This is a genomic window from Curvivirga sp. (assembly GCF_965219885.1).
Taxonomy (GTDB): domain Bacteria; phylum Pseudomonadota; class Alphaproteobacteria; order UBA8366; family Aestuariispiraceae; genus Curvivirga.
Genome location: NZ_CBDCOT010000009.1, coordinates 2,215,001 through 2,272,671 on the forward strand (window position 1 = coordinate 2,215,001; position 57,671 = coordinate 2,272,671).

Here is a 57,671-nt window from a genome sequence, read left to right on the forward strand (position 1 = left end):
CACAGAAATGGGGGTGGCGACTGTTTACTAAAAACATAGGGCTCTGCGAAGTCGAAAGACGACGTATAGGGTCTGACGCCTGCCCGGTGCCGGAAGGTTAAAAGGAGTAGTGAGAGCTGCGAATTGAAGCCCCGGTAAACGGCGGCCGTAACTATAACGGTCCTAAGGTAGCGAAATTCCTTGTCGGGTAAGTTCCGACCTGCACGAATGGCGTAACGACTGCCCCACTGTCTCCAACGCAGACTCAGCGAAATTGAATTCCCCGTGAAGATGCGGGGTTCCCGCGGTTAGACGGAAAGACCCCGTGCACCTTTACTACAGCTTCGCAGTGGCATCAGGATCTATATGTGTAGGATAGGCGGGAGGCTTTGAAGCGGGTACGCCAGTATTCGTGGAGCCAACCTTGAAATACCGCCCTTGTATATTTTGATGTCTAACCGCGGTCCGTTATCCGGATCCGGGACCCTGCGTGGTGGGTAGTTTGACTGGGGCGGTCGCCTCCCAAAGAGTAACGGAGGCGCGCGATGGTGAGCTCAAGACGGTCGGAAATCGTCTGATGAGTGCAATGGCAAAAGCTCGCCTGACTGTGACACCGACAGGTGGAACAGAGACGAAAGTCGGTCATAGTGATCCGGTGGTCCCGCATGGAAGGGCCATCGCTCAACGGATAAAAGGTACGCCGGGGATAACAGGCTGATACCCCCCAAGAGTCCACATCGACGGGGGTGTTTGGCACCTCGATGTCGGCTCATCACATCCTGGGGCTGGAGCAGGTCCCAAGGGTATGGCTGTTCGCCATTTAAAGTGGTACGTGAGCTGGGTTTAGAACGTCGTGAGACAGTTCGGTCCCTATCTGCCGTGGGTGTACGAGACTTGAGAGGAGCTGTCCCTAGTACGAGAGGACCGGGATGGACATACCTCTGGTGGACCTGTTGTTACGCCAGTAGCACAGCAGGGTAGCTATGTATGGACGGGATAACCGCTGAAGGCATCTAAGCGGGAAGCCCCCCTCAAAACTAGGTCTCGCTGAGAACCGTGGAAGACTACCACGTTGATAGGCTGGGTGTGGAAGCGTAGTAATACGTGTAGCTTACCAGTACTAATTGTTCGATAGGCTTCAATCCTTAATCGTCGCTTACAGTGACATTGATCTTTGAAGTATACATTCGCTGAACGAAATATAGATATCTGATGAAAATCAGAAACTCGTATCAAGCAAATACAACTTATAATCTTATTAAGTGGCACTTAGTGTCCTTCATTAACTTACCTTGTCTATCGATGGCTTGGTGGTTATGGCGGGGGAAGATCCACCCGATCCCATCCCGAACTCGGCAGTGAAAGCCCCCAGCGCCAATGGTACTTCGTCTTAAGACGCGGGAGAGTAGGTCGCTGCCAAGCCTTCCATAGACAAGATCACAATGATCAAATTACATAAACCCATTCAGTTAACGCTGAATGGGTTTAATCTTTAAAGATTATCGCGGGCCCTTCCCGAAGCAGCGTGAGCTGCGTGGGAAATCAATACCCTCCCCGCGATAATAAATATATTATCGCGGGGTGGAGCAGCCCGGTAGCTCGTCAGGCTCATAACCTGAAGGTCGTCAGTTCAAATCTGGCCCCCGCAACCACTGATACTTGACTCTCAGCTAGAAAACTAGCTGGGAGTTTCGTGCTTTTAGGGTTATCTGAATCCTTAACTTCTACCTTCTCCATTTGTGAAGCCCCATTACATAAAAAGAGGATCTGTGCTAGATCCCCTTCGATGGTTAACTCTACGCCGTCTTCGGCTTCCTTGTTTGGTATCACCTCTATCTTTGTTATTAGAGATTGGATAATATCCACGGCCTGCCTTTGGATGGGGTCCTGTTCAAGATGTTTATGTAAATCTTGAACAATACTGGTGAAGTGGCCAGGCAGGTCATTATTGATAGAGAAATAATGATCATTTGCTTGGGCTGCTTCTAGTTGATCCTTAAGCTGTTCCACTTCCTGTTCGCGTTCTGCCAGTTTGTTGAAGATATATTTACTGCTGTTACCTTCTTCTAAAGATTGAACTAGATTAGCAATAGCTTTCTCAGCTTGTTCAATTTGCTTCTGGATCTTGTCGGGTGTAGCGTCGCCTTCACTTTGGAGGCGGTTCATCTCTTCCATATAAGCATCAGTAAAGGTCTTGATAAGCTCAGGAGTGACAAGCTCTGTCTTGAGTACCGCAAGTATACGTTCTTCAATATTAACGCGCTTGAAGGATTGTGAATTTTGGCACATGGAATCGCCATTCTTGTGGTTTTTACAGCGCATGTGATTTTTGCCATACATGATATAAGCCCCGCCACAATGGGAACATCTTAACAAACCTGAAGAAATATATTTACTGCGACGGCTCGCGCTTAAGGCGCTTTTGACGCCATCTTGGTTAGAGCGTTGCTTGATCTCTTCCTGTCGTGTTTTAACGTTGTTCCAGAGTTCGTCACTAACAATTCGCAGCTCTGGAATCTCCACAGAAATATGCTGATCACTTTCATTGATGCTAGCTTCGCGCTTCGCTGTCTCTGGGTTTTTAGCAAAGCTTGTTTTGTTGAAGACATATGAGCCAATATAAAGTTCATTATTCAAAATGCCTGTCGCGCGTTTGCCCTGGCCTCGAATAGAGGTGTTCAGCCATTTGCCATTACGGCCTGGGCCTGCAATCCCATCTTCGTTTAGACTTTTTGCAATATTCTCAGGTGTGATACCAGCAGCATATTCTTCAAAGATGCGGTTTACGATTTTAGCTTGCTCTTCGTTGATAGAGCGACCTGATTGGCTATGCTCGCAGATATAATATCCATAAGCGAGGCCGGACGCGACTTTACCTTTTATGGCGTTAGCCTTCATCCCGCGACGTGTCTTCTCACCGATTTTTTTGCGTTCCGCTTGATCCAAGGTAGCTTTAACACCTAATAGAATTGCGTCGACCTTGCCATTATAAATTGTGAAAAGTTCCTGCTTGTTATGTTCCAGGATCTCATTAAACTTTGTGACGTCGGCTACGTTTCGACCTAAGCGATCAATATCTTCTACGAGAACTAAATCATACTCTTTGTTCCGGCTCGCTTCTGTCAACGCTAAGAATCCAGGTCTATTTATCGCATTTGCACCGCTGATAGCTTCGTCCTTATAGCAACCCTGTAATTGCCATCCTTGTTGTTCTATATATTTTGAACAAGCGTCAATTTGATCTTGAGAGGATGTCTCATTTTGCTTGTTCGTTGAATGGCGAGCATAGATGGCAACACGTTTGGTCATTATTGTTCCTTATATCTGAATCTATTTAAGTAAGAATCTTGTGGTTAAATAAAAAGGGGGTTGGTTTAAAAAAATGTTAAAAAGTTTATCGACTGTTTCTTGTATGTCTTAAAAAGTATGAAATTTTGCGGATGATTTACTAAATTAATTTATGTTTTGTTTAAGTTTATGATCTTGAAAATCTTGTTGGGCGGCTTGTCGCGCTAAAAGCTGGACGAGGCTTTCTAGTTTTAGTTTTGTGGCATCATTTAGATCCTTTGTTGTGGTCACTGTTTTTGTCATGTCTTAGTCTTTCTGGTTATTAAAAAGACTAAGTAGGTCTATGTTTGAATTTTCTCCCCTCGGGTGAATAAAAAAGTTATTTTTTTGAAATAATTTGTAAGTTATTGAAAATAATTATTTAATTTGTGGATTCTAGAGGTGAGAAAACGCCTCTATTAGCTCATGCTGCTTCTTTATTTGACACATAATGTGGATTTACACATTCACGGCGAAGTAAAGCATAAATGCGTTGCCAACCTTCTCTATGCCTTGTTTTGTGATCAATATTTCAGTGGCGGCCGGTTTGAGGAATGTTCTGTTAGGAGATGATAAAGCTCCTCAGCCCAGATTTTGAAATTCTCTGGGCTATTGTGCTTAAATCATTTTGGTATGCATTTATGCTATTTCTTTCAGGTAGGAATTACTTACGAAAGATATATGGGTACTAGAGTGTAGTAGCTCTCGTTGCCATCGAGGTCAGGCAACTTTATTTGTTTGGCTTTTCCATCTGCTTCTAGGTCCTTGATCATTTGTTCTGTATCTGCCCAATAAAGGATTTCAGCAATTTCGTGTTCTCTTACACAGATGTGTTGGATGCACTCTATATAGTCCTCGATTTTGCATTTGTAGATTTGCAGACTATCAAGTTGCACTTCAGTAAAGAGTTTACTGGTCTTACAATGTTTGAAAACCATTTCGTATTCAGGCTCGTCTCTGTATGTTTCATTCAAGTAACCATAAAGTTGATCTAAAGGGTTGTCTGGGCTCATGTGATTTCTCCTTGTTAAAGCTTAAGTTATGCTGACTAATGCAGCGATAATTTTGATATGAGGCTTATTTCAAATTATGTCCAAATTTTCTTTCAATTTTTTTTAAGTATTGAAATTTTATGGGGGCGAGTGGGGGATTTGAAAAACAGACCCCAACATATATTTCGTTCGGAGAAGAAAGTATTTACTATGATATATTTTCTATGTGGGGGATGTTAGGTGTAAGTTGAGAGAAAGATTCAAGTAAGAAAATCTATCTGGTTTTCTATCCAGATTGTTTGAGCAAGAGTAGTTCCACATGCCCAACATAATTTTATTTATATGTAAGTTATTGAAATAATTAATTTTACTAAGTCTTTTCCAAAAAAGTGCAAAATATCTGAGAAAGTTTTTCTAAGAAACTCCCATTTTTTCCTGAACGGATTGGACAGCTAAATTTTGGTTGTTTGATCTAAATTTTACCCCCTCTTAGGAAAAGATAATGAAGACTTATGAAAAGATATTGAATGCAATTTTTAAAGACCCCACTGGTATGGGCGCAGCTGATTTAATAATCGAATTTTTTAAAGGTAAGGCGATCCATGTGCCGGGTATTGGCTGGTATGTTTATAGCGGTACCCATTGGATTCCAGATATAGCTGAGGTCGAAATTTATGACCTTTATAGAGAAGCTTTGTATTACGTGGTTCTTTCCGATGACTTTAAGACTTTCTATGAGAAGAAGCTTGATAAGATTGAGGAAGAGGATAAACGCAAAGCTTGTGAAAAGACCATCACAACATTCATCAGATCTTTAGGGAATGTGACTTTTAAGGATAAAGTCTTAAGTCAGGTTGCAAAAGATCGGCGTATTCATTGTGATGCGAGTAAATTAAACCCAGCCAGAAATGTGCTTTATTTTAAAAATGGAGTTTTGGACTTAAACACAAAGAAGCTCTCTGTCCATAGATCTGAGAATTATAATACATATGTGTATGATTGGGATTATGATTCTAATGCAACATGCCCCACATTCTTAAATGCTCTTTCAGATATGGTCTTTGATGATCGTGATCCGGAGCAAGGTAAAGACGAACTACAAGCTTATCTTCGAGAAATGATTGGATTTTGTCTATTACGTAAGAAGCCGGATCAGAAGGCCTTTTTCTGGGATGGACGCGGTGGAAATGGGAAATCCGAACTGGTCAGGGTGTTGCAGAAAGTAGCTGGTGAGAATGCGGCTCTTGTACAAATATCCCTATTTACAGGCGTGGAAGCAAGAAATTCAAATTCGCATCAATCCCATCTTATTCCCTTGATGGGAAAATCTGTTGTGATTGCGGCTGAGGGAGATGATGGTGGTCAGCTTAATGATGGAATCTTTAAACAGATTACAGGTGGCGATCAAATCTCTGCGCGGGCGGCTTATTCAGCGAAGACTGTTAATTTTCGTCCTGAATTGGCGGCAGTGATTGCAACGAATGCTCTTCCAACAATCAATGGAGAAGATGAAGCTATTCGTCGACGGGTTCACCGTATTAACTTTCCTTGCCGTTTTGTGCATGAGAATGAATTGGAAGAGAAAAAGAAGACACATAGATTTGTGAAGGTAAAGAAGGCAAATATCCGCAAAGATTTGGAGGATGAGCTTCCAGGAATTATGGCTTGGGCCATAGAAGGGGCTCATCGTGTTTTGCACAATCATGGGATCTCAGAGCCAGCTATTATCAGATATTGGACGGATCAATATTTTGGGGATGAAGACCCTGTTGGTGCCTTTATTGAAAATCAGTTGGATATCGATGTACCAGAGTATTTGACGATGAAGGCAAGTGAAGTTTATGAGGCGTTTAGCAAATGGTATCCAGAAAGTGGTTTTGCAAAGAGAGTAACCGAGAAGCGGTTTCACCAAGTATTAAAAAAAGCTCTTTTTGATCGTCGAGCTAATCACTCTGGTCGGATTCTCTATAAAGGTTTGACATTAAAAGATACACAAAAGAAACAAGCTGTACTTGATATTCGAAATCGTAACACGGATCGGCTCAGTATAGATGAGCGTATCATTAAGATTGAACAGATCGCGCAAACTGTTTGTGGCAATAAAGTGAGTGTCCTTAAGTGGATTAATTCTCCACAGCCTGAGTTGGGTGGCAGTTCACCTCAAGAAGCAATTCAAGATCAAAAATTATTCGAAAAGCTTCTCGTTGCCTTTGCACCGCATAGTACGAGTTTTGCTACTTAAATAGCTCCCGCAATCTTCTCCGTTTTGGAGGCAAGTTAGTCACTTAGTCGCAAGATATCGATTAAGTGATTGATTCTATGCAGAAACATTTTTGCTCATTTTGAAGCCCCAAAAAAACAAAAAAAATAATTTCTCAAGAATTTTGCACCTATGTGGTTGAGGAGCAATGACGCTCATCACCCCTATCAGGAGTAACGCTCATGAGAAACATTAAAGACCTAGTTTCAACCCATCCCATCCATTTTCTAGACTTCACATTCATTGGTGTTCTGAAAGAACAGCATCTGAATGTGCTGCAAGTCATGGAAGACTTGCTCAGCGATATATGTGCTTCCTCGTTGGTTTTGCATTTGCCAGCAATAACCATCTTCAATGGCTTGGAAAAACAGAAGGTCAGAGAACAGGTGATGATGACCTGTGATGATCTGGAAACCACATTGAGTGAAGTCGGTCTCTCTGCTTCTTATGCTTTGGTGGATTTAGAAAAATCCAATCCTTACCCAGAAACTCAAGAAGGTCTTTCATCTGTGAAAGCCAAAGGTTTGGCGATCACAGTCACAGTGAATGAAGATTTTAAAAACGCGGCCTGATTTGCCCTCGATCTATACGAGAGGGCAATTCCGTCCTCTCCATTTAAAACTCAATATGGAGAAAATATATGAATAAAAATCAAACTCAAAATTTTTACATTCCTTCTAATTTTCAAGAGCTGAAGAAAGGCTGTGGTCCTAAAATTACACTGGATGTAGTTGCACCTAGTCAGTGTCAGGATCTGATCGGAACAATCCATGAGCCGATCCGAACGCATTTAGATCCAGCGTGGTTATTTGAAATCGGCCTGCCTTTAGAAAATGCCCGTGCATTGTCTTTGATTGGAAGGGATGGGCAAGAGGCCAGAAACTCTTCCTTGATTCAAAAGTTGGATTTTGATGCAAGAAAGGCTTTGACCAAATCCGGCAATATCTACGGCTTCGATAAGATCCATACAGAAAACCCTGATGAGATTTTAAGTCATCTATTGGTGATGCTTTCCAGTTGGGGCTTGGCTGATTTGGCCGGCATTCCTCAGTTCTTTTACGAAGACTAATCAACTTATTTATTGGGGCGCATGATGCGCCCCTTACTTTAGGAGAAACACCATGACGGAAATTTTTGATATTCTACTCACCAGACCCGTCCATGCTTTAGATTTTCAGATCTCACCTGAGGTTGATGCTAAAGATCATGATTTGATTGGATCGATTGGCAAAAGGATAGAAGAGCTGCAGCAGGAAGCTGATATTGTGATGCAGCCTGCGGAAGATGTGAATGCGGCTATTCTAAATCTGATGCGCCGTGAAAATATTCAAACGGAATGTAGGGACTTAGAAATGTTACTGACGGAGCATGATTTAGACATGATGGTTGGGACATATGAATATGACCCTGAAGAATTTAATACGCCCCTATTTGATCATGAGATGACTTGCTTGATGATTTATATTGGATGTGAAGGGCAGCTGCCGGAATTGAAGAGCTTGAAAGAAGCTGCATAATGTTTTTAGTTATTATTTAAAAAATAACTTATTCAGAAACACACCTATATGTAACGTCATGTAACGTATTACGTTATGTGACGTTATTTTTTTTAATATTACGTCAAAAAATTATCAGATATTTAAATAAAGACCCTATCTCCAAATTAGACAGTAAAATTATCAATTGGAGACTATAAAATGAGTAAGAAAGCAAAATATACAGATGAAGAAATCAAAGCTAAACTTGTTGAGTTAATTGCCTATCAGGCGGAAGAACCAACGGTTGCTCAAGCCCGAGCCTTTATTGGAGTAGGGTCAAATAGTAAAATAGGCCCGATGCTAAGAGAAGCGCTTCGAGAGGCAGAGGTCCAAAAGAAACAAATGGCGGCACTTCCTGAATCTCTTCAGCAGCAAATCATGCAATCCATCGCCCCGATATGGCAATATGCACAGGATTTGGGATTAGCACAGGTGGATCGGATTGAGGCAGAGGCGCAAGAAAGATTGTCGGCTTATGAGACTGAAAATAATGGCTTGTTGAAACAGCTTGATGAAAAGGAAGCTGAAATCTCTGACATCCGCAATCAGTTCTTAGAAAGCTATGATAAAAATCATGAGCTTCATGAAACCATCAATCGGTTGAGCGGAGAGAATACGGTTTTGACAGTCAAAAATGAAGATCTTGAAGATAAATGTGAAGGCCTAGTCACTGAACTTGCCCAACTCAAAGCTATGAATGCAGAGCTTCAAAAAGAGCTAATTAATTTAGTGAAGCAAAAAATTTGATCCAAAAATCTTGGTCTTTTTGAAAATGCGCCTAGTTAAACTATAGAGCCCATCAATGATGCTTAGTATGGGCTTAGATCAGATTGTTATATAGATAAATACCAATTTGAATATAGATGATTGATCTGATTGAAACGGGTTCCAAGGCTTAGTGTTATAGGCTTTGGTGCCTGTAAATTCATGATAAACCATTTGCAATAGAAGCCGTCCTTTTTAGGGCGGCTTTTATTTTTTGAAAACTTGTCCCAGTTTTATTGGGAAACTCATTTTTGCAGATATGTGAAGTTTAGCAATTGTGCAGAACACTACATGGATAAAGAAAATGAATGAAGATTGGATGACAGTGAAAGAGGCGGCAAAGAGGGCCGGGGTTTGTACGAAAACTATTTATCGGGCCATCGCGTCCGGCAAATTAAGAGCCGTGCGTCTTGGGGGCACAATGATCCGTATCGATCCACTTCATTTTCTTGATTATGTCCATGGGGGGAGGGGTGAGAGTTAAAGGCTTTTTACGGGGCGTAAGCCTTTAACTTCTCACTCACATATTTTTAAAAGGAATTCTATTATGATTACATTACAGGATTATTTAGACAAACTGGAACACACAGAGATTGATGGATTATCTAAGGAACGCCAACGCGCCATTTATTGGGATTTAAAGCGATTTGTATCTTATGCCCATGTAGATGGGGATGCTCGCAAAATCCAGGCTGTTCCCAGAATTATCACTCAACATCTTGATCGGATGTTACCTGCTGATTTGAAGATGGAAGATGAAAGATTCAGAAACTTTTGCTCCAATGTCAGGGCAGCTCTCAAAAAGGTTAACATTGAGGGCGCTATATACAGCTATGTGAAAGACTTGCCTGAAGCATGGCAGCAATTATTGGATCGTGTTGATCTTAAAGAGGCAATGCTTGATCCCAAAACTTCTTTCAGCAAACATCAGCTGATTAAACTTAGAAGTTTTGCCAAGTCAGTCGTCGCAGCTGGGATTATGAAGCCTAAAGATATTGGTTTGGAAATCTATTTAGATCTTTTACCGATTGTGAAAGAGCAAAGCTTTAAAAAGACAGCCGTCATTAATCTACGTGATGGGGCTGTAACCTGGAACAAATGTAAGGTGCTATTTCAAGATTGGCCTGGTGAAAAGATCATTATCCCAAACAAGCGGGATTTTTGGGTACCCGTTGCGGATATGCATCCAGATCTACAAAAAGAGATTGTAGCCTATCAAGATTATATGCGTGATCCGGTGAAAGTTGATTTGCAACGCAATAAACAAAACAAAAGGTTTGAACCTTATAGTGAAGGGACCATCAAGATCCATACGAACCGTTTGCGCTATGCAGTGACTTGCCTGTTACTAAAAGGTCATCGCTTAAATGATCTTACAAGCATCCAAAATCTGGTAAGCCCTAAAGCCATGGGATTGGTCTCTGAAGTTTATCGGGAACGTAAAGAAGAAGAACTTCGACAGATCTATAGTGATGGTATTCAGAGTGATGAATTTTTAGAAAAGACCTCTGGGGAACATACGATTATTCGAGACCTGAGAACCATTGCTCATAATCTTTATAATGTACCTGCTGCAGTATGTTCAGCAATGTATACAATCCTGCAAAACACTAGATCAGCAACTTATGATCTGGGGGATCGGAAAATCACCGTTCATATGAAAAGTCATGGCCTCAGTGAGAAGAATAAACGTGTTGTAGATTCTATACTGACCAATGACGAAAAGCATAAAGACTATCTGGAATTGTCACGCAAAATTATGGATCAGGTTGAGGAAAGACGCCAGGCAGGTGCTAATCATAAAATTGATGACTTTTATGCTTTCCAGAATGCAATCGGCTTTGCCATCTTGATTAACGGGGTGATGAGGCCTGGGGATTTAGCCAAACTTAATCTGGCCACAGAATATAGAAAGACAACTGCTTCAGAAGTTCATGTGGCTGAGTTTATTTATTATGAGCAAAAAGTTGGTAAGAGAACCAAGGAGCTGACGATCAGACCTATCTCAAAGGATTTGAATGAGTATTTTAAGCTCTATCTTGAGCATTACAGACCGTGGTTTTTGAAGGGGCAATCTTCGAATTATGTCTTTCCAGGAGAAAACCCTAAAAAACATATTACCACTTCAAGACTAGCTTCGCGGATATCCAAATTCGTGGAATCCCATTTGAAGATTAAATATCACTGTCATTCAAACCGGCATATCACAGGGTCGCATATTGTCCGGGATAATCCGGCCAATGTTACTTTGGCCTCAAAAGCACTGGGACATAAACGTCAAACGACCACGGAAGAATATTATCTTCCGGATCAAACAGAGACAGCCCTCAAACATCGAGATGAATTGAATAAAGGGATTACAAATAATGTGCTCTAATAAAAATTGGCCTGCTTGGCTTCAAGTTAAATGGGAGGCGAAAGCCTCCTTTTTTGCCCGAACTGTTCAGAAAAAAGTTAAAACAGAGTTAAATAATTTGATGATTGCTTTGACTGGTAAAATCGGAACGGAGGAAGTTAAAAGATATGCGTTATCCCTCAAAGAGGATCAAAAAATGCTTCCTAAAAACCGCCATACTCGATTGGGCTATTTGAAAAGGGGATTGGATCAACTCATTCCTGAATTGGACACGGTTTTTATCTGCGAACTTCTAGGCCAACTTAACTCAGAAATGAGGCCTACCTCTGGTGAGCCACGTAAAGCCACACGGGATTATCCGCATAAATATGCTATTCCTTTTGAAGGTTGGCCCAGAAAGGATCGGGCGTTATGGAATGACTTGATGCGATCTCCGACTTCCAAAATTGCCGGTTATTCAGAGCCTATGATCAAAACCTATCGGGATACCTATGGTCAATGGGTGAAGCATCGTGAAGAGGCTGGGTTAGGATACGGGCAAGAAACTTTGGAACTGGTGGATAGCTTCCTTGAGAAGATCAACAACCGAGATATTACGTCTCATACCCGCAGCAATATTGTTCAAAGAATTATCTCTGTAATATGTGATTTTGAGAAACTAGAGGAAGAGCAAGTTGATGAGTTTCTGGAATATGAAGAAACAGGAGATCTAGATGAAAAGTTTGAAGATTTAGTTTTGCAAACACAATCAGAAGAATTTTTACCTTATGGTGAAGCGGAAGAGGTCCTGACTGTAATTGAGTATCTTCAGGCTTGTTCGCGTATGCTCAAACGTCAAGCGATACCAGAGAAGGGGAAAGCGGCTCGTATTGTCAGCCCGCATGATCTTTACTTTCTTGGTAAGAGCCTGTGTGAGGCTGCAAAGAAAAATCCAGTTAAGAGCACAGAGATGGCTGTTCAATATCGTAATGGCTTGATGATCCAGTTTTTGTCACATCGTCCTGTGCGTCTCTCAAATCTAATGGATCTGGGAATCAAACAGGGGAAGGATCAGCTCTGTTTTGGCGGCACTATTGATCTTGAAAACTGGGAGACGATCTGGCCCGCCGCTCAGATGAAAAACAGACATATCCTTAAAATCCCCCTCCCTGAAATAATCCGGGAAGATATGGATACTTACCTGAAATCTTACCGTCCCATTTTGAAAGGGAGTAATCCCACAACACAGCTATGGTTGTCACGAGAAGGCGGACGGCCCTTATCAGCTGGGCAGTTTGAATCCAAAGTTAAGAAATTAACCAAACAGCGTCTTGGGGTGGATGTATCGCCTCATCTCTTTAGGGATAGTAATGCGCAGCTTTTGGTAAAAGAAGACCTGCTTTGGGCTATCCCGAATATCTTGGGGCATCTATCAGAAAAAAGCTCTGAAACTTATAAAGGGCAGGCAGAAGCTTATCATGCCTGGAAGGTACAGCGACAAAACATCCAGAAAATAACGGAAGACAGTGTCTTTTAAGTTTAAAAGACACTGTCCCGAAAATCCACGTAAGTCCTTGATTGTCCATCATTGTCCAAAACGTTGTGAAAACGGGGCGGGGTGTTCCCATACTGTATCTCATGGGGTGTTTGCACATTTGATGCTATATTATATCAATATAATATCCTTAATAACGATTTTTTTAAACAAAATCAAAAATATGTGTTTCACCTAATTATCTCTATATGAAATAGAATGTATAGAAAATTTTAGTCCTATTACTATCAATGCCTCTTAGTATAGTCCTTCTGTCTCCCTGTATAAAGAGAATGGATATATTAATGAGTTGAAGAAGTAATATATGAATAGTGAATTTCTAAAAACTCGAATACGGGTGCATCTATAATTTTTAATCAAAAAAAAAATTTATTAAGAGTGATTTTATTATGTTTTTTATACATCAACTAGTTTTGACAAAAGTCACGACAAAGCTCTTGGAAATCTTGTGTTTAAGTTTCTTTTCTTGATTGTACGCGGCTTAGTTAAAATGATACATTTGGTATTTTTAAAAATGAGGAAACATTGCTTTAGCTTAAGTGATTATAAATGGTTTGATAAATTTCCTCCAGCTAACTTGAGCATTAAAACTATCGAGTTAAATTCTAGTAATTAAAATTTGAGCAGGATAGTGACCTGCTCAAATTTATATTAGTATATGTTATTGGCTTTTTGAAGTTCTCTTACATACTGAATGATAGCGCGTATTTCTTCATCGGTTACATGAGGTTGTGCAGGCATATCGCCAAATGGCCAGTGATGTTGTCTTACCCCCATTTTCACAGCACGTACGAATGAGCCGTCATTGTGATGGCCTGGATGATACACTTTATGGATAAATGTTGGGCCAGCCATAGTTCCTTCTGCATTTTTGCCATGACATGCCATACAAGTATCGTCATATGCTTGCTTCCCTGCTATTGCTAATTCTGATAAGGGCATGTCGACTAATTTTTCATGAGATGATGGCATCAAATTTGAGATAATTTTTGAACCCAGAATACCACCTCCAACAAGCACTATTGCTATGATAGATAATGGTATAATTTTACCTTTAAGATTCTTCATGATTTTAATCCTTAAGAATTCATATCAAGAAGATAGACAGCAATTGCATTTAAATCTTCCTGAGTAAGATTGGATGTTCCAAATTGCACGACTTCCCCCATTGATCCGCCAAATGCATCTCCATCAGGTAATATCCCCGACTGTAAGGCGTATATGATGGATGATTTATCCCATCCGTTAGCTTTCAAAGCCTCTGATGTGATTGAGGGAGATTTCCCGCCATCAGGTAATCTTGAAGCCCCGGAAAGGTATGCTGACTTCTTTCGGGCGCCAGCCAAGTTGCGATCTGTGTGACATGCCCCGCAATGTAAGGGGCCATCAACAAGATATTTTCCTCGGTTCCATTCATCTGACTTGGCAGTAATATTTTCACGCTTAGGAAAATCTAAGAAAGCAGCACGCCATAATTTTAATCCATCTCTTATGTTGAATGGAAAATACAGGTCGTGATCTTTGGACGGAATTTCATTTGCAGGAACAGTATTAAAAGCAGCCCATAAATCGGCGATTTCTTGATCAGAAAACTTTGCGTAAAAATCATATGGGAATGCTGGGTAATACGGTTTTCCTTCCGGCGAAATACCTTGTCTTAAAGCTTTAGAAAAATCAGAAATTGTCCAATCGCCAATTCCATTTACCTTGCTCATCGTGAGGTTTGGGGAATAAAAGGTACCAAAATCTGTTTCTAATTTATGCCCACCTGCAAGGATTTCAGTGCTTCCTTTTGCCGTATGGCAAGCAATGCACCCAGAAACCTGGGCCAGATAGACACCATTTGAAATATTTCCTTCTAGTGAAGAGACTCCTTCTGGCTGGCCAATATGCCAAGCAGAGATTCCAAGATATCCTGCCCCCGCTAACGCGAGGGCAAAGACACCAGCAAATAATGCTTTTTTCATTTGTGATCTCTAGTTTTCAATTCTGTATTTTGTATGACAAGCAGAACAGTTTTGAGTGATCATTTTAAAAACACCATTTGGCGGCATTTGATCTAAAGGCATGTCATCCAAGTTCATATTGTCTGCCATATTTCCTTGCCCCATTTGCATCATGGATTGGCCCATCATTGAACTATTGTTCATCATCTGACCTTTCTTATGAAATGGGTTGGCAGCTGCTTTTTCTAAGCCGATTGCTAATTTATTTAGGTCATTTGCAATTTTCTGGAAATCGTCCCAATTGCTCCAGATTTCTTCTTTAGCTTCACTTGGACCATGAATGCTGTCTTTAGGAAAACCTTTGGTCATATGTATACCTGAGTTTTCTTGAATGATTTTGCTTTGGGTAATGACTTTCTCAATATCGTATTCTTGATCACCCTTCATCATTGGGACCAGAATTTTGATCGCAGATTTTAGATTACCCATTAAATCCATGCGTTCTTTTACAACGCCTGTTGCACCTCCATGTCCAAATGCAGTTGCGACAAATAGTGCTGATACCACAGTTGTGGCAGCGATAACTTTTTTCATTTTAGAAGTTCCTTATATAAAATTGTGTAATTTGATAAAGGAACTATGCTTTGGGTGGAGGAGTATCCCGCAGAGTATCAATGCCGAACATTGCATATGTGCCATCTGCTTGTCTTAAGGTAGTGAGTTTCAAAACAATATCGACAGGTTGTTCAACAATATTCATGATATTATTCGCGCCACAATGGATCAAACCTGCAGTGTTATCTATATTTTCACTTTCGTTGAAATGTGCATGTGAAACATCATGAGAATGCGCGTGTTCATGATTGTTCTCACCTTCAATATGAGGTGAGTCATCATGGGCATAAACATTCCCTGAAATCAGGAAGGCTGCGCATATTAAAGCTTTTAGAAATAACTTCATGACATTTCTTTAGTTAACAAAATCACCTGAAAGGTTCGCTTTAGAATATATATGTTTTAGGAAAATGTCGATTTCTTCTTTTGCCAGAAACATTAAATTTTTTTGATAAAGCCTCTTGAAATTAAAAATTAGAAAATATATATCCGGCAAATACGAAGTTTAATCTTCTTTCAACGGATATTAGTTTTAGCGCATGCAAAACACATGGACATATAAATCATTTTACACCCACCTGAATAAGGTAATGGGTGCATTGATTATTGCTTCCATCGTTTTGTTAGGATTAATTTCTACGAATGCAAATGCACATGAAAAGAGCATGAATGCATTTTATGGCTCAGATGTTTCTGTGCAAGTTGAAATCGATCATCATGCAGAAAATCACGAAATTACAAAAAATCATTCCACCAATCATGATATGCATGACTTGGAATGTATGACTTTTCAGTGCCATGCCTTGGCATTATTTGATTTTAATATCCTACAAGATGCATCAAACGATAAAGAAGAATATGTAAAATTCTTCCAGATGTTAGTTGATGCCGATCTTTCAAATCTAAACCGACCTCCAAGACACGTTTAAGCGCGTAGAAAGCTGCATTTGCGGCTTACGTGCGATCTCTCCCCTTGAAACTGGATTCCCAATGTTGGGAGTTCTTCAAATTTATCTATGGAGAAAAACGTGTTGAATACTCTTTTTACTAAAAAAATCGTGGCCGTATCATTGGCTTCTTCCTTGGCGTTATCTGCTGCAATTGCTTATGCGAGTACAGAAAGCCACAGTAATGATGAACATGGTGATAGCCATATGTCGCAAATGTCCTTTGGGGAGCCAGGCGACTTAACAGAAGTTAGTAAAACAATCGAAGTTACAATGTATGACAACTATTATGAGCCTGAGGAAATCGAGGTTCAGGCAGGTCAGACAGTTCGATTTGTTGTGAAAAACAATGGTGATTTATTGCATGAATTTAATATTGGCACCGCGTCCATGCATGCAAAACATCAAGATGAAATGGCAACCATGATGGCACATGGAATGATTGAGCCTGATAAAATCAATCACTCTATGATGAATATGGATATGGGGCATGGTGGTATGGCTCATAACGACGCAAATAGTGTTCTGTTGGAACCGGGTCAATCAGGTGAAATTATCTGGAAGTTTAATGAAGCATCTGAACTTCAGTTCGCTTGTAATATTCCAGGACATTATGAGTCTGGAATGATGGGGCCTGTTCACATGAAAAAAGAACATCACTCTTAAGCGTAGTGAGAGGAAGGGCATGTCTCTTCCTCAAAGACCATTCATTAAAAATGCGAGAATAAAAATGAAATCGTTTTCTTTTAAAAGAAATAGTGCTGCTGCGCTTATGACGTTAGCTGGCCTTTTCGCTTCGGCGGCACATGCCGAAACATATAATATTACTGTTGATAAGGTAAAAATTGATACAGGTGACTTCGTCAAAGACGGTATTGGATATAATGGTTCATCTCCTGGTCCCGTTCTGCGGTTTAAAGAAGGTGAAGATGTTACAATCAATGTCACAAATAACCTTACTGAAGATACATCCATTCACTGGCATGGTTTGATCCTTCCCTATCAAGAAGATGGGGTCCCTGGGATTTCTTTTGATGGCATTAAACCAGGTGAAACATTTACATATAATTTCCCAATCGTGCAGTCCGGTACATACTGGTTCCACAGCCATTCAGGGTTCCAAGAGCCAGATGGGGCATATGGGGCAATTGTTATTGAACCTAAGGACCGCGAGCCATTTAAATATGATCGAGAATATGTCGTTCAGTTGACGGATAAGCATCCGCATTCAGGTGATCGTATTATGCGTAATCTGAAAATGATGCCTGATTACTATAACCGACAACAACAAACCCTATTTGATTTCTTTAACGACGCAGATGAAAACGGCCTTGCCGATACGGTGAATGATCGTATGGCATGGGGCGATATGCGCATGATGCCTGCAGATGTCGAAGATCTTCAGGGTTTTACCCCTTTGATTAATGGTAAAAGTGCCGCAGGTAACTGGACAGGGTTATTTAAACCAGGCGAACGGGTACGTTTGCGCTTCATCAATTCATCTGCAATGACCTATTTTGATATCAAAATTCCAGGGTTGGAAATGACCGTCGTCGCAGCTGATGGAAATAACGTACAGCCTGTTAAAGTGGATGAATTCCGAATTGCTGTTGCAGAAACCTATGATGTTATCGTTCAACCAAAAGAGGATAAGGCCTATACAATTTTTGCGGCTTCCATGGGCCGTTCCGCATATGGGCGTGGCACCTTGGCAACCAAAGAAGGGATGTCTGCAGAAGTTCCTGAATTGGAAGAACGCCCATTATTAACGATGGCTGATATGGGAATGAATCATGCCAATATGTCTGGTATGGATCATTCTTCTATGTCTAATGATTCAGGTGTAGATCACGCTGCGATGGGACATGGCGATATGATGGCAAAAGCTGATGAAGAAGATCATTCAGCACATAACAACATGTCTCAGGAAGTTGATCATGCTGCGATGGGTCATACCATGCCAAAAGCAACGGATGCTGTTGATCCATTCTACGCGCAAGGTAGTGGCATTATGCCTAAAGCTTCCAATGGTGGAAAATTCCTGTCTTATTCAGATTTGAAAGCCCAAAAGCCTCTATATGAATACCGTGAAGCGACGAGAGAGATTGAGTTGCGTTTAACAGGGAATATGGAGCGCTATGTTTGGTCCATTAATGGCAAGAAATACGAAGATGAAGAAGAAATTAAGCTTAACTTTGGTGAGCGTGTACGCTTTAAATTCGTAAATGAAACCATGATGTCTCATCCAATGCATTTACATGGGATGTGGTCCATTCTGGATGTGGGTGCCGGAAAATGGAACCCTGTAAAACACACAATTAGCATTGCCCCTGGCACAACCGTTTACATGGAAACAGAAGTAGATGCCGAGGGTGAATGGGCATTCCATTGTCATCTTTCTTATCATGCCTCCGCAGGAATGTTCCGCCGTGTTGTGGTGGAAAAAGACGAACAAGTCACTCTTCAACTTGAAAACAATCTTTAAGAGGATAGAGGTATGAAATATCAGAATAATATCTTAGGTGCCTGTATTCTTGGTGCTACATTAGTTTCAATTACACCAGCATATGCAGAAATTGAGGCTGAAACATATTATGGCGCTCAGGTGGAAGAAGCTGAATATCGTTTTGGTGACGAAGGAGAGCGTCTCTTTGTTTGGAATACGGATGTATTCTATGGGACAGATGAACTCAAGCTACGTTGGTTATCTGAAGGTGAAATTGATACAAATGATGGGATACAGGAAGGGTTAGAAAACCGTGTGGTTTTACAAACTCCTATCTCGGATTTCTTTGATGCCAAAGTTGGCTTACGCGCGGATACGCCAGAAGGTGAAGATCGTTATTATGGCGTATTGGGTGTAACAGGCTTGGCCCCTCAATGGTTTGAAGTTGATGCCGATTTCTTCTTGAGTGAAAAAGGCGATACATCTGTTCGCTTGGATGTTGAGTATGAATTGTTGCTCACCAATCGATTGATTTTAACACCTTCACTGGATGTGGATTTTGCATTTAGTGATGATGAAGAAGTTGGTGTTGGATCTGGTTTATCCTCATCCGAACTTGGATTACGTCTGAGTTATGATGTGATTGATCGTTCATTCTCTCCTTATGTCGGCGTCGTACATGAACGAAAATACGGTAATACAAAGGATTTAGCGTTAGATGAAGGTGAAGATTCCGAAGCTTGGGCTTTAGTATTTGGGTCCCGATTTGTCTTTTAATATACAAGCTCTCTGTCGTTTACGGCAGGGGGCTTTCTCTTATGGAGGTCATTATGAATAAAAGGCATTTATTACATCTGCTTTGTATTGCGTTATGTGTTTCATTCATTGTTGGAATTGCAACTTTATCATCTGCACAGGCATCAAGTCCTTATCATGTGCAGATGCTGAATGAGCGTGGTTCAGAAAAATTTGTTTTCAACGAAGAAATTATCAGAATTTCTGTAGGTGATACGATAGTTTTTGAACCGACAACGAAAGGACATAATGCTGCTTCAATTAAAGCTTTAGCACCAGATCAAGCGACAAAATTTAAGACGCCTTATAACAAAGAAGCGGAAGTTACCTTTTCGGTTCCTGGAATCTATGGGGTCAAATGCACACCACATGCTGCTGCAGGCATGGTTGCAATAATTGTTGTTGGAGAAGAGATCGATTCCAAGGTTGATTTGTCAAAGGTTAAATTGCCGAAGAAAGCTAAATCTAAACTAGAACAGTTAATTTCCCAACTTTGATACGGAGTATAGAGGGCCGATTGATCGGTCCTCTTCGATTACATGGAATTTATTTACTCATATCACGATTTTTTCAAAGAGCTTTTTGTAGCTACATTTGGGGCAAATCATTGGTGGTTTCATTTTGTGATGCATACTTCAATGACATTTGTGCCTTTATCCCTATTGATGTTGTTAGGTCTTACATTTGTTAATCTTTATCGTCAAAAAGTAGCACATATAGAAAATGTTGAACTAAAAGATCGTGTAAAAGGCTGTTCAATAGGATGGCCAAAATATGTTAGCCGCTATCTTGTGAAATATACGAAACGAGGACAAATAGTTGTTACTTTCTTAGCGTTAATAGCCTTACCAATCTATTATGGGACGTTAGAATTACCCAAATTAATTATTAACCATGCCATTATTGCGGAACATTTTCCATTAGAATGGGGGAAGTTCACAATTGAAAAAATTGAATTCCTATTTCTGTTAAGTATCGGATATCTCATCCTGATATTGGGAAATGGATTGGTTAAGTTTATTATTAATACCTATAAAGGTGGTTTAGCAGAACGAGTGATCAGACGTTTAAGGCTTTCGGTTATTCGGCAATATAGGAAAGAAGAAAACTTAAATAAAAATTCAAACGCGATGATCCCAATGATCTCACAAGAAGTGGAGCCAATTGGGGGATTTGCCGCCGATATTATATCGATACCTTTGGTTCAAGGTGGCACCTTGTTGACCATATTCTTATTCTTTCTCATGCAAGATATGATCTTGGCTTTAGCTGCAATATCAATGTTACCCTTACAGATATTTCTGATTCCTCGTTTGCAAAAGAAGGTAAATATTCTAGCGAGAAAACGGGTCAAAGAAGTGAGGCATCTAAGTGAGCTATTGCCTGAAAAAGGTAAGATGCGGGAACAGTTTTTTTCTTTGCGCAAATTGCAATCCATTCGATTAGAACTATATCGCAAGAAATTCTTTCTAAAGGCACTAAATAACTTTTTGATAAGCATTACACCATTCTTTTTCTATTCAGTCGGAGGTGTTTTGGTTATTGAGGGTAGAATTTCCCTAGGCACATTAATCGCGGCTATTGCGGCCTATAAAGACCTGTCATCACCCATCAAAGAACTTCTTCAATATTATCAAAGATACGAGGATGTGAAGGTTCGATACGTGGATCTACGACATTATTTGAACGTCTAGAATATGATAATTTGGGTCTTGACCTTCCAGTAACTGGAACCTGTATGGTGGCTTTAATTTAAGGATTAAAGAGGTGTGATATGACTAATCTCAGTAAAGTTTCTTTTCCAATTGAAGGCTTGTCATGTGCAGGTTGTGTTGGCCGCGCCCAAACCGCGTTAAAAGAAACACCTGGTGTATTAGAGGCATCAGTAAATCTTGCAACAGAAAAGGCTTCTGTAACGTTTGATGCTTCAGGAAATGTTTTTGCACTTGTTAATTCATTGCAAGAGGCTGGTTATCCTGCAGGAAAACGGATGGTGGATTTATCTGTGGATGGGATGAGTTGTGCGTCTTGTGTTGGGAAGATTGAAAAAGCACTTTTAAATTATGAAGGCGTGGTCTCGGCTCAAGCCAATTTGGCAACGGAAATTGTTAAGGTCGAATATGTTCTAGGCATTACCTCCGACAAAGATATAGCAACGGTTGTTACAGATATCGGTTATCCGGCGACATTCAAGGCTCAAGCCCAGTTACAGGCAAGAGAAAAGAAGCAGAATGAAATACAGCGTATCAGACTTAATATGATGTTGGCTGCTTCATTAGCATTTCCCGTGTTTATTATTGAAATGGGTGGCCATATTTTTCCTGATTTTCATATGTGGATAATGAAACATGTCGGTCAAACGAACAGTTATCTCTTTCAGCTGTTGTTAACATCCATTGTAATGGCATTCCCTGGCCGAGATTTTTATATAAAAGGGTTTCCAGCTCTAATACGTAAGGCTCCTGATATGAATTCTTTGGTGGCCTTAGGAACGACTGCGGCATTTGGATATTCGCTTATATCCACTTTTGTCCCGTTTTGGTTACCTGAAGGCACTGCAAATGTTTACTATGAAGCAGCAGTCGTCATCATCGTTCTGATTTTATTGGGACGTTTTCTTGAAGCCAGAGCAAAAGGGCAAACCGGTGAAGCTATTCAAAAACTAATAGGTTTAAAAGCCACAGTAGCATGGATTGAACGAGATGGAGATATTATCGAGGTTGATGTGGGCGATATCTCACAAGGCGATATTGTGCATGTTAAGCCAGGGCAAAAAATCCCCGTTGACGGTATTGTAAAAGAAGGAATTTCGTTTGTAGACGAAAGTATGATCACTGGTGAACCTATTCCAGTGGAAAAAACTGCGAAATCTGAAGTCGTAGGCGGTACTATCAATGGTAATGGCGTGCTGGTATTTAAAGCAACTAAGGTCGGTGAAGAGACGATGCTAGCCCAAATCATTCAAATGGTTGAGGATGCGCAGGGGGCAAAGTTACCAATTCAAGGAATGATTGATAGAATTACCTCATGGTTTGTACCTGCTGTTTTGGTTTTAGCACTATTAACGATGATTACATGGTTACTCTTGGGCCCAGACCCTGCTCTTAGCTTTGCATTGATTGCCGCAGTGTCGGTTTTAATTATTGCGTGTCCCTGTGCTATGGGGTTGGCGACACCTACGTCAATTATGGTTGGTACTGGTAGGGCGGCTGAAATGGGCGTTTTATTTAGAAAAGGTGATGCATTACAAGCACTACAAGAAACTCAAGTTATTGCATTAGATAAAACTGGTACCCTGACGAAGGGAGAACCAAGCTTAACTGATATCAATGTTGTTGAAGATTTTGATCTTGATGAAGTTTTGGCAATTGTTGCATCGGTAGAAAAAACTTCTGAACATCCGATTGCACTAGCGATTGTGAAAGCTGCAAGTGAGAAGAAATTACAGTTAAGTAAAGTAAAGGATTTTGAAGCAGAGATAGGTTTTGGCGTAAAGGCCAATATTGGTGATCATTTTGTAATGATTGGTGCAGACCGGTACATGCAACGTGAGGGTATCTCTATCGATATCTTTGAGGAAATATGTGCAGGATTAGCACAGGAAGGTAAGACACCAATTTATGCAGCAATTGACGGCCAGCTAGCCGCAGTGCTTGCCGTTTCTGATCCAATAAAGGAAACAACCTCAATAGCCTTGTCTGTATTGCATGATATGGGTATGCATGTTGCGATGATTACTGGCGACAACCATAAAACTGCTCAAGTAATTGCGGATAAACTTGGTATTGATACTGTTGTTGCTGAAGTTTTACCTGAAGGTAAAGTAAAAGCGATTCAGGAACTACAGAAATCATTTTCACATGTCACTTATGTTGGGGATGGCATTAATGATGCGCCAGCCTTAGTGACTGCAAATGTTGGAATTGCGATTGGTACTGGTACTGATGTCGCTATCGAATCTGCCGATTTGGTCTTAATGTCTGGTGATTTAAGAGCTGTTACAAATGCGATAAATATCAGTCAAAAAACAATGGCAAATATTAAGCAAAACTTATTCTGGGCGTTTGGCTATAATGTGTTGTTAATCCCCGTTGCAGCAGGCGTGCTTTATCCAATAAATGGTATAATGCTATCACCAATACTTGCTGCCGGTGCAATGGCTTTATCCAGCGTGTTTGTTGTAACAAATGCTTTGAGATTGCGATGGGTGAAGTCCTATGCGTTTAACTGAGTGTAGATAAATAGTTTTTTAGATTCAGTTTACTAATCTACGCCAGTATTTGAACGTATGAACTTTGAACGAATAACATGTTTCGAAAGTGAGTGTATGAAATCGTTAATTAACTGAGATTAATAATATCGTGCTGACGTTATTTTGGTTATCAACAAATGGTAGAAACAAAGTCTCATCTTCTGTTCGACCGCCCCAGTTATTAGGCACATTTGATGGGTCATAGATATGGCACATGTTGTCAATGATGTATTGGTATGTCTCCAAGACATCGTGCCACTCATCGCCATGAAAATTATCATGCACGGTAAGTTTGGTTACATCGCGTCCCCGATGTTCCACTTCGCCAGTTCCTACTAATCTATAAAACCATTCTTTTGATGAGCCTGACACATCCACCATCGTGATCAAGGGTAAGAATGGTTTTAAATCAAAAGGCGATATTTGGTTTTTGTGTGGTATCGACGAATTTCGAGGTAATTCTTCCCACCAGTGAAAAACAGCAGTTAATTGAGCATCGCAATGAGACAAAAAGGATTTGTCAGTAATTTTATGTGAGGAAATTGTTGTCATTTCTCTGTGCAAGCTCAAGCCCTGTAAGGCAATAGTCAATTAATGGAAGGAAACCTAGCTGATTGGTTAGGGTTTTTCAACTGGGTGGGCGATTCACATTAACGTAATCGTGAGTTGAAAGTGAAGATTTTGAGGAATAGGTTCTATTTCATGCTTGTATTTCGGGATGACTTCATCAATTAGTTAAAATCGAAATATTGGTGTTGTGTTAACAGTCAATGCGAATTTGGAAAATGATGCGTCGCTTTTTTGCTTCATTCTTGATTTTTATAATCGCTCTCACAAATGTGGGGTTGGCGAATGAAAATCTTATGGGAAATGAAAGTAGTGTAGCTTCAAGCGGTTTTAATGCTCCTGAACATATGAATGGGGGTATAAACCATGAGGTTTCAGATGATCCTCTTTTTTCACATTCCCTATGCCAGCCCAGCGATTGCCCGATGGATATGTTGTCTTGTAACAACATGCAGACCTGCCAGTTTTCCCCAGTGATTGTGCCTATTATGATGTCGAATGCGAAAGATGTTGGACATCGATTTACTTATAGCTCATTGCTGCCTAAACAACTTTCCTCAGTTTTTTCCTCCAAACTATTCCAACCTCCAAAAGCCTGATCTTTCTATGTGAGCATGTTGGCTCTTTGATTGATTAATATTTTGTTTTTTGAGGTTAAAATTATGCAAGGACGGTATTTTGCATTAGCCGTATTGGCTGCGGTTATCGGCGTATCTGCGGGAATTTATACGGAAAGATTTGTACTTTCTGACAATATGGAAATGGCTGAAGGGCCTGAGATTTTGTATTGGGTTGCACCAATGGATCCAAATTTCCGTAAAGATGGCCCAGGTAAATCGCCTATGGGTATGGATTTAGTTCCTGTTTTTGAAGGTGATCAAGGTAGTGTTGATCCGGAAGAAATTCAAATCGATGCCAGAGAAATTAATGCTATTGGAGTTAGAACCGCTACAGCCCGCGTAGAACAGATTTCAACAGAAATTGAAACTGTGGGTTTCATTGGTTTTGATGAACATAAAACTAGTCATGTTCATTTGCGTGTGGAAGGTTGGATCGAAGAACTCAAAATTGGTTCTGTCGGAGATAAAGTTAAAAAGGGTGATTTACTTTTTAAACTATACGCACCGGAAATTACTATTGCTAGCTCTGAATTGATACGTGGTGTGAAAAGAAAGTCTTCAAGGGAAATTGATGCAGCAACTCGTAAACTAAAAAACTATGGTGTTTCCAAATCGCAGATTAAAAGGATGGCTAGTGCACCTGAGCCGGCTGAATATCTTGAAGTATACGCGCCACAAGATGGAATAATTACAGATCTAACCGCAGTGGAAGGAATGTATTTAAGACCGGATATTAGAGCCCTATCACTTACTGATTTGTCCAGTGTATGGTTGTTAGTTGATGTTTTTGAAAGAGATATACAAAAAATCTCAAAAACGATGATAGCTAAAGCAAAATTCGACCATATGCCGGGGCAGGAATTTGTCGGTGAGGTTGATTATATCTATCCAGAACTTGATGCGATGACACGCACATTACCTGTTCGACTCAAATTTAAGAACTCTGATGGCTCTCTTAAACCAAATATGTTTGGAGCAGTAAAACTTATTTCGGATAAGAGCCGCAGAGCAATCACTGTTCCTGCTGAGGCAGTAATCAGAACTGGCCGAGCAGAGCGCATTATTCTTAAAACGGGTGAAGGTACATTTCGTCCTCGTCTTGTTACAACTGGTATGCGTGAGAGTTTTGGTGATAATACCAGAACTGAAATTCTCCAAGGGCTGCAGTTGGGTGAGGAGGTTGTTACTTCTGCACAGTTCTTAATTGATAGCGAAAGTTCCCTTAGTGGTGGGATGCTTCGAATGGCACCTACTAAAGAAGTACCGGCTAATGGCAAAGGTATCCTCATTGCTAAAAATGAGAAAAATGGAACTATTATCATTGATCACGAAGAAATTACGTCGCTAGATTGGCCTTCGATGGAGTCGACCTTTGCACTCTCTAAAGAAGTAAATCTTGCATCCTTAGAAGTTGGACAACCTGTTCAGTTTGCTGTCGTTAGAGGTTCTGACAATCTCTTATCAATTCAAGAAATCAGAGATGATAATGGTGTGGAGGCTGAAGGAACTGGTGTTATCCATGCGGTTACCGCAGAAGGTAAAATCAATATCTCCCACGATCCAATTCCAGAATTAGGTTGGCCGTCTATGACAATGGATCTTGATATCGCAAATGTTGATCCGTCTAAAATTCCTTTGGATACACAAATCTCATTTGATTTAGTCAAAGACGCAAATGGAATGTTTGCGGTTTCTAACATTACTACAAATGAAGTTCCAATAGATAGTGAGAAGATGGAGATGGCTTCTATGGAACCAATGACGCACTCCTCTATGTCAGAGCCAGCAGGGTTAATTCAGACGACTGGTGTGGTGAATGATTTAGATATTCAAGCAAATACGGCGAATATTACACATGGACCCTTGTCCGATATGGGTATGCCGGGAATGACGATGGATTTTTCTATTTCAGAAAGTTTGGATCTAGAGACAATTCCATTAAACAAGGAAATAATAATTTATTTGGAAAGGCGGGATGATTTTTCTCTTTTACTCAAAAAGTTTGAGGAAGCATCATGATTTCTAAAATAATTGATATCTCACTAAAGAATAAACTAATTGTAGCTGTCTTAAGCCTTTTCCTAGTTTCAGCGGGTTTGTGGTCTCTTAAGACAACAGCAGTAGATGCCATCCCCGATCTTTCGGATGTACAAGTAATTATTAAGTCAAGCTATCCTGGGCAAGCTCCACAAGTGGTGGAAGATCAGGTAACTTATCCGATCACGACTGCCATGTTGGCGGTGCCAGGGGCTTTGGATGTGCGTGGTTTCTCATTTTTCGGGGACAGTTACGTCTATGTGGTTTTTGAAGATGGTACGGATTTATATTGGGCTAGGTCTAGGGTTCTAGAGTATCTCGCACAGGTTGAGACAAGCTTACCTGCGAGCGTAGTACCAGAACTAGGTCCAGATGCAACAGGGGTTGGTTGGGTTTATCAATACTCATTGATTGACCGTACAGGCAAACATGATATTGCCGAATTACGTAGTTTACAGGATTGGTGGCTGAAATACGAATTACAAACTGTTGAAGGTGTCTCTGAAGTTGCCACAATCGGTGGGATGGTAAAACAGTACCAAGTCATCATCGATCCTAATAAGCTGCGTGGATTTAATATTACTTTACCCCAAATTCGAGATGCCATTGAAACATCTAATCGTGAAACAGGCGGTAGTGTCATCGAGATGGCCGAAGCAGAATTCATGGTTCGATCTAAAGGGTATGTCGATGAGATTACGGATTTGAAAAAGGCACCGTTGATTGTAAATGAACGCGGTGCAGCTATTACCTTAGGTGATGTTGCTGAAATCCGTTTTGGCCCCGAAATGCGACGTGGGGTGAGTGAATTAAATGGTGAAGGTGATGCCGTTGGTGGTGTTGTTATCATGCGATGGGCTGGTAATGCTTTACAAGTCATTCGTGGTGTTCAGGATAAACTTGAAGAATTACAAACCAGCCTTCCTGAAGGTGTGGAGATCGTCACGACGTATGATCGGTCCGGCGTTATTGAACGTGCTATTGAAAATCTTCAGGATAAACTTACAGAAGAGTTTATCGTCGTCGTCTTGGTTTGCGGCGCATTTTTACTCCACTTACGATCCAGCTTAGTGATCGTTTTGTCGCTACCTCTTGGTATTCTCGCAGCTTTTGTAATAATGAAAATACAGGGTGTGAATGCTAACATAATGTCGTTGGGTGGTATTGCCATTGCCATTGGTGCAATGGTGGATGCGTCTATTGTAATGATAGAGGCTCTACATAGAAAGTTGGATGAAACAAAAGACGAAGCAACGAAACATTGGTTGCTTGTTGCTGAGGCGGCGAAAGAGGTCGGGCCAGCTTTGTTTTATTCATTAGCGATTATCACCGTTAGTTTTTTACCTGTTTTTGTGCTGGAAGCACAAGAAGGACGGTTGTTTAAGCCACTAGCTTATACAAAAACATATGCGATGGCAGCTGCAGCAATCTTATCTATTACACTAGTCCCAGTGTTGATGGGCTGGTTTGTTCGCGGAAAAATTATTTCCGAGAAAAAGAATCCGTTAAATCGGGCTTGTATTATTTTATACAAACCTTTTCTTGATGCTGCTGTAGCTTGGCCGTGGTTGACAATAGGAATTGCGATTACTTTGGTTTTATCTCTCATATACCCACTAAAAAATGTGGGTACGGAGTTTATGCCAACCTTAAATGAAGGTGACTTTCTTTATATGCCTTCACTTTATCCTGGAGTATCGATTGGTAAAGCAAGAGAAGTACTTCAACAAACAGATAGGCTTATTGCTACAATTCCAGAGGTTGAAACTGTTCATGGCAAATTAGGCCGAGCGGATACGGCAACAGACCCAGCCCCTCTGACTATGATTGAAACAACTATCAAACTGAAGCCAAAAGAGGAATGGCGAGAAGGCAGTACAATGAAATCCATTAGGGATGAACTGGATGCTCTTGTGCAAATTCCTGGTGTTACCAATGTATGGATACAGCCTATTAAAAACAGAATCGATATGTTGGCAACAGGTATTAAGACACCGGTTGGTTTGAAGGTTATGGGGCCTGATTTAAATGTTATCGAGACAGTTGCTATGGATGTTGAAAAAGCAATATTACAAGTGCCTGGAACGGCAAGTGTATATGCTGAGCGACCTGTAGGTGGACGATTTATTGAGGTAGATATTAATCGAGAAAAGGCAGCTCGATACAAGCTCAGTGTTGATGAGGTTCAAAATATTGTCCAAACAGCCATAGGAGGTGTAAACATTTCACAAAGTGTGGAAGGCCTTGAACGATATCCAATTAATATGCGATATCCGGCTGATTGGAGAAATAGCCCAGAGCGAATGGCTGAACTACCTATTGTAACTCCAAGTGGAGCTCATATTCCTTTAGGCAGTATTACTGAAATCAAAATTGTTGATGGTCCGGGTATGATACGCTCTGAAAATGCGAGAAGAACAGGCTTTATCTTTGTGGATATTGCCGGGCGTGATCTAGGTGGGTACGTAGCTGAGGCTCAACAAGTCGTGAAGACACAGGTGGATTTACCTCCTGGTTATTCATTAAGTTGGGCTGGGCAATATGAATATATTGAAAGGGTACAAGAAAAACTTCTTGTTGTTGCACCAGCAACAATTGCGATTATTACTTTGATGCTATTTATGGCCTTTAATCGTATTACCGAGGTTGCCATAATTTTGGCGGCGTTGCCAGTCGCATTAGCAGGCGGTTTCTGGTTTATTTGGTGGTTGGATTTTGATATTTCCGTGGCTGTACTAGTTGGCTTCATTGCTCTTGCAGGCGTGGCTGTTGAAACCGCTATAGTTATGTTGCTTTACCTTAATATTTCTTGGGAAAAAAGACGAAAACTAGCAGTAGAAGAAGGACGTTCTCTAAACAAAGCAGATATAGATTTTGCTGTGTTTGAGGGAGCTCTGTTAAGGTTGCGTCCTAAAATCATGACTGTTGCTACTATTTTTGCCGGACTTATCCCAATCATGATGGGACAAGGTACTGGATCAGAGATTATGCAAAGAATTGCTGCTCCTATGATTGGTGGTATGGCAACCGCAACCTTACTAACCTTGTTAGTTATCCCTTCAGTTTTTGTGATCTGGAAGGGTATGAGTTTGCGTTCTTCAAATGAGATATTATTGCAGGAACAGTGTTAGAAGTGGAACAAATAACATTATCAATTTTTGAATGCTCAAAGTACTAAGTAGTTTCGACTTATATTTTAAGTTTTTTTGGGCATAAGGCACTATAAACTGTATCATTTTGATTTTTGAACTAAAGAACCAAAAGAGTAGTGATCTTTTATTACCTCCAATGCGTAAACATATCTTTCAATGTTTTGTATGGATAATCATGGAAACTCTGCTCAATTGGATAAGCATCAATTCGATTTTGGTATATTTCCTTTTATTTGCATATTGCTTCCTAAAAAGCGGAGCGCTTCCTTTGTTTGCTGGTGTTTTAGTTGGATTAGAAACACTTCTTTTAGCACCAGTAACTCTATCATGTTTTTTGGGTGCTTACTTAGGAGATGAGCTTCGCTATTATTTAGGAAGAAACCACTCAACAGCAATTCAAAATAGGTGGCCGAAAACGAGAAGGTATATTGAAGCAGGTATTCGGTTAATGGATAAATACGGCAGTTGGTATGTGTTCTTATACAGATATCCTAAAGGAATGAGGACTATTGGGGCATTTCCGGTTGGTATGAGTAGCATGAAATATAAAAGGTTCTTCTTGTTGAATACCTTATCAGCAACACTTTGGGTTTTTATTCTTGTTGGTTCAGGAGCAATGCTGGGAAGATACGCTGAAAATTTTGCTCAAGATTATTATGGTATGATCAGTATCGGGCTTTTTTTGTGTTTTGCTATTTCGATATGGTATTTATTTAATCGCTACTTCAAAGCTAATTCCTAATGATTTCTTACAATTAAGACCTATTTTCAGCACGAAAAGAACACACAACAAGAGAGACGGCACCTATGCAAATGCCTATATCGGCCACATTGAAGGTTGGCCAATGGTATGTGCCAATGTAAAAATCAAGGAAGTCAGTTACTGCACCGTTCCGAATACGGTCTGTTAAGTTGCCAAATGCTCCGCCAACAATCATTGATAAAGCGATCTTTTCCCAAATAACATTGGTTTTCAAAAGCCAAATTATTAAGAAGCAAATGATGATTACAGTTAATATGGACAATAAAGTTGGTCCCAATGAGCCCAGATCATTTAAAAGGCCAAAGCTGACTCCACGATTAAAACCAAGTGCAAGATTGAAGAATGGTGTGATAGATATGCGGCCAGTTAAACTTCCCAGAAGCTCTATCATCAATATTTTTGTGATTTGATCTAAAAGGAAAACAAATATACCAATCGACAGGATTAATGATAGTTGCTTGAATTTAAAGATATGCATTTTATCCCTCTCTATGTTTTTTTATTTGGGTATAGTTGTTCCTACACCATAAATTGGTGCAGTGACCGTTACAGTGCCAGCCCGTTCAAAATTTAGGGTGATTTGAGTGAACTCGCCTTTCACTAGTGGGCTTTTCAATTTCATCAGCATCAAATGTAATTCACCTGGTGCCAATACAACTGTACTTTTACCTGCAATAGTAATTGTCCCTGCAGGTTCCATACTCATCATGCCATTGTTTTTACTTGTTCTATGAACTTCAACCAATTCTGATAATGGAGAACTAACAGAGAGCAATCTATCTTCTTCTGTTCCTGTATTGTGAATTTTCATATAAGCCGCGGTAGGTCGGATTGTGCCAATCGATGCCCTAGCCCAAGGTTGTTCGATTTCCATTTCTTTGAGCGACCAAGTATCCTGAGCGATACTTGGAACTGACCCAAAAACAAATACTAACGCCAAAGTAAAAATTGCATGATACTTCACGTATGTTTCCTCCGTATAAACTTCTTTACAGAATAAAGTTAATTTTCGCTGTAGATTAGGCATTCTACTTGATACTTAATACCTAATCATGTGGCTTTAACACTGTGTTTTCTTAATTTTGAGAGTTGATCACTTCATCACGAACAAGCATATAAAGTTGTTCTGCACCGAATGATGGGAGTGGTTTCCCATTAACAAAAAATGTTGGTGTTTGCTGGACCCCAATTGTTTGTATGTCTGTTGTATCTTGGTGAAGCACGGCGTTGATATTGGAATGTGTAGCATCAAGTTTAGCTCGTTCGATATCAAGTCCTGTATCTTCTAAAAGGGTCCATAGGTTATCAGCTGAACGACCATGTGGCGCCCATTTTGGTTGAACGTTAAGAATTCTCTCCAATACAACCTCAAACTTGCCTTGTTTACGTGCAGCTTCTAACAGTCTTATCGCTTCTTCTGATTGTGGGTGAAAAGAAGCATATCGAATTACAACACGAACCTTACCTTCGAAAGTAGCTAAAATTTCTTTAATTAAAGGATAAAAAGCTCGGCAAGCTTCACATGCAGGGTCGAAAAATTCCACAATAGTTACAGGGGCATCTGCAGGGCCTATAACTGGGGCGTGTTCTCTGACTAGCGTTGTTTCATTTTCTGCGGATGTAGCTGACACCTGTTTTTTACTTGATGTATTATAGATTAGTGCCCCAGCAATAAAAATTCCAACAGCAACTATTGCGGTCATAAAGATTATGATTGGACGGTTCATAGGGTTCTCTTTCTAAAAGGGTAGCTAAGCAAAATAATAATGCTGATAAATGCAAGAAATGATAAAAAAGGCAGGGGAACTAGGCCAAATAAAACTTGATCGTCACCGGCGCAAGATGGCCCACTTTGCAGGCAAGGCTGAATTGGTTCAGGAATGAAACCCAAAAAAAGCAAACTATGCCACAAAGCGAACGCACCACCAGCTGCTGCCAAAGGAATCGCGTATCGCCTTACGGCGTAATCAGACTGTAAACAAGCGAGGCCAAGGATAAATGCTAAGGGAAACATCGCAATTCGCTGGTACCAACAGAGAATGCATGGCGACTTTCCCATCACTTCCCCGATAAAAAGAGCACTGAGAGTCGAAACTAATGCAATTGACCATGCAATATACAGCGCTGGTAATTGAAATTTGATAGGGTACATGATTTTCAACACTTATTTTTCAAATGCATGAATAGTTTGATGCTGCATTTCTTTCCAAGCTTGTTGAACAATCTGGACAGCTGACCAAAGGAAAAGACCTGCCATAAGGGTGGCAACTGCAAGGTCGGGCCACGCAGAGTTTGTAAGATAGACACCGCCTGCTGCGCCAATTACTGCAATGTTACCAATGGCATCATTACGACTACATAACCACACTGATCGAACATTTGCATCGCCGTCTTTAAAACGCATAAGAAGAACTACACTTGCAAGGTTTGCTAAAAGCGCGAGTCCGCCAATACCTCCCATAACTGTTGCTGAAGGTACGCCTAATACCAGAACTTGGTATGCTGTTGACCCAAATACCCAAAGCCCCATTAATGCAAGACTGCCCCCTTTAATTAGGGCTGCTGTTGCGCGAACTTTTAAAGACATGCCTATTACATATAAACTAATTGCATATGTCATAGTGTCACCGAAGAAATCAAGGGCATCTGCTTGCAAAGCTTTTGACCCTGCAAAAGCGCCAGCAAACATTTCTACAATAAACATTAAACCATTTATTGCGATTACGAGCCATAATGCCCGCTTGAATTCATCTGAAACACCATCGAATTCGGCTTTATGCCCACAGCAACCAGCACTCATATAGACCTCCTGCCCAAGATGGGCTTTTCATGAAAATGTCGACTTGAATTGTTTTACAATGTTACTATCTACAACCATTGTAGGAGCAAGAGATAATTTTAATGAAAATAAAAGAACTTTCTATTGGCGATTTAGCTGAACAAGCTGGTTGTACGGTACAATTGATCAGGCATTACGAAAAAATCGGATTGTTGACAAATACGAGACGTACAAGCGGTAACCGTCGCATCTATACTGATGATCAGGCAATTCGTCTGATTTTCATTCGCCATAGCCGTGAATTGGGATTCAGTTTAGATGATATTAGGCAGCTACTTTCATTTTCCGATCAACCAACCCAACCGTGTGAACAGGTAAATACAATTGCAAAAGAACATCTTGTAAATGTGAGAGAGAAGATTTCACGATTGCGTTCAATTGAAAGAGAATTAAAGCGAATGGTTTCTGAATGCGAAGGTGGAAATGTAGAGGAATGTCGAATTATTGAAGTCTTGGCTGATCATTCCAAATGTTTGAGCAAGAGGCATCCAGCAGATAAGTCGCAATCTCAATTGTAAGGAATAATTATACTCTTTGTTTAAAGATGTGTCTTCTAAAACAATTTATGTTAAATATGGACCCGTTTTAGCTATACAGTAATGAGAGAGATTAACGGTGCTTGGGTTACTTTGATATTTAATTGTTTTGTAATTCTTTTTACTCAGCCTATAGGGTTTACTGCAGGTGATTTTTTGATCAAGATCTGTCAATTATCTGTGTGTTCAGGCCCCCGCAACCAATATGTAAGAAGGTCGTCCTATAGGGCGGCCTTTTTACATTTTAGATTACTGAGATTAGGATTTGAATTGACGAATAAAGTCAGGGCAAACGCAGGGATAAGGAGGGCGGTAGAACGCCGCTTCGCGATAGCGAATAGACCAAGTATAAGGTAGGGCTTTGTGCTGCGCGAGGCCAATTGTACAAGAATTTTCGCATGTCGTGCAGTCCATGGATACTGAAGCGATAACGGCTTAAAATGTTCCTAACTGGACATTATCATCATACGCAGTTCTTCCTCTTTTTTAATCTATAGACCTATGCGCGGTATTTTATTAAAATGTAGGTCCGTAAAAGGTAATCTATCCAACTAAGCCTTGGGAGAGAGTAGAGGAAATTTGTCGATTGATGTGAACAATGTTGTTTGGGAAAGAACCTATGATATTCATCGGGTGAAGGATTTAAGCTTTCTTGAAACTTGCGATCCGGCAATTAGAGATTTCTACGGACTATGGGACAATGCACGAGATGAAGAAGGCATTGTCCTAAAATCAAGTTTTTTGCCTGAAGATATGGGGGCACTTCTTTCCAGCGTTTTTATCATTGATAGAGAGCCAGAAAATCGTGACTACCGCTACAAATTGGTTGGTAGTAACGAAATTCTGTTTAGGAAAAACAACCCAACAGGCAAGCTGGTCAAAGACGGTCATGTGGGCACCATATCAGATGCCTTAACTAACTATGATTATGTATTTCGAGAAAAGTCCCACTTATTTATGTTGTGCAATATCTTTAAATCAGAGCAATATATGGTGACTGACGAGACTTTATTTTTGCCCGTTTCCAATGATGGTGACGTCATAGATTATTGCTATGGCCTCGGTGTGCAGAAACTGGGCGGCCAGAACAGCGAGGACACGAGTGTAAGCAAAAGGCTGATATTCGATACCAATTTATACAATATGTGAGTCTGATACGTCTTAAGATATCTCCTGATTCGTTTCCGTTATCGCTTCGAAATGTTGAAGATCTGTTACATGAATATGGAATAGATTTGGGCCAATGTTTGCACATCAGAACCGCCAAAGGCGTGTTCATAACACATTTCTGTTGTTCCGGTTCATCGCCTATGGGTTTAACTTAGTATAATTGACATTCTGGTAACCTATTATTCAAGTTATAGCGGCATCACGAGGGTTGCCCCATATTCATGACCTTGAATTAGTGAAATTTTTTCCAACAAAGTAATCTTAATGAAGTCAGGAGAAATCTTTGTGAAATACAATCATGATGAAGAAATAAAGGTTGAGAGTATTTGCCCTATAATGAATCTTTCAGAAACATATACTCGACAGTTACTTTAGTATGAAGCTCTATCCATTCTCAATCCAACACCGCTTACGATACGTAAAGGATACATGGTTTGAATTAAGTGACAGAGAAGAATGACGCAGAATATTGTAGTTTTTGGTGGTGGCGGTGCAATTGGGAATGCCCTTTCAGGTATGATTCGAAAACTATATTCGGATGCATTACTGCATATTGTATCGAGTAAGGAAATTGAGGATAAATTTCCTTTATCGGAATATTATCTTATTGATTATAAAGATGAAGAGGGATTGAAGACAATTTCACAAAAGATTGCATCTTTTGGTTCTATTGATCTTCTCATTGTTGCATCAGGTATCTTACATAGTTCAGACATTAAACCAGAAAAAAGCCTAAGGGATCTTGATGTTACCAATTTCCAGAGGGTGTTTTTTGCGAATAGTATTTTTCCTGCGATGATCGCAAAATACTTTGTGCCGCTTCTTTCCAGAGACGAACGCGCAGTTATCGCAATGCTATCTGCGCGGGTTGGCAGTATATCTGATAATCAACTAGGTGGATGGTATGCTTATCGAGCGTCAAAGGCTGCGCTTAATATGATTATTAAAACGACTGCAATTGAAGTTTCAAGAAATCGTAAACAGGCAATTGTTGTTGGCTTGCATCCTGGCACGGTTAAGAGTGAATTATCCAGACCATTTACCGCCAATATTGCTCATGACAAGTTATTTACACCAGACTACGCCGCCAAAAAATTATTGAATGTTATAGAGACGTTGAAAGTTGATGATAGCGGGAAATGCTTTGCTTGGGATGGGCAGGAGATATTACCATGATCAAAATATTTTATGACGGTGGATGTGGTCTATGTTCCAAAGAGATAAAATATTATCAACGGATAGCCCCAGAAGATAGATTTGAGTGGTATAATATTTCAGAAAGTCAGAATGAATTATCTGAGTTCAATATATCTGAGATTGATGCGTTGAAGCAACTGCATGTGATTGATGACGAGGGCATCTTATATGTTGGAGTAGATGCATTTCTAGTGATATGGAGACATCTAAAATACTGGAAAACTCTGGCACTTATTACTTCTCTTTGGCCGGTGAAGATTATCTTGAAGATATTATATGGAAAGTTTGCAGCATCACGTTTTGTTAAGCTCTATGGCGCCTAAGAAAAAATTAGCAGTTCAACTCATATAGACCATAGGTTAGTCATATTTATATTTCTAGTGAGGGTTCCTCGAATATTCTTTGGGAAAGAGTTCGAGAGAGTTCAGGGAATCGGATTAGTCACCAAACGTTTACCCTTTCTTCATCTATATATTTCTATATTTACAAGCTATAAAATGATGAGATGTGCTTTAGTTTTGGCACCTCTGAAAACAATAGCGATGCTATGTTTAGGATTTAGGGATGAAAACATCTGCAAGTATTATGGTGCTGCTGATCGAAGACGATATGGATATTGCAGCCACGGTAAATGATTTTCTGGAACTTGAAGGTATAGAATGTGACCATGCCTACGATGGTGAGAGTGGTTTAGATCTGGCCAAAACAGGGAACTACGATGTGATCTTGCTTGATCTTATGTTACCTTTTCGGGATGGCGTTAGTATTTGTGAAGAATTACGTAACGAAGGGGTAGATACACCTGTTTTGATGTTAACTGCACGTGATACATTAGATGACAAGCTTGAAGGATTTCAAGCTGGCGCGGACGATTATCTGGTAAAGCCATATGCGTTGGAAGAGCTTTTAATGCGCACCCGTGTATTGTCACGTCGACGAAGTGGTGAAATCAAAAGGTTTAGTATTGAAAATCTGGAAATCGATTTTGAGGCACGTTCTGTAAAACGTGAAAATCAGGAGATCAAGATATCACCGACAGGTTGGTTGATTCTGGAAGTGTTATCGAGAAACAGTCCTAAAGTTGTTTCGCGCGCGCGACTTGAAATGGCTTTATGGAAAGGAGAGCCACCTGACAGTAATGCGCTTAAAACGCATCTTTATAAATTGCGCAAACGTATTGATAGGCCGTTTGAAACGGATCTTATCCATACCGTTGCTGGGCAGGGTATAGCCTTAAGGGAAGAAGAAAATGGCGTCTAAAACTAAGACTTTCTCTGCCGTTATTCGAAAATACATATTACTGTGTTTTGGAGGTACATTGTTACTTTATACAGTAATTTTGAATTTTTATTTATTCCACGGTTCTATAATTACGGCGTCTTTTGCTTTGGACGCCTATGCGCGTCACTATGAGAATGCATTAGAGAAAGACGAAAACACGCCACTTCCTAATGCATTTAATATAACAGCTTATGATGATTATAAAAAACTACCAGCAGTAATTATTGCGAATGTGCCGAAAGAAGAATTAGAAATTGGTGATTTATATGGCTTGGATTTGGACGAAGAATACGATGATGAAAAGCGATTAGATTTACTTTATCTAATTTTGCCTTATGAACTTAAGAATGGCAGCATCATATATATGGTGCAAAATTTTAACGAAGAAGATGATGGAAGTGCATTTCTGGAAGAGTGGGATCTTCTATCATTTATAACAATTCCAATAGGTGTTGTTTTTCTAATAATTCTTCTAATAGTTGTTTTTATGCTGGGGCGTCGTTTAGCGAAACCGTCACAAGAGCTTGCAAAATGGGCTGAAAATTTAAATACAGATAACCTAGCTCAACCTATTCCAAATTTTAAGTTCAAAGAACTCAACAATGTTGCCAAGGAACTTCATAGTGCGTTAAGTAGAAATGAAGAATTCGTTGTTAGAGAAAGAGAATTCTTGCGACAGGCAAGTCATGAATTACGCACACCCGTTACGGTAATCAGAGGTAATATTGAATTACTTTCAAAACATGATTTGTCAGAGCCCCAACACCGGGTGGTCAATCGTATTACACGTGCATCCAAAAATATGAGGCAGTTAATTGAAACACTATTATGGCTGGGACGTGAAGTAAGCCCTGATATGTCTCAAGAAGAAGTGAATTACCCTGAACTTTTAAACGATGTTTTAGAAGAGCTGACTTATTTCACTGAAATGCAAAATGTGGAATGTAAGATAACGGTTGAAAACACGGATATTATCTCTGTGTCAAAAACACCTTTATATATTGTGATTTCAAATCTTTTAAGAAATGCCTTTCAACATACGCCTAAAGGGCATGTCGATATTCAACTGGTTGATAATGTCTTTATCGTAGAAAATCATCTGGATGTGAAGGCTGGACAGCTTAAAAAAGAACTTGGGCAGGGCGTTGGTGTTAATCTTGTAAAACGTATATGTACACGTTGTGGATGGAGTTGCGAGATGGTGCCTCTGGAAGATGGCGGTATGCGTGCAATATTTACTTTAAGCGAAGAAAAAGAAAATAAAGTCTGATTTGGTTACCCTTTGGTTACTAGCGATGTCGATAAATTCATCGCGTCACTAGTAAATTTAAAGGTTTCCAATGTTTAACAAATTCTTTTTACCTGCCACCGTATTAGCAGGTGCAGTTACCACTTCACCCATGGTTATGGCAAATGATTCCCGCAATGGGGCGCCTTCTGAACCTGAACGTTTATATGAGAATTGGGAGTTCGCGATTGGTGCAGGTGTTATGTATGCACCGGATTATATAGGGTCGGATGATTATGATGCTGGATTTATGCCTCATCTGGAAATCGTCTGGAATGATCGTGTTTCACTGTCTATGGATGGTTTGTTAGTCGATGCCTATAAAACAGATAATCTAACTCTTGGATTGGGTGTTGGACTTACAGAAGGGCGAGATGAATCTGATAATGAAGCCTTACGTGGATTAGGTGATATTGATATGAGCGCTGCCGCAGTGCTTTATGGTAGCTATCAATGGGAAATGCTAGAATTCGGTGCACGTTTTGAGCAAGATCTTGGCGATGGTCATGAAGGTGCATTGGTAGGACTGGAAGCAAACTTTATGGTGCCTGTAGTTGAAGATAAATTGATGTTTATGGTTGGCCCGGATGCCACATGGGCATCGGAAGATTACATGCAATCCTTCTTTGGTATTTCATCTACACAAGCTGCAAATAGTGCCTATTCCCAATATGATATTGATTCCGGTTTCAGGGATGTCGGTTTACATGCCATGGCAGAATATCGCATTACTGATTCCACATCATTAAATGTGATTTCGCAATATACACGTATTATTGGGGATGCAGCCGATAGCCCAATTGTAAAAGATAAGGGATCCGAAAATCAATTCTTCACAGGGATGATGTTAAAATACGAATTTTAAATTAAATCGGTTACGAAGAATTAATTGAGCCTCACAAATAACTTGTGAGGCTCTTTTACATCCAAAATACTAGCCGCGTGGGAGTTTAGGTTTTTGAGGAACACTTTTTGATATTTGAGTGCCGATAAAACTGTTTTGTTGATGAGCGAAGATAGCGAGTAGTTCGTGATAGTTGTCAGGGACTGCTTCTTGAACAGATTGGTTCTTCATTAAATCCTGCTGCCATTCGTATATAAGCGTATCTTGGTCAAGAAAAGCGTATCCTGTTGCATCGTTGAAGACGTTCAGATATCGGAAGATTGTACTAAAGATGACATCAATCATATAGAGTGCCGATTTCTGGCGTATAAGATATTCTGGGCATTCCTTCCCAATTAAAGTTAGTAAATTTCTAATCTTTTGCGCAGAGATTTCAAAGGAAGACTTTGATTGATCATGATATATAATATGAGCAATTATAGTTAAGATTTTGCTTCCGATTTCCGACCAACTGCGATGTATAGCACGGTCGATTGTGGAGGCAGGATGTAATGTGTTTTTTGTCAAATCGTTTAGAAACTCTAAAATCACCTTAGATTCAAAAAGTATAATCTCATCGTTGATGACGAGAACAGGCACTTGTTGCAATGGTGAAAGTTTCAGGAACCAGTCAGGTTTTTCTGACAAAATAATATCGGTTCTTTCATAGGGGATTTGTAGTTCTTTTAGGATAATAACAACTTGCTGAACATAAGGACATAACCGATGTCCAATGATATGAAAGTCGTGATTGTTTGGATTTATCATGATCACGCTATTCCTTATCCCCTTTCATAACGTGGTCAAGAAAGGGGGGTATAGTAGATTAAGGTAAGTAATGGACGTTTAACTTATTGCCATCCAAGTCGCGAAAATATGCAGCGTAAAAGCCGGTGTCGCCTCTCGGCCCGGGTTTACCTTCATCTTTTGCGCCGAGTTCTATAGCCTTTTGATAAACTGTGTCTACAAGGGCAGGGTTCGATGCCGATAAGGCGATCATAACGCCGTTGCCGATCGAAGCTGGTTTTCCATCCACAGGTAAGTGAACTGAAAAACCAGGTGAAGTCGTGTTCATATCACTCCACACTATAAAGTCGTCCATCTCCATCATACGTTTACCATCTAACAGTTTTAATAATTCATCGTAAAATAAAGCCGCGCGGGACAGGTCATTTGTCCCTAATGATGTATATCCAATCATTATAAACCTCTTAATTTATGTTCCTTATGTTAAGGAAGCGTTTTTGAATGTAAGAAAGTTACTAATTTGCAAAAATGAAATAAATATGTGATTTTGAAAATTATATTTGCAAAAATGAAAATGAGATCTTGATATGAACTGGAATGATGTTCAGCTATTTTTAACTGTTGCGAGTAAACAATCACTCTCAAAGGCAGCAGATGAGTTAAAAGTTAGCCATACGACGGCTTTTCGTCATCTGAATAAATTTGAGGAGGCTGTCGGTGCGCGCTTATTCGATAGAAATAATGGTTCTTACGAGTTAACTGAGACGGGTGAAGAACTACTTGTATTTGCGAAAAATATCTCAAACTCTTTTCAGGATATGGATCGCTTTATTTTTGGGAAAGATAAGCAAGCGCAAGGTGTGGTGAGATTGACTGTCCCGACAAGTTTTGCATACCAAATTATTCCTAAGTATATACAAGAGTTTAATCAAAGTTATCCTGATATTAGGATAGATTTACTTGTTACTAATCAAGAAGAAAATATGAAATCTAGGTCAGCAGATATAGCGTTACGTGTATCTAAAGAACCTGCAGATTACTTATTTGGCAGGAAAATTTGCGAAATAAATTGGGGTATATTTGCAAGTGAAGCTTATCTTAAGACATACGGCAATCCCAAAGATTTGAGTGAATTGGATGGGCATCACATTATTGGTGCCGCAGGGGAGTTACTTAATCATCCGAGTTATCATTGGCTGGATGGGAACTATAAAAATAATATTGTTCAAAGAAGTGATGATTTGGCTGCGATATCTCATCTAGCGCGTATAGGCATAGGGTTGGCATTTTTACCAAATGACTTGAAGCTACCGGAATTGACCAAATGCTTTACTTTTAATCCTGCTGGATTAAATGACCTATGGATACTTACGCATCCTGATCTTAGAAAAGTTGAACGTATTAAAATTGTTATGGGATTTTTTGCGGAACGCTTAAAGCAGGATCATACCTTATTCATTTGATGAGAGAGCCTGTATTCTTGAGAAGCCGTATTTGATATGTAGACGTTGGGAGATTCCAACGGCTTCTGCATCTCGAGATTTGATGGCAGTGACAAGGTCTGTTAATTCGTCAATGAGCGAGTGACACACTTCTTCTGTTGTGTTCTTGGCGACTTGATACCAGCTGCTAGCTGATTGAAAATAGAGTTGCTTCCACATTTCTTTAAGTGATGTGTTACCGATAATATCATATATCAGATGATGTAACTGGTGATTAATTGCAAAATATTCCTGTATATCAAACTCTATCGTTTGTCTTTGTGCACGGGTCAGAAGGGATAAAGTGATTTCTTCATGTTCATCCGTGATTTTATTTGGCGACAGTTTTCCTATGAGTTGAGCGAGTTCCATGCGCATTTCATAAATCTGTGTAATTTCTTCATAAGATAATCCGACCACAACTGTACCAACACCGTTACGTGTTTCAATTAAGCCTAGATAACGAAGGCGATTTAAAGCTTCACGCAAAGGCGTGCGACTAACGCCAAATTCTTCGGCTAATGCAGTTTCTTTTAATGTTGTGCCTGCTGGGTATTCCAAAAAGCAAATCCGATTTCGGATGATTTCCTGAATGACGTCTACGTCATTCATATCACTGTGATTTTCAATTTGGATTAATGACATCGTTCATAAGACCTTCGAAAATAAAATCAATCAGACAGTAACTGTATTTATTGGGAATTACCAGAAGTTAGAGGGAAAAAACATACATATATGTATACATCTAATCAATATTATAACAATTTTATGATGAAATTTTGTGTTTGACTCTTTATCTGTATACAGCTTATAGATTTTTAAAGAAATTAAAACTTGGCGATGGGAAATTAACTCATGTTGGAAGAAGCAAAATTACGTAGTTCAGTTCTACAAACAAAAATGAAAGAGGCAGGAATTGAAGTCGCCGTATTTACGGATGAGAGCTCAATTGCCTATCTCGCTGGATTTTGGGGATATCTGGGGATTGAGTTTGGTCGCCCCACCATGTTGGTCATACGCCCAGATGAAATGCCTGTGGTGATTACGCCATTGATGGAATCCGAAATGGTTGCAGAAATGACCTGGGTTGAAGATGTTCGTGTTTGGGAAGATATGGGGGATAATTCCTGGGCTCGCGTTTTAACAGACACTCTGGGTGATAATTGCACCAAAGTTTGGGTTGAGAAAAATACGATACCAGCAATCGTCCGCAATTTCTTTGATGATCAATTTAAAACCATAGATTTGATGGATATTTCGCCCGTCTTGGGGCAAATGCGCATGATCAAATCCCCATTGGAAATTGATGTGATGAAGCAAGCCGGCGAAATTGCAGGGGCAATGATGAAGGCGGCTCATGACTCATTACGTGATGGTGCTGCCGAATATGAATCCGCGTTGAGTGTGATCAATGCGGGCACGCGAAAAGCTGCGGGTTTCCTGACTGACAAAGGATGGGAGAAGTTTGTGTCCCCAATGATTCATAATCTGCAAATTCTTCAGAGTGGGGCAGATACATCTATGGTACATCGCCGTGCCAGCGTAAAGGAATATGCGATTGGTGATCCTGTCTATTTCTGTTTTTGTAACATGGCGCAGTTTAAGCAATATAAACTTGGCTTTGATCGTATGTTCCATATCAAGGAGATTTCTGACGAAGCAGCACATGTACAACAGGCTGCCATCGATGCGCAACAAGCCGCCATTCATGCGATTAAATCGGGAGTATTAGCAGAAGATATCGCAGCTGCAGCTAATGAAATTTATAAAGAACGCGGTTATGAAACAGGTTACCGAACCGGACGTTCCATTGGTGTGGCCTATCTGGAAGCACCGGAGTTGAAGGCAGGTGATAAAACGGTTTTACAACCAGGTATGACCTTTGCCGTTGATGGTGGAATTTCTATAGAATCCTTGGGAGGGCGTATTGGAGATTCTGTTGTCGTAACGGAAACAGGTTTTGACTATATAACGAGCTATCCTCGTGAGTTACTGATCGCTTAGGGGAATGTCATGCGAGAATTGAGACTTGCGATTGCTCAATCTTCCGGGGAACTTGAAGGGCCCGAAGAACGTATGGGATGGTTGGAAACAAAACTGAAAGACCTGCCTTATCAGCAGATCGATCTGCTTCTACTGCCTGAACTTTTTCTGACAGGGTATAATAAAGGGAAGAAACTTCTTGAATGGGCAGAGGCTAATGATGGGCCATATGCAAAAAGAATTTCAGATCTTTGTAAAGAATTTAATCTGGCAATTCATTACGGTTTTCCTGAAAGACTGGATGGAAAGCTATATAATTCTGCGCAATGTTTTGATGCGCGTGGAAATTGTTTAAACATCCATCGTAAACTTATCTTGCCTCCGGGATTTGAAGGGGATCATTTTGAAGCCGGACAGGGATGCAATATTTTTGAACTTGGCGATTTTAAGGTTGCAACTCTAATTTGTTATGATGCTGAGTTTCCAGAAACTTTTCGACATATGGCTGATCAAGGAGTTGAACTGGTTTTAGTGCCCACAGCTTTAGGGGCGCAATGGGGCGTTGTCGCGAAAAAACTTATCCCAACCCGTGCATTTGAAAACGGTATCTATGTGGCGTATGCCAATCAGGCAGGCCGAGAAGGTGATATGAACTATTTAGGTGCCAGTTGTATTATCGCACCAAATGGTGGCGAATTGGCGCGCGCAGGCCAAGATGAAGAGATTATTTTCGCAACTTTGCAGCGCGATGCCGTGCAAAAAGCTCAAGAAAGATTACCATATTTATCAGATGTGAAGCGTATTAAGTTTTAATCGGTGATATTTCGAAATAGAGACGCGGGAAAAACTGAGAAGTAAAATTGAAAAACTCTGTATAAGGCCCCGGTATGGGGCCTTATATTGATGGACTCCTTAAGGCTTTAACATATTATTCTGCTGCTAAAATAATAGGAGACAAACGAGATTTCATCTTTTCACAATACCAGTCAACAAATTGCATAACACCAGCTTCGTGATCTGCGGAATAGGGGCCGGGTTCATAAACCGGGTTTTGGATACCATTTTGATTATCTTCTACGACCCTGCGATCCTCATCATTTGTTGCTTCCCATACTTCGGTTAAGCGCTTTACATAATAATCCACACCTTCAACAGCATCTTTATGGACAAGCCATTTTGTTGTGACTTCTGTCTCTGTTGGACTGATGGGGGTGACACGGAAAACAATTGAATGATCTGCAAGGAAATGATTCCAAGTCGTCGGATAATGGAATTTTAACAATGTACCTGCATCTGCAAATGGTGATCGGCCTAGCCATTTATTAACGGCTGATTTTGTGTCCATGGTATAGCTTTCAGCCCCATCTTTTAAAGGCATTCTTGCTAAACGGAATTGTCCATCCGTATGAATGTAAAATTGAGATTTCATTCCAACAGCTTCACATCTATCGAAATGAGCTTGCAACCTTTCAGGTGGGGTATTGCCTTCAATCTTGGTCACAACGGGATCATCTGGAAAACTTCGGCATAGGGCAGGATGATTACCGCCACAATGATAACATTCGCGATTATTTTCCCATACTAATTTCCAATTTCCTTTTTCAACAATTGTGCTTTCATAAGCGACTTTCGCATTTTCCAGCTCATGTGGTTCTAGATATGGTTCTGCAATGAACTTGAATTCGTCAAAATTGGGTGCATTTTCCGCAAGGCATATATAAACAAGACCTGCGACCGTTCGACAATGCACAGTTTTCAATCCATGTTGGGTTGGGTCAAAATCTGGTCCCATATCACGTGCCCACATAAGGGAACCATCTAATTCATAAGTCCATTGATGATAAGGGCATACAAGTTTGGGGGCAGTACCTTTCGCAACTTTACAAATGACAGATCCGCGATGTCTGCATGTATTGTGAAAAGCGCGTATTTGCTGATCTGCTCCCCTGACAATGATTACATTATATTCGCCAATTTTATAAGTTACGAAATTGCCTGTTTTGGGAATTTCACAACTAGGTATTGCAAATAGCCATTCTCTGTAATGAATGTTTGCTAAGTCATGATTGAAAATCTCTGGATCCGTATAAAATGGACGTTCCAAAGAATAATTCATGCGTCGCGTATTTAGTAAATTTTGAATATCGGTCACTTCGTCTCTCCTGCTGTTTCAGCTCTCATTCACGCCAGCAAAAGAAGACACATGGATAAACGCATTTAGGGCGCATCTATCTATTGTGCCATCATCGCCGCCCGCGATTTGGCAAGTTAAACGAGGCTGGTTTCCGGACTTCGAAGGGGAGATGTGGATAAAGGCCTTCCCGGGAAACCCTATCCCAGTGGCTACTTCTTTATCCTACCTTCATTACCGTTGCGGGGGCAGTGTCGGCCTTTCACCGACTTCCCAATTATCTTAAAGACGTAATATCTTTAAGCACCTCATATGGTGAAAATTTAGAAAAAATCCGGAGAGAGGTTCTTCTGTAAACGACTACGAAAACGTTATTCGCGACGATTATCTAGAAACTATATCGATTTATTGACTGATTTCTTTTTTAGAGTCTGTGATAAAAGCTTTATCATTCGTTTGGTGGATTCTTGAAAAGGCGCTAGATATGCATAAGACAGGCTATGTATCTTATTTGATGTGTTTTTATTGCCAAAAGTGATTTTTTCCGGGGCGCTGGAGGCAAGTACTAGACTTCCTCCCAACCAATCCCATATGGCGAGGACAACACCAAAGTTTTTATCGTAATGTCTGACATTGTTGGAATGATGAATTTGGTGTTGCGCAGGCGAAATAAAGAGTTTTTCTAACCAGTTTCCATAGGTGATGCGAACATGAGAATGGCGTAAATTAGATCCGGTAATGTTGAACAGGAAAATGATAAAGTTAGCCCCCAAAATATCGATTAAGGTCACATTTAATCCGAAGAAGAAAATAAAAAGCGCAATCACGAAACCTTGAATAAGAACAGCCCGGACACTGAAAAGAAGCGCTTCAACAGGATGAATTCTATAGACTGTGAATGGGGTAAGTTTCTCCGCATCGTGATGGATTTTATGGAACTGCCATAAAAAATGATTGCGATGCATTAAGCGATGTAACCAATATTTGGAAGCATCATCAAACAAAAAAATCAAGAATGTAAAAGACAAGCTAACGGCCCAATCCGGTAAGGTGCCTGCAACTGAAGGTCGACCGTTAAAGATCACGTGAAATTCTTCAAACAAATATGTGGCGACGGCCAGTTTCGTTAAAAGGATAGGCGCCATAAGCAGCATAAAAATACGATTGATTACGAAAATACTATAATCCAATCGGGCAGATTTACTGAACCAGATATCTTTGGAAAAGAAACTTTGCCAGAAGCTTTTAATTTTTTGTCGAGAGACTAAACAATATAGGATGATTAGCGGAACAGACGCGGCAAGATATCCCACAAAAATTCGTTTCTGTGGTGAAAATAACGGGCTGATTGCATCCCAAAGTATAGTTGTAAATGATCCTAGTTCCATGGCGGTAAAATAGAACAGGCAGGTAAATTCTGAAAGAAAATACCTGCCTGATTCTAAACTATTTTATGACGATATTAGTCGGTTTCAGCGGAAAGTGCGTCACCCAAGCTATCTGTCAAAGCAGCCATTTCGCCTGTTACGTCATTAGACTTAGCTTTCAAGCCAAATGTTTCATCAAGCAATTTTTGGACGCGTGCCATATGAAGCATGTAAATGCCCCATTCCATTGTTTCACCGCTTAGGTAATCACCATTTGCAGAGATGTCGGAAACTTGCTCATTGTTCAATGTCAATGGGCTGTAACCGATCAAACGGTTCAATTGAGTTGCTGTTGCAGCTAGGTTGTTACGACCTGTTTGCAGCGCCAAAGCAAAGCCTTTCAACTCACCCCAATGTTTCACATAAGCTTTCCAGGCTTTTGTTACATCACCACCAGATTCTTTGATGGTTTGAAGCTTTTGCATGTCTTTATATACGGAACCCGCATATTTAAATGTTGCTTCCGCTAAAACTTTTTCCCAGTTGCTTTCGATGACAGATGCATATTTTTTCAACTGGTCACGTTGTGCATCTGTAAGTTTTTCGCCATTTGCATCTGCGATCAACTGACGACCATCGATGAAGGCTTTGGTGATTGTGTGCAAGTAGTTAGACTTACCACCTTTATCAGCACCCGCAGCATAATATGCAGGACCGAACACCATTTCAGATTTCATGTTTACTTTGCCATCGCCATTCGCGTCGGCAAGTTTCAACACACTTACAGGATCATCAGATTTGCTGCCAAGTTTCGCGATGCCGTAAACTTCTTTTGGAGAAAGAGACAATGTATGAGCCGGTGCACCGAAATAGCCGAATGCTTCATCCCATGCATGCTCTTTACCTGTGTAATACGCGCCATCTTTATATGGTTTGTCATTTGGTTTTTTATCGGCAGATAATTTTTCATCCAAATAATTATCAACAGCTTGGTTGTACATAACCGCGCCCATCAAGAATTTGGAGATCAATTGTGGGTAATTGTAACCAGCTTTAAGATCTTCACCTTTATTGGCAGAAGATGCTTTATCGATCCAGAAAGTTACAAGTTCTGCACCAGTCATACCATTTGGCATACCTGTTACAACGCCGGAATATGTTTTACCAGCTAGGTTTTTCTTTTTACTGATGGAATCAACATCTGTTTCAGCAATGATGAAATCACCTTTGGTTTTAGGCGCGATGATTGCACGACCTGCGTCTTTACCCTCAAAGTAAGACATCATCTGAGCTTTTAATTCTTCGTTTGGTTGGCCGTTACCTTTACCAGCCAATTTTTTCAAAGAATCATGCAAAACCTGACGTGCGATTTGACCTGTATAAGCAACAGATGTTTTTTTATCGCCTTCATAGCCTTTAACTGTTACCGGGAAACCGGAATATACTGGCTCACCGGCAAGAACGGTGGAAGACAGCAATGACACAGAGAGTGCTGTAGCCCCTAATTTAACCAAAAGTTTCATGTCTTTAATCCTACAACTTATTCATTGGTAGTTAATTTGATGTAAATGCTATCTATCACGCATCATAAATAACAGCAAGAAAATAAGAATTACTCGCATTCGCATTTTTCTGTGGTGAAAACCTTAGTTTGTATGGTTTTGACCTTATTGGAGAATGGATATTTTTTGTTCTTTTTATAGTTGCTTTTTAGATGCAGATGAAATGATATTTATTTTATCTTTATATAACTATTTCAAATGGTTAGTATGTTGATAGAAAATTTCATTAGAAAAACTAATCATAGCCATGGAATTTCTCTATTTAACGCCTCGGTTTCTGTCATTAGACTGTCATCAACCGGATTTAAGTTTCCGCACGATAAAAATAGACAGTGGATGTGTTGGGATCATGGCAAAACTTATCACGATCATGATTGATGGGATTAGCGCCGATTTGTTTGAGCGTCACCGCAAATTCATGCCTAATCTTGACTGGTTGGCAGAAAAAGGTACGCAGATAGAAGGTGTGAGTCCTGAAATGTGCGGAACGTCTATGCCGGGCCGTGCCTCCATTATTAATGGTACGCCGCCTTCAGAACATGGTATTTACGGAAATAAGATTTTTGATGAGACGGAAGGTGTGTTCCGCTGGGCTAATCCGGATGACTATCGCACTCCATCGTTAACTCATTATGCCACAAAACAGGGGCTGGATGTCGTCAATCTTGGTTACGGTATGGTAAGACCCGAAGATTGTAGTGTTTATTATGGCCCGTGGTGGGTGGATGAGATGATTGTGCGTGGTCGTGACCAAAATCCGACACCATCTGATAAAAGCTGGATCAATGCGTCAGGTATTGTTGATCCAGAAGGTCGCTTGCAAGCATTAAAAGATAAAGGTCTGTTTCGTGATGTGATTATTCCGGCAGATGAGGATCCTGAATATATGCTGCAAAGAGGTATGCTAGCCGATCAGCAATTTTTTGATATCGTTGCTGCTTTTGCATCATCTGAGAAACAACCGGATCTGATGATCGCGGAAGTTGGTGTAACCGATTATTATATGCATAAATTTGGCACCGATCATTTGATGACTGATTTGTCCTTCCGTGTTGCAGATGCACAAGTTGGCGCTTTGATCAAGCATATGGAAAAAGCTGGTGTTCTAGATGATTATAACTTCCTGGTCTTGGCGGACCACGGTCATGCAGCCATGCAAAAAGGTATGTATGTAGATAATCTGCTGGATGAGGATGTTGAATGGTCCAGTGAAGGTGGCGTTTTATTAGTTGCGCCAAAGGATCAAGCACAGGCGGATACTGTAATATCTAAGATGACAGAGAACGGTATCGAATTGTGGAATAATGACCATTATCCAGAACATCTGAGAGATAAGTTATTGACCTTTGTTGTGCCGGAAGGCTCTGACATTAGTTTTGAAAATGCTAAAAATGGCAACACGGATTTGTTTGGGACTTCAAAATATAAATCTAACCATGGGATGCGGCCGGGGCGTTGGGATGATTTCCGTTTCTGCATTTTCTCCGGTCCTGATGTGGCGAAAAAGAAATTGCCCGTAGCTGAAACCATTAATATTGCGCCAACCATGGCTAAGTTATTGGGGGTTGAAACCCCTTGGGATGCGCAATCCTTAGATATTTTCTAGGAGGTGAAGACTCTTGAGAGATAGATTGAGCGGCATAAGTGCTCTCTATTTCTTGAAAAAGAATTATGTATAGCAGTTAAGAGTTTCCTAATTGCTTGCATAAGATCGCTGTTGAGTAATCGGCAGTAGATCATTATCCGGAGACTTCCCGACAGTCGTTAGGCTGTCGGGATTTTTTTTAATTGCTCGATTAATTATTTTCCGGAAGTTGACAATAATCCATTCCAGTTTGAATGAGACGCTTTTTTAACCATTCACAGAATGTTGTCACTTTTGGAAGCGGAAGTTTATTTGGAAGCACCAGATAATGGGCCCCATCCGAAGGCATTGTATATTTATGGGCCATCACAAGACGGCCATCTTTTAAGGCGTCTTGGGCGGAGAAACTGCGTGTTAGCAATAAACCGTTATCGTTGCAGGCTGCTTCAATAGCTACATTACTGGTGTCGCATTCCAAAATAGGCATGGGAATGAAGTTCGGCATGCCTTGATTTCTAAACCAGTGACGCCATGTTTCCCTTTCCCCAACGACATTTATCAGTGGAAGTTGGGAAATTCTCATCGCATCATTATGGATAGGATAGAGTTCCAGAAATTTAGGGCTGGCAACAACTTGCATAATCTCATTGGTCAGGCGTTCAATCTTCATGCCTGTCCATTCACCATGACCATTACAAATTTCCAAATCAGCGTCGACGACTTCATTTTGTGAGGGCCAGACAGTCGACATTAAACGAATACTGATATCTGGATTATGTTGGTAAAAATCTGGAAGATTGGGCATAAGCCAGCGTTGCATAAAGGTGGCACCGCATTTTACCGTTAATAAAGTACGCTTCTTTGAGCCGAATAATTGTTCAGTACTGGTTTGCATACAATTAAAGGCTTCGGTCAATGTGGGTAAATAAGCCAATCCTGCCTGAGTTAATTCTAGCTTACGAGCTTTACGGATAAAGAGTTGCGTATCCAGATATTCTTCCAGCTGTTTTACATGCTGGCTTACAGCGCCCTGAGTAACATTCAGCTCTTCCGCGGCGCGCGTGAAACTTAATAAACGTGCAGACACTTCGAAGGCACGTAAGGCGTTCAGAGGAGGCAAATTTCTATTCAACTGTTCCAAGTTTCTCACCATGACTTAATCGCAGATGTCAGCCTGTATACGGCTAAATACCTGATTTGGGAAGCCTTATTGGGTCACGTTCATGTTAAGTAAAGAGGTTTAGTAATAGATATTTTTGAATGCATCACAAAAAATATTGAAAAATTAATTAATTTGTGATTTATAATGAAATCAGATAAGAAAAAACTTTTGTCACGCGGGGTTAATTATTTTGAGATGAGCCCTGTTAAAGGATTGGGAGATCGAAATGAAAGACGCATTTATATGCGATGCTATCAGAACACCGATTGGTCGCTATGGCGGTGCGTTATCTTCAATTAGAACTGATGATTTAGGGGCGATCCCTTTAACAGCCTTGATGGATAGAAATCCTGAGGTGGATTGGTCAAAGGTTGATGATTTGATCTATGGTTGTGCTAACCAAGCAGGGGAAGATAATCGTAATGTGGCACGCATGTCTGCGTTGCTGGCGGGGATGCCTATTGAAGTACCTGGTGCAACGATTAATAGGCTTTGTGGTTCAGGATTAGATGCAATTGGTACAATTTCCCGTGCCATAAAATCTGGTGAGATTTCTTTGGGAATTGCAGGGGGGGTTGAAAGTATGTCTCGTGCCCCATTTGTAATGCCAAAGGCAGATGTGGCGTTTAGCCGTGCCAATGCTGTTTACGACACGACAATCGGCTGGCGGTTTGTGAATGATAAGCTTGATAGGGCTTATGGCACAGATTCCATGCCTGAAACTGCAGATAATGTAGCGGAAGATTTTAATATCTCACGTGAAGATCAAGATCGTTTTGCAGCGGAATCCCAATTGCGTTGGGCGAGGGCACATGAGGCAGGTGTGTTTAAAGATGAGATTATTCCTGTCTCGGTTCCACAACGTCGTGGGGATGATGTTGTTGTCTTTACTGACGAACATCCACGCCCGGGAACAGAAGTAGAGAAACTTGCTAAGTTGCGTGGGATTAATGGTCCTGATTTATCTGTGACAGCGGGAAATGCGTCAGGGGTTAATGATGGGGCATGTGCTCTTTTGTTGGCGGATGAAGATGCAATTAAGGTTCATGGTCTGACACCGAAAGTGAAAGTGTTGGGCATGGCAACCGCAGGTGTGGCCCCGCGTGTTATGGGGGTTGGGCCTGTGCCGGCTGTAAAAAAAGTTTTGAAACAGACAGGCCTAACTATCGATCAGATGGATGTTATTGAGCTAAACGAAGCTTTCGCGGCTCAAGGTTTAGCCGTGCTTCGTGAATTGGGCGTTGACGAAGCAGCAGCTCACGTAAACCCGAATGGGGGAGCAATTGCCATTGGTCACCCATTAGGGATGAGTGGCGCACGTTTGGTAACGACGGCCATGTATCAATTGATGCGAACAGGTGGGCGCTATGCTCTTTGCACCATGTGTATTGGTGTGGGGCAGGGCATTGCCTTGGTTCTTGAACGCGCATGAATGTGGGAGAAAACAGATGTATGCACAAATGGTAAAAACAGATGGCAAAGGCGTTAAATCCCGTGAAGAGATGGATGCAGGAGAACGTGCCTTTCAAGATAAAATTGATCGTGATGTAAAGATTGAGCCAAAGGACTGGATGCCAGACGCTTATCGTAAAACCTTGATCCGTCAGATTTCTCAGCATGCTCATTCTGAAATTGTGGGGCAGCTACCGGAGGGGAACTGGATTACGCGTGCGCCGACATTGGAACGAAAGGCTATCCTTTTAGCAAAGGTGCAGGATGAAGCCGGGCATGGATTATATTTATATTGTGCGGCTGAAACTCTAGGTGTGTCACGTGATGAATTATTGGATCAGCTTCATAGCGGTAAGGCGAAATATTCTTCCATCTTCAATTATCCAACATTGAATTGGGCGGATATTGGAGCGATCGGCTGGTTGGTCGATGGGGCTGCGATTATGAATCAGGTGCCACTTCAACGTACATCTTATGGTCCTTATTCCCGTGCCATGATCCGGATTTGTAAGGAAGAAAGTTTCCATCAACGTCAGGGTTATGACCTCATTACAAAAATGGCCCAAGGCACCAAAGAACAAAAGGCAATGGCTCAAGATGCGATCAATCGTTTCTGGTGGCCATCTTTGATGATGTTTGGACCAAGTGATAAAGATTCTGTGCATTCAGCCCAATCCATGGCGTGGAAAATTAAGATCAACACCAATGATGAACTTCGCCAAAAATTCGTCGATCAAACTGTACCACAAGCGGAATATCTTGGACTTGAAATCCCAGACCCTGATTTGAAATGGAATGAAGAACGCCAATCCTATGATTATGGCGAGATCAATTGGGATGAATTCTATCAAGTTATTTCCGGCAATGGCCCATGCAATAAAGAACGCTTAGGTGCTCGTGTGAAAGCATGGGAAGACGGCGAATGGTTCCGTGATGCCCTAACTGCCCATGCAGAAAAGAAAGCAGCCAAGAAAAAACAACAACAGGACGCAGCTTAACCAAGCGCGCCTGATTTTGAGATCAGAGAGGAAGTTACAATGTCAAAAGAATGGCCACTTTGGGAAATCTTTATTCGCGGTCAACATGGGATGTCTCACCGTCATGTGGGTAGCCTTCATGCACCCGATGCTGAAATGGCAATTAATAATGCCCGTGATGTTTACACGCGACGTAATGAGGGCGTGAGTATCTGGGTTGTAGAAGCAAAAAATATTTCTGCTTCAGCACCAAGTGAGAAAGGGCCACTTTTCGATCCTTCGAATGATAAAGTTTATCGTCATCCAACATTCTTTGATATCCCTGAAGAAGTGGGTGCAATGTGATGGCTGACAAAGACGCTCTCTTTAAATTTCTATGCCGGATGGGGGATAATTGTCTCATCATCGGACATCGTAATTCCGAATGGTGCGGTCATGCGCCAATTTTGGAAGAAGATATTGCACTTGCCAATATTGCGCTGGATTTTATTGGCCAGACACAGCTTTGGTTAGGTCTTGCTGGTGACGTGGAAGGTGAAGGTCGTACGGCCGATAATCTAGCTTATTTACGTGACGCTTTTGATTTCAAAAACTTTTTATTGGTTGAGCAGCCAAACGGGGATTTTGCGCAAACCTTAACCCGTCAGATGTTATTTGATGCATGGCATTTACCAATGTTGCAGGCATTAAAAGAATCTTCTGATGAACGGGTTGCTGCTATTGCTGAAAAAGCAGTGAAGGAAGCGAAATACCATCTGGAACGTAGCCGTAATCTTTGTTTACATATGGGCGATGGAACCGAAGAATCCAAACGCCGTATGCAAGATGCGATTGATCTGCTTTGGCCTTATACGGGTGAGATGTTTAAATCCGATAGCGTGGATGAAGCGATGGTTGCAGCGCGTATTGCCCCAAGCTTGGCAGATATCAAAGCTACATGGGATAGCTTCATGGATGAGTTCTTTGCCGAAGCCAAATTGGTGAAGCCTGAAAATGCATGGTTCCAACAAGGCGGTAAAACAGGCACTCATACAGAACATATGGGCTATCTGTTAGCAGATATGCAATTCTTGCAACGGGCTTATCCGGGCGCGACTTGGTAAGGTTAGGGATTAAGTCCGATGTCTGTAGAAGTCTCACATAATCATAATTTACCGGATGAAGCATTGATCTGGGCTTGGCTGAACCAAGTGCCTGATCCAGAAGTGCCTGTAGTATCCGTCGTGGATTTAGGCATTGTTCGTGATGTGGCTTGGCAAGATGATGAATTGAAAGTGGTGGTAACACCAACTTATTCAGGCTGTCCGGCGACCCGTGTGATTTCAATGGATATTGAAACCGCCTTACGCGATAAGGGGATTGAGAAAGTTTCTATCGAAACACGCCTTTCACCTGCTTGGACCACAGATTGGTTAAGTGACGCAGGTCGCGACAAGCTACGTGAATATGGCATTGCCCCGCCAAGTGATAAAACCACATGTGGCATCACAGGTAAAGATAATACAGGACAGCCGGAAACTATGGCTTGTCCGAAATGTAATTCAACAAATACGAAATGTGTCAGTTGGTTTGGCTCAACGCCTTGTAAGGCGAGCTATCAGTGTAACGACTGTTTGGAACCATTTGATTATTTCAAATGTATTTAAGATCAAAGGGGAGTTTGATCATGGCAAAATTCCATCCGTTAAAAGTTATTGATATCAGACAAGAAACACGTGATGCAGTTGTTCTAACCTTGGAGGCGGCCAATGGAAATATGGACGAGTTTTCTTACGTCCAAGGACAGTATGTAACTTTTCGTAAGGAATTTGATGGGGAAGAATTGCGTCGTTCTTATTCGATCTGTTCAAAAGTTGGGTCTCCCTTCATTCAAGTTGGTATCAAGAAGGTGCAAGGTGGCGTCTTTTCCTCTTGGGCTAATGATGAATTAAAGGCCGGTGATGTGTTAGAGACCATGCCGCCAATGGGTAATTTCCATGCGCCGATTTCAAAAGGGGATACGAAGCATTATCTCGGCTTTGCGGGTGGATCAGGCATTACCCCGTTTATGAGTATTATCAAAACGGTTCTGGATGAAGAACCAAACAGTCATTTCACGTTGCTTTACGGTAATATGCATTCTCATAGCATTATGTTCCGTGAGGAATTGGAAGACCTTAAAAATACCTATCTAGGCCGTCTGAGTGTGATTCATATATTGGAACGTGAAACGCAAGAGATAGAATTATTCAACGGGCGCATCGATAAAGAAAAATGTGCGAAACTGTTTAATGGTTGGATCAATCTGGATGATGTGGATATGGCCTTTATTTGTGGGCCGGAACCAATGATGATTTCTATTTCTGAAAGCTTGAAAGAGCATGGCTTGGAAAAGGACAAAATCAAGTTTGAGTTGTTTGCACCGTCCAAACCGAGCCGTGCTGGTGGTAAAATGCATGACAAGGCCATTGCCGAGGATGGGCCAAAGGTTGAGGCGACGATTATTATTGATGGTCTATCGCGAAATGTGGAAATGCCAAAGGACGCTGTATCTATTTTAGAGGCTGGTTTGGATGCGGGTATGGATCTGCCATATGCCTGTAAAGGCGGCGTATGTTCTACCTGTAAATGCAAAGTGATTGAAGGCGATGTGGAAATGGATACTAACCATGCGCTGGAAGATTACGAAGTGCGCGCTGGTTATGTCTTAAGTTGCCAATCTTATCCAGTTAGCGATAAGGTGGTTGTCGATTACGACCAATAAAGAAACGATCTGAAAGAACATTCCTTCCATGGCAAAAATCTATTCTTATGACGATGTGATCCCTGTAGTGGATCCCAAAGCTTATGTGCATGAAACGGCTGTGGTGATTGGGGATGTGATTATTGGGCCAGATGTTTATGTAGGGCCTAATTGTGTTTTACGAGGCGATTTCGGTCGGATTATCTTAAGAGAAGGTTCAAACTTTCAGGACACTTGTGTGGCCCATAGCTTCCCTGATATGGAAATGATTGTGGAAGAAGACGGTCATATTGGGCATGGGGCTGTATTACATGGCTGTCAGATTGGCAGAAACGCGCTGGTTGGTATGAATAGCGTGATTATGGATGGCGCCAAGATTGGTGAAAATTCTATCGTCGCGGCGATGGCTTTTGTGAA

At 40.7% G+C, this 57,671-nt stretch carries 57 protein-coding genes, 1 tRNA gene, 2 rRNA genes and 1 riboswitch (2 of these 61 running past the window's edge); of the genes, 40 read left to right on the forward strand and 20 right to left on the reverse strand.

What is annotated here, in order from left to right:
• The 3 genes from ACOQOA_RS15925 to ACOQOA_RS15935 all read left to right on the forward strand — a co-directional run.
• A 23S ribosomal RNA gene (locus ACOQOA_RS15925) occupies positions 1–1,124 on the forward strand; it begins 1,619 nt to the left of the window's first position.
• Between the two features lie 161 nt (positions 1,125–1,285).
• Positions 1,286–1,401, forward strand: a 5S ribosomal RNA gene (gene rrf / locus ACOQOA_RS15930).
• A gap of 153 nt (positions 1,402–1,554) precedes the next feature.
• Positions 1,555–1,631 (forward strand) — tRNA-Met (locus ACOQOA_RS15935).
• On the opposite strand, the gene ACOQOA_RS15940 is transcribed toward ACOQOA_RS15935, so the two are convergent.
• The 3 genes from ACOQOA_RS15940 to ACOQOA_RS15950 form a co-directional block, all read right to left on the reverse strand.
• Entirely contained in the window at positions 1,588–3,288 is a 1,701-nt protein-coding gene (locus tag ACOQOA_RS15940; protein WP_420550117.1) for a recombinase family protein, read from the reverse strand. The two genes, ACOQOA_RS15935 and ACOQOA_RS15940, sit on opposite strands and share 44 nt — an antisense overlap.
• Before the next feature lie 144 nt (positions 3,289–3,432).
• Positions 3,433–3,570: a hypothetical protein gene (locus ACOQOA_RS15945; RefSeq protein WP_420549590.1), complete on the reverse strand. Its 138-nt coding sequence runs from the start codon at positions 3,568–3,570 to the stop codon at positions 3,433–3,435.
• 404 nt (positions 3,571–3,974) lie between these two features.
• Positions 3,975–4,319, reverse strand: a complete 345-nt coding sequence (locus tag ACOQOA_RS15950; protein ID WP_420549591.1) for a hypothetical protein — start codon at positions 4,317–4,319, stop codon at positions 3,975–3,977.
• A 481-nt stretch (positions 4,320–4,800) separates the two neighbouring features.
• On the opposite strand from ACOQOA_RS15950, the gene ACOQOA_RS15955 reads away from it, so the two are divergent.
• The 8 genes from ACOQOA_RS15955 (at position 4,801) to ACOQOA_RS15990 (ending at position 12,733) form a co-directional block, all read left to right on the forward strand.
• Positions 4,801–6,540, forward strand: a complete 1,740-nt coding sequence (locus ACOQOA_RS15955; protein WP_420549592.1) for a phage/plasmid primase, P4 family — start codon at positions 4,801–4,803, stop codon at positions 6,538–6,540.
• A 200-nt stretch (positions 6,541–6,740) separates the two neighbouring features.
• A complete protein-coding gene (locus tag ACOQOA_RS15960; protein WP_420549593.1) occupies positions 6,741–7,130 on the forward strand; it encodes a hypothetical protein in 390 nt (129 codons plus the stop codon).
• Positions 7,131–7,198: 68 nt separating this feature from the next.
• A complete protein-coding gene (locus ACOQOA_RS15965; RefSeq protein WP_420549594.1) occupies positions 7,199–7,627 on the forward strand; it encodes a hypothetical protein in 429 nt (142 codons plus the stop codon).
• 52 nt (positions 7,628–7,679) lie between these two features.
• The gene (locus tag ACOQOA_RS15970; RefSeq protein WP_420549595.1) at positions 7,680–8,075 is read left to right on the forward strand and encodes a hypothetical protein; all 396 of its coding nucleotides are present in this window, start codon (positions 7,680–7,682) and stop codon (positions 8,073–8,075) included.
• Positions 8,076–8,255: 180 nt separating this feature from the next.
• The gene (locus ACOQOA_RS15975; RefSeq protein ID WP_420549596.1) at positions 8,256–8,843 is read left to right on the forward strand and encodes a DNA-binding protein; all 588 of its coding nucleotides are present in this window, start codon (positions 8,256–8,258) and stop codon (positions 8,841–8,843) included.
• A 322-nt stretch (positions 8,844–9,165) separates the two neighbouring features.
• Positions 9,166–9,345, forward strand: a complete 180-nt coding sequence (locus tag ACOQOA_RS15980; RefSeq protein ID WP_420549597.1) for a helix-turn-helix domain-containing protein — start codon at positions 9,166–9,168, stop codon at positions 9,343–9,345.
• A gap of 63 nt (positions 9,346–9,408) precedes the next feature.
• Entirely contained in the window at positions 9,409–11,238 is a 1,830-nt protein-coding gene (locus ACOQOA_RS15985) for a tyrosine-type recombinase/integrase (protein ID WP_420549598.1), read from the forward strand.
• On the forward strand, positions 11,228–12,733 hold the full coding sequence (locus ACOQOA_RS15990) for a hypothetical protein (RefSeq protein ID WP_420549599.1): 1,506 nt from the start codon (positions 11,228–11,230) through the stop codon (positions 12,731–12,733). Before ACOQOA_RS15985 ends, ACOQOA_RS15990 begins: the two co-directional genes overlap by 11 nt.
• Before the next feature lie 669 nt (positions 12,734–13,402).
• On the opposite strand, the gene ACOQOA_RS15995 is transcribed toward ACOQOA_RS15990, so the two are convergent.
• Genes ACOQOA_RS15995 through ACOQOA_RS16010 form a run of 4 tightly spaced genes read right to left on the reverse strand, consistent with a single transcriptional unit; the run spans position 13,403 to position 15,658 of the window.
• Positions 13,403–13,819 carry a c-type cytochrome gene (locus ACOQOA_RS15995; protein WP_420549600.1) on the reverse strand — a complete coding sequence of 139 codons (417 nt, stop codon included), beginning with the start codon at positions 13,817–13,819 and terminating at the stop codon, positions 13,403–13,405.
• An 11-nt stretch (positions 13,820–13,830) separates the two neighbouring features.
• Positions 13,831–14,718, reverse strand: a complete 888-nt coding sequence (locus ACOQOA_RS16000; RefSeq protein WP_420549601.1) for a c-type cytochrome — start codon at positions 14,716–14,718, stop codon at positions 13,831–13,833.
• 9 nt (positions 14,719–14,727) lie between these two features.
• Positions 14,728–15,291, reverse strand: coding sequence for a c-type cytochrome (locus ACOQOA_RS16005; RefSeq protein ID WP_420549602.1), 564 nt, complete (start codon positions 15,289–15,291; stop codon positions 14,728–14,730).
• 43 nt (positions 15,292–15,334) lie between these two features.
• Positions 15,335–15,658: a hypothetical protein gene (locus ACOQOA_RS16010; protein WP_420549603.1), complete on the reverse strand. Its 324-nt coding sequence runs from the start codon at positions 15,656–15,658 to the stop codon at positions 15,335–15,337.
• A 244-nt stretch (positions 15,659–15,902) separates the two neighbouring features.
• On the opposite strand from ACOQOA_RS16010, the gene ACOQOA_RS16015 reads away from it, so the two are divergent.
• From ACOQOA_RS16015 to ACOQOA_RS16045, 7 genes are all read left to right on the forward strand, one after another.
• Positions 15,903–16,241, forward strand: a complete 339-nt coding sequence (locus ACOQOA_RS16015) for a hypothetical protein (protein WP_420549604.1) — start codon at positions 15,903–15,905, stop codon at positions 16,239–16,241.
• Between the two features lie 99 nt (positions 16,242–16,340).
• A complete protein-coding gene (locus tag ACOQOA_RS16020; protein WP_420549605.1) occupies positions 16,341–16,925 on the forward strand; it encodes a cupredoxin domain-containing protein in 585 nt (194 codons plus the stop codon).
• Positions 16,926–16,989: 64 nt separating this feature from the next.
• Positions 16,990–18,744, forward strand: coding sequence for a copper resistance system multicopper oxidase (locus tag ACOQOA_RS16025; protein WP_420549606.1), 1,755 nt, complete (start codon positions 16,990–16,992; stop codon positions 18,742–18,744).
• 12 nt (positions 18,745–18,756) lie between these two features.
• Positions 18,757–19,482: a copper resistance protein B gene (locus ACOQOA_RS16030; protein WP_420549607.1), complete on the forward strand. Its 726-nt coding sequence runs from the start codon at positions 18,757–18,759 to the stop codon at positions 19,480–19,482.
• A 53-nt stretch (positions 19,483–19,535) separates the two neighbouring features.
• Positions 19,536–19,997: a pseudoazurin gene (locus ACOQOA_RS16035; RefSeq protein ID WP_420549608.1), complete on the forward strand. Its 462-nt coding sequence runs from the start codon at positions 19,536–19,538 to the stop codon at positions 19,995–19,997.
• A 126-nt stretch (positions 19,998–20,123) separates the two neighbouring features.
• Positions 20,124–21,194, forward strand: coding sequence for a hypothetical protein (locus ACOQOA_RS16040; RefSeq protein WP_420549609.1), 1,071 nt, complete (start codon positions 20,124–20,126; stop codon positions 21,192–21,194).
• A gap of 80 nt (positions 21,195–21,274) precedes the next feature.
• On the forward strand, positions 21,275–23,731 hold the full coding sequence (locus ACOQOA_RS16045; RefSeq protein ID WP_420549610.1) for a heavy metal translocating P-type ATPase: 2,457 nt from the start codon (positions 21,275–21,277) through the stop codon (positions 23,729–23,731).
• Between the two features lie 105 nt (positions 23,732–23,836).
• Here ACOQOA_RS16045 and ACOQOA_RS16050 read toward each other — a convergent pair whose 3' ends face one another.
• Positions 23,837–24,304: a PAS domain-containing protein gene (locus ACOQOA_RS16050; protein ID WP_420549611.1), complete on the reverse strand. Its 468-nt coding sequence runs from the start codon at positions 24,302–24,304 to the stop codon at positions 23,837–23,839.
• A gap of 233 nt (positions 24,305–24,537) precedes the next feature.
• On the opposite strand from ACOQOA_RS16050, the gene ACOQOA_RS16055 reads away from it, so the two are divergent.
• The 4 genes from ACOQOA_RS16055 to ACOQOA_RS16070 all read left to right on the forward strand — a co-directional run bounded on the left by ACOQOA_RS16055 (position 24,538) and on the right by ACOQOA_RS16070 (position 30,870).
• Positions 24,538–24,918 (forward strand): hypothetical protein, encoded by a 381-nt coding sequence (locus tag ACOQOA_RS16055; RefSeq protein WP_420549612.1) that lies wholly within the window; start codon positions 24,538–24,540, stop codon positions 24,916–24,918.
• Between the two features lie 30 nt (positions 24,919–24,948).
• Positions 24,949–26,958 carry an efflux RND transporter periplasmic adaptor subunit gene (locus ACOQOA_RS16060; protein WP_420549613.1) on the forward strand — a complete coding sequence of 670 codons (2,010 nt, stop codon included), beginning with the start codon at positions 24,949–24,951 and terminating at the stop codon, positions 26,956–26,958.
• On the forward strand, positions 26,955–30,107 hold the full coding sequence (locus ACOQOA_RS16065) for an efflux RND transporter permease subunit (RefSeq protein WP_420549614.1): 3,153 nt from the start codon (positions 26,955–26,957) through the stop codon (positions 30,105–30,107). The genes ACOQOA_RS16060 and ACOQOA_RS16065 overlap by 4 nt, the downstream gene beginning before the upstream one ends.
• A gap of 196 nt (positions 30,108–30,303) precedes the next feature.
• On the forward strand, positions 30,304–30,870 hold the full coding sequence (locus ACOQOA_RS16070; protein WP_420549615.1) for a DedA family protein: 567 nt from the start codon (positions 30,304–30,306) through the stop codon (positions 30,868–30,870).
• A 13-nt stretch (positions 30,871–30,883) separates the two neighbouring features.
• Here ACOQOA_RS16070 and lspA read toward each other — a convergent pair whose 3' ends face one another.
• The 5 genes from lspA to ACOQOA_RS16095 form a co-directional block, all read right to left on the reverse strand.
• Positions 30,884–31,369, reverse strand: coding sequence for a signal peptidase II (gene lspA / locus ACOQOA_RS16075; RefSeq protein WP_420549616.1), 486 nt, complete (start codon positions 31,367–31,369; stop codon positions 30,884–30,886).
• 21 nt (positions 31,370–31,390) lie between these two features.
• Positions 31,391–31,855 (reverse strand): copper chaperone PCu(A)C, encoded by a 465-nt coding sequence (locus tag ACOQOA_RS16080; protein WP_420549617.1) that lies wholly within the window; start codon positions 31,853–31,855, stop codon positions 31,391–31,393.
• 112 nt (positions 31,856–31,967) lie between these two features.
• Positions 31,968–32,618, reverse strand: a complete 651-nt coding sequence (locus ACOQOA_RS16085; RefSeq protein WP_420549618.1) for a DsbA family protein — start codon at positions 32,616–32,618, stop codon at positions 31,968–31,970.
• A complete protein-coding gene (locus tag ACOQOA_RS16090) occupies positions 32,615–33,043 on the reverse strand; it encodes a disulfide bond formation protein B (RefSeq protein WP_420550118.1) in 429 nt (142 codons plus the stop codon). The genes ACOQOA_RS16085 and ACOQOA_RS16090 overlap by 4 nt, the downstream gene beginning before the upstream one ends.
• A gap of 12 nt (positions 33,044–33,055) precedes the next feature.
• Entirely contained in the window at positions 33,056–33,691 is a 636-nt protein-coding gene (locus tag ACOQOA_RS16095) for a cation transporter (protein ID WP_420549619.1), read from the reverse strand.
• Positions 33,692–33,792: 101 nt separating this feature from the next.
• Between ACOQOA_RS16095 and ACOQOA_RS16100 the strand changes: the two genes are divergently transcribed.
• The 7 genes from ACOQOA_RS16100 (at position 33,793) to ACOQOA_RS16130 (ending at position 40,067) form a co-directional block, all read left to right on the forward strand.
• Positions 33,793–34,248: a MerR family transcriptional regulator gene (locus ACOQOA_RS16100; protein WP_420549620.1), complete on the forward strand. Its 456-nt coding sequence runs from the start codon at positions 33,793–33,795 to the stop codon at positions 34,246–34,248.
• A 597-nt stretch (positions 34,249–34,845) separates the two neighbouring features.
• The gene (locus ACOQOA_RS16105; protein WP_420549621.1) at positions 34,846–35,415 is read left to right on the forward strand and encodes a hypothetical protein; all 570 of its coding nucleotides are present in this window, start codon (positions 34,846–34,848) and stop codon (positions 35,413–35,415) included.
• Between the two features lie 477 nt (positions 35,416–35,892).
• The gene (locus ACOQOA_RS16110) at positions 35,893–36,612 is read left to right on the forward strand and encodes an SDR family NAD(P)-dependent oxidoreductase (RefSeq protein WP_420549622.1); all 720 of its coding nucleotides are present in this window, start codon (positions 35,893–35,895) and stop codon (positions 36,610–36,612) included.
• Positions 36,609–36,956 carry a thiol-disulfide oxidoreductase DCC family protein gene (locus ACOQOA_RS16115; RefSeq protein WP_420549623.1) on the forward strand — a complete coding sequence of 116 codons (348 nt, stop codon included), beginning with the start codon at positions 36,609–36,611 and terminating at the stop codon, positions 36,954–36,956. Before ACOQOA_RS16110 ends, ACOQOA_RS16115 begins: the two co-directional genes overlap by 4 nt.
• A gap of 241 nt (positions 36,957–37,197) precedes the next feature.
• A complete protein-coding gene (locus ACOQOA_RS16120; protein WP_420549624.1) occupies positions 37,198–37,893 on the forward strand; it encodes a response regulator transcription factor in 696 nt (231 codons plus the stop codon).
• Positions 37,883–39,184 carry a sensor histidine kinase gene (locus ACOQOA_RS16125; protein ID WP_420549625.1) on the forward strand — a complete coding sequence of 434 codons (1,302 nt, stop codon included), beginning with the start codon at positions 37,883–37,885 and terminating at the stop codon, positions 39,182–39,184. Before ACOQOA_RS16120 ends, ACOQOA_RS16125 begins: the two co-directional genes overlap by 11 nt.
• A 70-nt stretch (positions 39,185–39,254) precedes the next feature.
• Positions 39,255–40,067, forward strand: a complete 813-nt coding sequence (locus tag ACOQOA_RS16130; RefSeq protein ID WP_420549626.1) for a MipA/OmpV family protein — start codon at positions 39,255–39,257, stop codon at positions 40,065–40,067.
• Positions 40,068–40,136: 69 nt separating this feature from the next.
• Here ACOQOA_RS16130 and ACOQOA_RS16135 read toward each other — a convergent pair whose 3' ends face one another.
• Positions 40,137–40,853, reverse strand: a complete 717-nt coding sequence (locus ACOQOA_RS16135) for a glutathione S-transferase family protein (RefSeq protein WP_420549627.1) — start codon at positions 40,851–40,853, stop codon at positions 40,137–40,139.
• 58 nt (positions 40,854–40,911) lie between these two features.
• A complete protein-coding gene (locus ACOQOA_RS16140) occupies positions 40,912–41,286 on the reverse strand; it encodes a VOC family protein (protein ID WP_420549628.1) in 375 nt (124 codons plus the stop codon).
• 133 nt (positions 41,287–41,419) lie between these two features.
• Between ACOQOA_RS16140 and ACOQOA_RS16145 the strand changes: the two genes are divergently transcribed.
• Positions 41,420–42,295, forward strand: coding sequence for a LysR family transcriptional regulator (locus ACOQOA_RS16145; protein ID WP_420549629.1), 876 nt, complete (start codon positions 41,420–41,422; stop codon positions 42,293–42,295).
• Here ACOQOA_RS16145 and ACOQOA_RS16150 read toward each other — a convergent pair.
• Complete coding sequence (locus tag ACOQOA_RS16150) at positions 42,284–42,958, reverse strand: GntR family transcriptional regulator (protein WP_420549630.1); 675 nt, start codon at positions 42,956–42,958, stop codon at positions 42,284–42,286. The genes ACOQOA_RS16145 and ACOQOA_RS16150 overlap by 12 nt on opposite strands.
• Before the next feature lie 210 nt (positions 42,959–43,168).
• Here ACOQOA_RS16150 and ACOQOA_RS16155 point away from each other — a divergent pair, with 210 nt between their 5' ends.
• Both ACOQOA_RS16155 and ACOQOA_RS16160 read left to right on the forward strand, forming a co-directional pair.
• Entirely contained in the window at positions 43,169–44,317 is a 1,149-nt protein-coding gene (locus ACOQOA_RS16155; RefSeq protein WP_420549631.1) for a M24 family metallopeptidase, read from the forward strand.
• Between the two features lie 9 nt (positions 44,318–44,326).
• Complete coding sequence (locus ACOQOA_RS16160) at positions 44,327–45,109, forward strand: carbon-nitrogen hydrolase family protein (RefSeq protein WP_420549632.1); 783 nt, start codon at positions 44,327–44,329, stop codon at positions 45,107–45,109.
• 115 nt (positions 45,110–45,224) lie between these two features.
• Here ACOQOA_RS16160 and ACOQOA_RS16165 read toward each other — a convergent pair whose 3' ends face one another.
• From ACOQOA_RS16165 to ACOQOA_RS16175, 3 genes are all read right to left on the reverse strand, one after another.
• Positions 45,225–46,448 (reverse strand): aromatic ring-hydroxylating oxygenase subunit alpha, encoded by a 1,224-nt coding sequence (locus ACOQOA_RS16165; RefSeq protein WP_420549633.1) that lies wholly within the window; start codon positions 46,446–46,448, stop codon positions 45,225–45,227.
• A gap of 106 nt (positions 46,449–46,554) precedes the next feature.
• Positions 46,555–46,753, reverse strand: a riboswitch (cobalamin riboswitch).
• 69 nt (positions 46,754–46,822) lie between these two features.
• On the reverse strand, positions 46,823–47,815 hold the full coding sequence (locus ACOQOA_RS16170) for a sterol desaturase family protein (RefSeq protein WP_420549634.1): 993 nt from the start codon (positions 47,813–47,815) through the stop codon (positions 46,823–46,825).
• A gap of 74 nt (positions 47,816–47,889) precedes the next feature.
• Complete coding sequence (locus tag ACOQOA_RS16175) at positions 47,890–49,317, reverse strand: DUF4856 domain-containing protein (RefSeq protein ID WP_420549635.1); 1,428 nt, start codon at positions 49,315–49,317, stop codon at positions 47,890–47,892.
• Positions 49,318–49,705: 388 nt separating this feature from the next.
• On the opposite strand from ACOQOA_RS16175, the gene ACOQOA_RS16180 reads away from it, so the two are divergent.
• Complete coding sequence (locus ACOQOA_RS16180) at positions 49,706–50,962, forward strand: alkaline phosphatase family protein (RefSeq protein WP_420549636.1); 1,257 nt, start codon at positions 49,706–49,708, stop codon at positions 50,960–50,962.
• Between the two features lie 190 nt (positions 50,963–51,152).
• Here the strand turns inward: ACOQOA_RS16180 and ACOQOA_RS16185 are convergent, their stop codons facing one another.
• Positions 51,153–52,082 carry a LysR family transcriptional regulator gene (locus ACOQOA_RS16185; RefSeq protein WP_420549637.1) on the reverse strand — a complete coding sequence of 310 codons (930 nt, stop codon included), beginning with the start codon at positions 52,080–52,082 and terminating at the stop codon, positions 51,153–51,155.
• A gap of 247 nt (positions 52,083–52,329) precedes the next feature.
• Between ACOQOA_RS16185 and pcaF the strand changes: the two genes are divergently transcribed.
• The 7 genes in view from pcaF to ACOQOA_RS16220 are tightly spaced (at most 39 nt apart) and all read left to right on the forward strand, a layout consistent with a single transcriptional unit that may run on beyond the window.
• Entirely contained in the window at positions 52,330–53,535 is a 1,206-nt protein-coding gene (gene pcaF, locus ACOQOA_RS16190) for a 3-oxoadipyl-CoA thiolase (protein ID WP_420549638.1), read from the forward strand.
• A 16-nt stretch (positions 53,536–53,551) separates the two neighbouring features.
• Positions 53,552–54,553 carry a 1,2-phenylacetyl-CoA epoxidase subunit PaaA gene (gene paaA / locus ACOQOA_RS16195; RefSeq protein ID WP_420549639.1) on the forward strand — a complete coding sequence of 334 codons (1,002 nt, stop codon included), beginning with the start codon at positions 53,552–53,554 and terminating at the stop codon, positions 54,551–54,553.
• A 39-nt stretch (positions 54,554–54,592) separates the two neighbouring features.
• On the forward strand, positions 54,593–54,877 hold the full coding sequence (paaB, locus tag ACOQOA_RS16200; RefSeq protein WP_420549640.1) for a 1,2-phenylacetyl-CoA epoxidase subunit PaaB: 285 nt from the start codon (positions 54,593–54,595) through the stop codon (positions 54,875–54,877).
• Positions 54,877–55,635, forward strand: coding sequence for a 1,2-phenylacetyl-CoA epoxidase subunit PaaC (paaC, locus tag ACOQOA_RS16205; RefSeq protein WP_420549641.1), 759 nt, complete (start codon positions 54,877–54,879; stop codon positions 55,633–55,635). Before paaB ends, paaC begins: the two co-directional genes overlap by 1 nt.
• 18 nt (positions 55,636–55,653) lie before the next feature.
• A complete protein-coding gene (gene paaD / locus ACOQOA_RS16210) occupies positions 55,654–56,178 on the forward strand; it encodes a 1,2-phenylacetyl-CoA epoxidase subunit PaaD (RefSeq protein ID WP_420549642.1) in 525 nt (174 codons plus the stop codon).
• Between the two features lie 20 nt (positions 56,179–56,198).
• Positions 56,199–57,275, forward strand: coding sequence for a 1,2-phenylacetyl-CoA epoxidase subunit PaaE (gene paaE / locus ACOQOA_RS16215; protein WP_420549643.1), 1,077 nt, complete (start codon positions 56,199–56,201; stop codon positions 57,273–57,275).
• A gap of 28 nt (positions 57,276–57,303) precedes the next feature.
• Positions 57,304–57,671, forward strand: partial view of a DapH/DapD/GlmU-related protein gene (locus tag ACOQOA_RS16220; RefSeq protein WP_420549644.1) — the 5' portion only. It continues 247 nt past the right edge of the window; 368 of the gene's 615 nt are visible here — the first part of the coding sequence; it begins with the start codon at positions 57,304–57,306; its stop codon lies beyond the right edge, outside the window.

Excerpts from the sequence above, each read along its gene's own strand:
- ACOQOA_RS15940 (WP_420550117.1), bottom strand. The coding sequence starts at position 3,288 with ATGACCAAACGTGTTGCCATCTATGCTCGCCATTCAACGAACAAGCAA.
- ACOQOA_RS15945 (WP_420549590.1), bottom strand. The coding sequence starts at position 3,570 with ATGACAAAAACAGTGACCACAACAAAGGATCTAAATGATGCCACAAAA.
- ACOQOA_RS15950 (WP_420549591.1), bottom strand. The coding sequence starts at position 4,319 with ATGAGCCCAGACAACCCTTTAGATCAACTTTATGGTTACTTGAATGAA.
- ACOQOA_RS15955 (WP_420549592.1), top strand. The coding sequence starts at position 4,801 with ATGAAGACTTATGAAAAGATATTGAATGCAATTTTTAAAGACCCCACT.
- ACOQOA_RS15960 (WP_420549593.1), top strand. The coding sequence starts at position 6,741 with ATGAGAAACATTAAAGACCTAGTTTCAACCCATCCCATCCATTTTCTA.
- ACOQOA_RS15965 (WP_420549594.1), top strand. The coding sequence starts at position 7,199 with ATGAATAAAAATCAAACTCAAAATTTTTACATTCCTTCTAATTTTCAA.
- ACOQOA_RS15970 (WP_420549595.1), top strand. The coding sequence starts at position 7,680 with ATGACGGAAATTTTTGATATTCTACTCACCAGACCCGTCCATGCTTTA.
- ACOQOA_RS15975 (WP_420549596.1), top strand. The coding sequence starts at position 8,256 with ATGAGTAAGAAAGCAAAATATACAGATGAAGAAATCAAAGCTAAACTT.
- ACOQOA_RS15980 (WP_420549597.1), top strand. The coding sequence starts at position 9,166 with ATGAATGAAGATTGGATGACAGTGAAAGAGGCGGCAAAGAGGGCCGGG.
- ACOQOA_RS15985 (WP_420549598.1), top strand. The coding sequence starts at position 9,409 with ATGATTACATTACAGGATTATTTAGACAAACTGGAACACACAGAGATT.
- ACOQOA_RS15990 (WP_420549599.1), top strand. The coding sequence starts at position 11,228 with ATGTGCTCTAATAAAAATTGGCCTGCTTGGCTTCAAGTTAAATGGGAG.
- ACOQOA_RS15995 (WP_420549600.1), bottom strand. The coding sequence starts at position 13,819 with ATGAAGAATCTTAAAGGTAAAATTATACCATTATCTATCATAGCAATA.
- ACOQOA_RS16000 (WP_420549601.1), bottom strand. The coding sequence starts at position 14,718 with ATGAAAAAAGCATTATTTGCTGGTGTCTTTGCCCTCGCGTTAGCGGGG.
- ACOQOA_RS16005 (WP_420549602.1), bottom strand. The coding sequence starts at position 15,291 with ATGAAAAAAGTTATCGCTGCCACAACTGTGGTATCAGCACTATTTGTC.
- ACOQOA_RS16010 (WP_420549603.1), bottom strand. The coding sequence starts at position 15,658 with ATGAAGTTATTTCTAAAAGCTTTAATATGCGCAGCCTTCCTGATTTCA.
- ACOQOA_RS16015 (WP_420549604.1), top strand. The coding sequence starts at position 15,903 with ATGGGTGCATTGATTATTGCTTCCATCGTTTTGTTAGGATTAATTTCT.
- ACOQOA_RS16025 (WP_420549606.1), top strand. The coding sequence starts at position 16,990 with ATGAAATCGTTTTCTTTTAAAAGAAATAGTGCTGCTGCGCTTATGACG.
- ACOQOA_RS16030 (WP_420549607.1), top strand. The coding sequence starts at position 18,757 with ATGAAATATCAGAATAATATCTTAGGTGCCTGTATTCTTGGTGCTACA.
- ACOQOA_RS16035 (WP_420549608.1), top strand. The coding sequence starts at position 19,536 with ATGAATAAAAGGCATTTATTACATCTGCTTTGTATTGCGTTATGTGTT.
- ACOQOA_RS16045 (WP_420549610.1), top strand. The coding sequence starts at position 21,275 with ATGACTAATCTCAGTAAAGTTTCTTTTCCAATTGAAGGCTTGTCATGT.
- ACOQOA_RS16050 (WP_420549611.1), bottom strand. The coding sequence starts at position 24,304 with ATGACAACAATTTCCTCACATAAAATTACTGACAAATCCTTTTTGTCT.
- ACOQOA_RS16055 (WP_420549612.1), top strand. The coding sequence starts at position 24,538 with ATGATGCGTCGCTTTTTTGCTTCATTCTTGATTTTTATAATCGCTCTC.
- ACOQOA_RS16065 (WP_420549614.1), top strand. The coding sequence starts at position 26,955 with ATGATTTCTAAAATAATTGATATCTCACTAAAGAATAAACTAATTGTA.
- ACOQOA_RS16070 (WP_420549615.1), top strand. The coding sequence starts at position 30,304 with ATGGAAACTCTGCTCAATTGGATAAGCATCAATTCGATTTTGGTATAT.
- lspA (WP_420549616.1), bottom strand. The coding sequence starts at position 31,369 with ATGCATATCTTTAAATTCAAGCAACTATCATTAATCCTGTCGATTGGT.
- ACOQOA_RS16085 (WP_420549618.1), bottom strand. The coding sequence starts at position 32,618 with ATGAACCGTCCAATCATAATCTTTATGACCGCAATAGTTGCTGTTGGA.
- ACOQOA_RS16090 (WP_420550118.1), bottom strand. The coding sequence starts at position 33,043 with ATGTACCCTATCAAATTTCAATTACCAGCGCTGTATATTGCATGGTCA.
- ACOQOA_RS16095 (WP_420549619.1), bottom strand. The coding sequence starts at position 33,691 with ATGAGTGCTGGTTGCTGTGGGCATAAAGCCGAATTCGATGGTGTTTCA.
- ACOQOA_RS16100 (WP_420549620.1), top strand. The coding sequence starts at position 33,793 with ATGAAAATAAAAGAACTTTCTATTGGCGATTTAGCTGAACAAGCTGGT.
- ACOQOA_RS16110 (WP_420549622.1), top strand. The coding sequence starts at position 35,893 with ATGACGCAGAATATTGTAGTTTTTGGTGGTGGCGGTGCAATTGGGAAT.
- ACOQOA_RS16115 (WP_420549623.1), top strand. The coding sequence starts at position 36,609 with ATGATCAAAATATTTTATGACGGTGGATGTGGTCTATGTTCCAAAGAG.
- ACOQOA_RS16120 (WP_420549624.1), top strand. The coding sequence starts at position 37,198 with ATGAAAACATCTGCAAGTATTATGGTGCTGCTGATCGAAGACGATATG.
- ACOQOA_RS16125 (WP_420549625.1), top strand. The coding sequence starts at position 37,883 with ATGGCGTCTAAAACTAAGACTTTCTCTGCCGTTATTCGAAAATACATA.
- ACOQOA_RS16130 (WP_420549626.1), top strand. The coding sequence starts at position 39,255 with ATGTTTAACAAATTCTTTTTACCTGCCACCGTATTAGCAGGTGCAGTT.
- ACOQOA_RS16135 (WP_420549627.1), bottom strand. The coding sequence starts at position 40,853 with ATGATAAATCCAAACAATCACGACTTTCATATCATTGGACATCGGTTA.
- ACOQOA_RS16140 (WP_420549628.1), bottom strand. The coding sequence starts at position 41,286 with ATGATTGGATATACATCATTAGGGACAAATGACCTGTCCCGCGCGGCT.
- ACOQOA_RS16145 (WP_420549629.1), top strand. The coding sequence starts at position 41,420 with ATGAACTGGAATGATGTTCAGCTATTTTTAACTGTTGCGAGTAAACAA.
- ACOQOA_RS16150 (WP_420549630.1), bottom strand. The coding sequence starts at position 42,958 with ATGTCATTAATCCAAATTGAAAATCACAGTGATATGAATGACGTAGAC.
- ACOQOA_RS16155 (WP_420549631.1), top strand. The coding sequence starts at position 43,169 with ATGTTGGAAGAAGCAAAATTACGTAGTTCAGTTCTACAAACAAAAATG.
- ACOQOA_RS16160 (WP_420549632.1), top strand. The coding sequence starts at position 44,327 with ATGCGAGAATTGAGACTTGCGATTGCTCAATCTTCCGGGGAACTTGAA.
- ACOQOA_RS16170 (WP_420549634.1), bottom strand. The coding sequence starts at position 47,815 with ATGGAACTAGGATCATTTACAACTATACTTTGGGATGCAATCAGCCCG.
- ACOQOA_RS16175 (WP_420549635.1), bottom strand. The coding sequence starts at position 49,317 with ATGAAACTTTTGGTTAAATTAGGGGCTACAGCACTCTCTGTGTCATTG.
- ACOQOA_RS16180 (WP_420549636.1), top strand. The coding sequence starts at position 49,706 with ATGGCAAAACTTATCACGATCATGATTGATGGGATTAGCGCCGATTTG.
- pcaF (WP_420549638.1), top strand. The coding sequence starts at position 52,330 with ATGAAAGACGCATTTATATGCGATGCTATCAGAACACCGATTGGTCGC.
- paaA (WP_420549639.1), top strand. The coding sequence starts at position 53,552 with ATGTATGCACAAATGGTAAAAACAGATGGCAAAGGCGTTAAATCCCGT.
- paaB (WP_420549640.1), top strand. The coding sequence starts at position 54,593 with ATGTCAAAAGAATGGCCACTTTGGGAAATCTTTATTCGCGGTCAACAT.
- paaC (WP_420549641.1), top strand. The coding sequence starts at position 54,877 with ATGGCTGACAAAGACGCTCTCTTTAAATTTCTATGCCGGATGGGGGAT.
- paaD (WP_420549642.1), top strand. The coding sequence starts at position 55,654 with ATGTCTGTAGAAGTCTCACATAATCATAATTTACCGGATGAAGCATTG.
- paaE (WP_420549643.1), top strand. The coding sequence starts at position 56,199 with ATGGCAAAATTCCATCCGTTAAAAGTTATTGATATCAGACAAGAAACA.